At 59.8% G+C, this 57,671-nt stretch carries 44 protein-coding genes and 14 pseudogenes (1 of these 58 running past the window's edge); 24 read left to right on the forward strand and 34 right to left on the reverse strand.

Features of this window, described 5'->3' with window-relative positions:
* Positions 1-97: 97 nt before the first annotated feature.
* The 5 genes and pseudogenes from ectB to LCM4576_RS22455 form a co-directional block, all read right to left on the reverse strand.
* On the reverse strand, positions 98-1,441 hold the full coding sequence (gene ectB, locus LCM4576_RS22435) for a diaminobutyrate--2-oxoglutarate transaminase (protein WP_071034705.1): 1,344 nt from the start codon (positions 1,439-1,441) through the stop codon (positions 98-100).
* 300 nt (positions 1,442-1,741) lie between these two features.
* Complete coding sequence (istB, locus tag LCM4576_RS22440) at positions 1,742-2,599, reverse strand: IS21-like element helper ATPase IstB (RefSeq protein ID WP_071034706.1); 858 nt, start codon at positions 2,597-2,599, stop codon at positions 1,742-1,744.
* Positions 2,599-3,910 (reverse strand): annotated as a pseudogene (gene istA / locus LCM4576_RS22445) (IS21 family transposase). The gene istB and the pseudogene istA (LCM4576_RS22445) overlap by 1 nt, the downstream one beginning before the upstream one ends.
* Positions 3,911-4,832: 922 nt before the next feature.
* Complete coding sequence (locus tag LCM4576_RS36355; RefSeq protein ID WP_131803278.1) at positions 4,833-5,177, reverse strand: hypothetical protein; 345 nt, start codon at positions 5,175-5,177, stop codon at positions 4,833-4,835.
* A 486-nt stretch (positions 5,178-5,663) separates the two neighbouring features.
* Positions 5,664-6,368 (reverse strand): class I SAM-dependent methyltransferase, encoded by a 705-nt coding sequence (locus LCM4576_RS22455; RefSeq protein WP_071034708.1) that lies wholly within the window; start codon positions 6,366-6,368, stop codon positions 5,664-5,666.
* A 541-nt stretch (positions 6,369-6,909) separates the two neighbouring features.
* Here LCM4576_RS22455 and LCM4576_RS22460 point away from each other — a divergent pair.
* The 5 genes and pseudogenes from LCM4576_RS22460 to LCM4576_RS22470 form a co-directional block, all read left to right on the forward strand.
* Positions 6,910-7,479 (forward strand): annotated as a pseudogene (locus LCM4576_RS22460) (IS481 family transposase); the annotation flags it as partial.
* Positions 7,480-7,658: 179 nt separating this feature from the next.
* Complete coding sequence (locus LCM4576_RS37205; protein ID WP_071034709.1) at positions 7,659-7,988, forward strand: hypothetical protein; 330 nt, start codon at positions 7,659-7,661, stop codon at positions 7,986-7,988.
* A complete protein-coding gene (locus tag LCM4576_RS37750; protein WP_407067394.1) occupies positions 7,954-8,067 on the forward strand; it encodes a hypothetical protein in 114 nt (37 codons plus the stop codon). The genes LCM4576_RS37205 and LCM4576_RS37750 overlap by 35 nt, the downstream gene beginning before the upstream one ends.
* A gap of 203 nt (positions 8,068-8,270) precedes the next feature.
* A complete protein-coding gene (locus LCM4576_RS37755; RefSeq protein WP_407067395.1) occupies positions 8,271-8,780 on the forward strand; it encodes a transposase in 510 nt (169 codons plus the stop codon).
* Positions 8,714-9,004 (forward strand): annotated as a pseudogene (locus LCM4576_RS22470) (integrase core domain-containing protein); the annotation flags it as partial. The gene LCM4576_RS37755 and the pseudogene LCM4576_RS22470, both read left to right, overlap by 67 nt.
* A 723-nt stretch (positions 9,005-9,727) precedes the next feature.
* Here LCM4576_RS22470 and LCM4576_RS37555 read toward each other — a convergent pair.
* From LCM4576_RS37555 to LCM4576_RS36865, 5 genes are all read right to left on the reverse strand, one after another.
* Positions 9,728-10,168 carry an enolase C-terminal domain-like protein gene (locus tag LCM4576_RS37555; RefSeq protein WP_274534978.1) on the reverse strand — a complete coding sequence of 147 codons (441 nt, stop codon included), beginning with the start codon at positions 10,166-10,168 and terminating at the stop codon, positions 9,728-9,730.
* The gene (locus tag LCM4576_RS37560; protein WP_274534979.1) at positions 10,125-10,382 is read right to left on the reverse strand and encodes a hypothetical protein; all 258 of its coding nucleotides are present in this window, start codon (positions 10,380-10,382) and stop codon (positions 10,125-10,127) included. Before LCM4576_RS37560 ends, LCM4576_RS37555 begins: the two co-directional genes overlap by 44 nt.
* A 115-nt stretch (positions 10,383-10,497) precedes the next feature.
* Positions 10,498-11,496 (reverse strand): alpha-ketoacid dehydrogenase subunit beta, encoded by a 999-nt coding sequence (locus LCM4576_RS22485; RefSeq protein WP_071034712.1) that lies wholly within the window; start codon positions 11,494-11,496, stop codon positions 10,498-10,500.
* Entirely contained in the window at positions 11,486-12,475 is a 990-nt protein-coding gene (locus LCM4576_RS22490; RefSeq protein WP_244510872.1) for a thiamine pyrophosphate-dependent dehydrogenase E1 component subunit alpha, read from the reverse strand. The genes LCM4576_RS22485 and LCM4576_RS22490 overlap by 11 nt, the downstream gene beginning before the upstream one ends.
* A 997-nt stretch (positions 12,476-13,472) precedes the next feature.
* Complete coding sequence (locus LCM4576_RS36865) at positions 13,473-13,721, reverse strand: hypothetical protein (protein WP_198540295.1); 249 nt, start codon at positions 13,719-13,721, stop codon at positions 13,473-13,475.
* A gap of 793 nt (positions 13,722-14,514) precedes the next feature.
* Here LCM4576_RS36865 and LCM4576_RS22505 point away from each other — a divergent pair.
* Together LCM4576_RS22505 and LCM4576_RS22510 are read left to right on the forward strand one after the other, a co-directional pair.
* The gene (locus LCM4576_RS22505) at positions 14,515-15,618 is read left to right on the forward strand and encodes a mandelate racemase/muconate lactonizing enzyme family protein (RefSeq protein WP_071034716.1); all 1,104 of its coding nucleotides are present in this window, start codon (positions 14,515-14,517) and stop codon (positions 15,616-15,618) included.
* 55 nt (positions 15,619-15,673) lie between these two features.
* Positions 15,674-15,856 (forward strand): tautomerase family protein, encoded by a 183-nt coding sequence (locus LCM4576_RS22510; RefSeq protein WP_071034717.1) that lies wholly within the window; start codon positions 15,674-15,676, stop codon positions 15,854-15,856.
* 219 nt (positions 15,857-16,075) lie between these two features.
* Here the strand turns inward: LCM4576_RS22510 and LCM4576_RS35040 are convergent.
* Positions 16,076-16,500, reverse strand: a pseudogene (locus LCM4576_RS35040) (DDE-type integrase/transposase/recombinase); the annotation flags it as partial.
* A gap of 113 nt (positions 16,501-16,613) precedes the next feature.
* Between LCM4576_RS35040 and LCM4576_RS22515 the strand changes: the two are divergent.
* A pseudogene (locus LCM4576_RS22515) lies at positions 16,614-17,126 on the forward strand (transposase); the annotation flags it as partial.
* A gap of 75 nt (positions 17,127-17,201) precedes the next feature.
* Here LCM4576_RS22515 and LCM4576_RS37645 read toward each other — a convergent pair.
* A pseudogene (locus tag LCM4576_RS37645) lies at positions 17,202-18,308 on the reverse strand (tyrosine-type recombinase/integrase); the annotation flags it as partial.
* Positions 18,309-18,658: 350 nt separating this feature from the next.
* Between LCM4576_RS37645 and LCM4576_RS22520 the strand changes: the two are divergent.
* Together LCM4576_RS22520 and LCM4576_RS22525 are read left to right on the forward strand one after the other, a co-directional pair.
* Positions 18,659-19,286: pseudogene (locus tag LCM4576_RS22520) on the forward strand (ISNCY family transposase); the annotation flags it as partial.
* Positions 19,287-19,614: 328 nt separating this feature from the next.
* Entirely contained in the window at positions 19,615-20,847 is a 1,233-nt protein-coding gene (locus tag LCM4576_RS22525) for an acetyl-CoA carboxylase biotin carboxylase subunit family protein (protein WP_071034719.1), read from the forward strand.
* A 221-nt stretch (positions 20,848-21,068) separates the two neighbouring features.
* Here the strand turns inward: LCM4576_RS22525 and LCM4576_RS22530 are convergent, their stop codons facing one another.
* The 8 genes from LCM4576_RS22530 to LCM4576_RS22565 all read right to left on the reverse strand — a co-directional run bounded on the left by LCM4576_RS22530 (position 21,069) and on the right by LCM4576_RS22565 (position 31,101).
* Entirely contained in the window at positions 21,069-22,505 is a 1,437-nt protein-coding gene (locus LCM4576_RS22530; protein WP_071034720.1) for a M20 family metallopeptidase, read from the reverse strand.
* Between the two features lie 88 nt (positions 22,506-22,593).
* Positions 22,594-23,988, reverse strand: coding sequence for a CapA family protein (locus tag LCM4576_RS22535; protein WP_071034746.1), 1,395 nt, complete (start codon positions 23,986-23,988; stop codon positions 22,594-22,596).
* Between the two features lie 104 nt (positions 23,989-24,092).
* On the reverse strand, positions 24,093-25,331 hold the full coding sequence (locus LCM4576_RS22540; protein ID WP_071034721.1) for a serine hydrolase: 1,239 nt from the start codon (positions 25,329-25,331) through the stop codon (positions 24,093-24,095).
* A gap of 315 nt (positions 25,332-25,646) precedes the next feature.
* Positions 25,647-26,672 (reverse strand): ABC transporter ATP-binding protein, encoded by a 1,026-nt coding sequence (locus LCM4576_RS22545; protein WP_071034722.1) that lies wholly within the window; start codon positions 26,670-26,672, stop codon positions 25,647-25,649.
* Entirely contained in the window at positions 26,669-27,676 is a 1,008-nt protein-coding gene (locus tag LCM4576_RS22550) for an ABC transporter ATP-binding protein (protein ID WP_071034723.1), read from the reverse strand. The genes LCM4576_RS22545 and LCM4576_RS22550 overlap by 4 nt, the downstream gene beginning before the upstream one ends.
* A 1-nt stretch (position 27,677) precedes the next feature.
* On the reverse strand, positions 27,678-28,523 hold the full coding sequence (locus LCM4576_RS22555; protein ID WP_407067392.1) for an ABC transporter permease: 846 nt from the start codon (positions 28,521-28,523) through the stop codon (positions 27,678-27,680).
* A 38-nt stretch (positions 28,524-28,561) separates the two neighbouring features.
* Positions 28,562-29,503, reverse strand: a complete 942-nt coding sequence (locus LCM4576_RS22560) for an ABC transporter permease (RefSeq protein ID WP_071034725.1) — start codon at positions 29,501-29,503, stop codon at positions 28,562-28,564.
* Positions 29,503-31,101 carry an ABC transporter substrate-binding protein gene (locus LCM4576_RS22565; RefSeq protein WP_071034726.1) on the reverse strand — a complete coding sequence of 533 codons (1,599 nt, stop codon included), beginning with the start codon at positions 31,099-31,101 and terminating at the stop codon, positions 29,503-29,505. Before LCM4576_RS22565 ends, LCM4576_RS22560 begins: the two co-directional genes overlap by 1 nt.
* A 1,001-nt stretch (positions 31,102-32,102) precedes the next feature.
* Between LCM4576_RS22565 and LCM4576_RS37215 the strand changes: the two are divergent.
* Positions 32,103-32,528 (forward strand): annotated as a pseudogene (locus LCM4576_RS37215) (aminotransferase class III-fold pyridoxal phosphate-dependent enzyme); the annotation flags it as partial.
* 55 nt (positions 32,529-32,583) lie between these two features.
* On the opposite strand, the pseudogene LCM4576_RS36870 reads toward LCM4576_RS37215, so the two are convergent.
* The 3 genes and pseudogenes from LCM4576_RS36870 to LCM4576_RS36360 form a co-directional block, all read right to left on the reverse strand.
* Positions 32,584-32,782 (reverse strand): annotated as a pseudogene (locus tag LCM4576_RS36870) (transposase); the annotation flags it as partial.
* Between the two features lie 792 nt (positions 32,783-33,574).
* On the reverse strand, positions 33,575-33,991 hold the full coding sequence (locus LCM4576_RS22570) for a GNAT family N-acetyltransferase (RefSeq protein WP_071034727.1): 417 nt from the start codon (positions 33,989-33,991) through the stop codon (positions 33,575-33,577).
* A 90-nt stretch (positions 33,992-34,081) separates the two neighbouring features.
* A complete protein-coding gene (locus LCM4576_RS36360; protein ID WP_131803279.1) occupies positions 34,082-34,279 on the reverse strand; it encodes a hypothetical protein in 198 nt (65 codons plus the stop codon).
* A 245-nt stretch (positions 34,280-34,524) separates the two neighbouring features.
* Here LCM4576_RS36360 and LCM4576_RS22575 point away from each other — a divergent pair.
* Positions 34,525-34,791, forward strand: a pseudogene (locus LCM4576_RS22575) (ATP-binding protein); the annotation flags it as partial.
* Between the two features lie 82 nt (positions 34,792-34,873).
* Positions 34,874-35,095 (forward strand): recombinase family protein, encoded by a 222-nt coding sequence (locus LCM4576_RS35055; protein WP_274534980.1) that lies wholly within the window; start codon positions 34,874-34,876, stop codon positions 35,093-35,095.
* A gap of 79 nt (positions 35,096-35,174) precedes the next feature.
* Here LCM4576_RS35055 and LCM4576_RS22580 read toward each other — a convergent pair whose 3' ends face one another.
* From LCM4576_RS22580 to LCM4576_RS36900, 7 genes are all read right to left on the reverse strand, one after another.
* Positions 35,175-35,396, reverse strand: coding sequence for a hypothetical protein (locus tag LCM4576_RS22580; RefSeq protein WP_071034728.1), 222 nt, complete (start codon positions 35,394-35,396; stop codon positions 35,175-35,177).
* Positions 35,393-35,659, reverse strand: coding sequence for an ATP-binding protein (locus LCM4576_RS36875; RefSeq protein WP_198540296.1), 267 nt, complete (start codon positions 35,657-35,659; stop codon positions 35,393-35,395). Before LCM4576_RS36875 ends, LCM4576_RS22580 begins: the two co-directional genes overlap by 4 nt.
* On the reverse strand, positions 35,577-36,092 hold the full coding sequence (locus LCM4576_RS37760) for an ATP-binding protein (protein WP_407067396.1): 516 nt from the start codon (positions 36,090-36,092) through the stop codon (positions 35,577-35,579). Before LCM4576_RS37760 ends, LCM4576_RS36875 begins: the two co-directional genes overlap by 83 nt.
* A 65-nt stretch (positions 36,093-36,157) precedes the next feature.
* Entirely contained in the window at positions 36,158-36,607 is a 450-nt protein-coding gene (locus LCM4576_RS36885; protein WP_198540298.1) for a hypothetical protein, read from the reverse strand.
* Positions 36,604-36,888, reverse strand: a complete 285-nt coding sequence (locus LCM4576_RS37020) for a Mu transposase domain-containing protein (RefSeq protein ID WP_206744876.1) — start codon at positions 36,886-36,888, stop codon at positions 36,604-36,606. The genes LCM4576_RS36885 and LCM4576_RS37020 overlap by 4 nt, the downstream gene beginning before the upstream one ends.
* Positions 36,872-37,564 carry an IS21 family transposase gene (istA, locus tag LCM4576_RS36895; protein WP_198540300.1) on the reverse strand — a complete coding sequence of 231 codons (693 nt, stop codon included), beginning with the start codon at positions 37,562-37,564 and terminating at the stop codon, positions 36,872-36,874. The genes LCM4576_RS37020 and istA (LCM4576_RS36895) overlap by 17 nt, the downstream gene beginning before the upstream one ends.
* On the reverse strand, positions 37,485-37,652 hold the full coding sequence (locus tag LCM4576_RS36900; RefSeq protein WP_198540301.1) for a helix-turn-helix domain-containing protein: 168 nt from the start codon (positions 37,650-37,652) through the stop codon (positions 37,485-37,487). The genes istA (LCM4576_RS36895) and LCM4576_RS36900 overlap by 80 nt, the downstream gene beginning before the upstream one ends.
* Before the next feature lie 275 nt (positions 37,653-37,927).
* Between LCM4576_RS36900 and LCM4576_RS37230 the strand changes: the two are divergent.
* Positions 37,928-38,563, forward strand: a pseudogene (locus LCM4576_RS37230) (tyrosine-type recombinase/integrase); the annotation flags it as partial.
* A gap of 111 nt (positions 38,564-38,674) precedes the next feature.
* On the opposite strand, the pseudogene LCM4576_RS22600 reads toward LCM4576_RS37230, so the two are convergent.
* Positions 38,675-38,926: pseudogene (locus LCM4576_RS22600) on the reverse strand (IS110 family transposase); the annotation flags it as partial.
* Positions 38,927-38,999: 73 nt separating this feature from the next.
* Between LCM4576_RS22600 and LCM4576_RS22605 the strand changes: the two are divergent.
* Positions 39,000-39,602, forward strand: a pseudogene (locus LCM4576_RS22605) (IS630 family transposase); the annotation flags it as partial.
* Positions 39,603-39,893: 291 nt separating this feature from the next.
* Here LCM4576_RS22605 and LCM4576_RS37235 read toward each other — a convergent pair.
* Positions 39,894-40,034, reverse strand: a complete 141-nt coding sequence (locus tag LCM4576_RS37235) for a hypothetical protein (RefSeq protein ID WP_244510875.1) — start codon at positions 40,032-40,034, stop codon at positions 39,894-39,896.
* A 217-nt stretch (positions 40,035-40,251) separates the two neighbouring features.
* Positions 40,252-40,365 (reverse strand): annotated as a pseudogene (locus tag LCM4576_RS37765) (transcriptional regulator domain-containing protein); the annotation flags it as partial.
* Between the two features lie 1,271 nt (positions 40,366-41,636).
* Here LCM4576_RS37765 and LCM4576_RS22615 point away from each other — a divergent pair.
* From LCM4576_RS22615 to LCM4576_RS22645, 7 genes are all read left to right on the forward strand, one after another.
* A complete protein-coding gene (locus tag LCM4576_RS22615) occupies positions 41,637-42,434 on the forward strand; it encodes a glycosyl hydrolase (RefSeq protein WP_071034731.1) in 798 nt (265 codons plus the stop codon).
* A gap of 383 nt (positions 42,435-42,817) precedes the next feature.
* Entirely contained in the window at positions 42,818-44,404 is a 1,587-nt protein-coding gene (locus LCM4576_RS22620; RefSeq protein WP_244510876.1) for a TIGR02677 family protein, read from the forward strand.
* Positions 44,401-45,693: a TIGR02678 family protein gene (locus tag LCM4576_RS22625; RefSeq protein ID WP_071034733.1), complete on the forward strand. Its 1,293-nt coding sequence runs from the start codon at positions 44,401-44,403 to the stop codon at positions 45,691-45,693. The genes LCM4576_RS22620 and LCM4576_RS22625 overlap by 4 nt, the downstream gene beginning before the upstream one ends.
* Complete coding sequence (locus tag LCM4576_RS22630) at positions 45,690-49,868, forward strand: TIGR02680 family protein (protein WP_071034734.1); 4,179 nt, start codon at positions 45,690-45,692, stop codon at positions 49,866-49,868. Before LCM4576_RS22625 ends, LCM4576_RS22630 begins: the two co-directional genes overlap by 4 nt.
* Positions 49,865-51,151 (forward strand): TIGR02679 family protein, encoded by a 1,287-nt coding sequence (locus LCM4576_RS22635; protein ID WP_071034735.1) that lies wholly within the window; start codon positions 49,865-49,867, stop codon positions 51,149-51,151. Before LCM4576_RS22630 ends, LCM4576_RS22635 begins: the two co-directional genes overlap by 4 nt.
* A 426-nt stretch (positions 51,152-51,577) precedes the next feature.
* On the forward strand, positions 51,578-52,486 hold the full coding sequence (locus LCM4576_RS22640) for a DNA-processing protein DprA (protein WP_071034747.1): 909 nt from the start codon (positions 51,578-51,580) through the stop codon (positions 52,484-52,486).
* The gene (locus LCM4576_RS22645) at positions 52,479-53,180 is read left to right on the forward strand and encodes a hypothetical protein (protein WP_071034736.1); all 702 of its coding nucleotides are present in this window, start codon (positions 52,479-52,481) and stop codon (positions 53,178-53,180) included. The genes LCM4576_RS22640 and LCM4576_RS22645 overlap by 8 nt, the downstream gene beginning before the upstream one ends.
* Before the next feature lie 204 nt (positions 53,181-53,384).
* On the opposite strand, the gene LCM4576_RS22650 is transcribed toward LCM4576_RS22645, so the two are convergent.
* Positions 53,385-56,837: a molybdopterin-dependent oxidoreductase gene (locus LCM4576_RS22650; RefSeq protein WP_244510877.1), complete on the reverse strand. Its 3,453-nt coding sequence runs from the start codon at positions 56,835-56,837 to the stop codon at positions 53,385-53,387.
* 415 nt (positions 56,838-57,252) lie between these two features.
* On the opposite strand from LCM4576_RS22650, the gene LCM4576_RS37240 reads away from it, so the two are divergent.
* Both LCM4576_RS37240 and LCM4576_RS22660 read left to right on the forward strand, forming a co-directional pair.
* Positions 57,253-57,543 carry a hypothetical protein gene (locus LCM4576_RS37240; protein WP_244510878.1) on the forward strand — a complete coding sequence of 97 codons (291 nt, stop codon included), beginning with the start codon at positions 57,253-57,255 and terminating at the stop codon, positions 57,541-57,543.
* On the forward strand, positions 57,530-57,671 hold the start of the coding sequence (locus tag LCM4576_RS22660) for a cupin domain-containing protein (RefSeq protein WP_071034737.1). It continues 539 nt past the right edge of the window; 142 of the gene's 681 nt are visible here — the first part of the coding sequence; the start codon lies at positions 57,530-57,532; the stop codon falls past the right edge of the window. Before LCM4576_RS37240 ends, LCM4576_RS22660 begins: the two co-directional genes overlap by 14 nt.

Consider the following 57,671-nt stretch of genomic DNA (forward strand, 5'->3'; position numbering starts at 1 on the left):
TCGGCAACTTGCAAGCTGTCTAGATGATAGATGCCGTGAGCGCGCCGCCCGCTTGATAACGCCTCAACGGACCCAGACGGTCGCCCAGCCTGATCTTTTAGCACCTTCGATTCCGGCAGCCGCAAATCGACATCCCACTCTCCATACATCRCAGCCTCAATCCGCTTTCGACGCTTGCGCGCACAGAACTGWCCAAAATATCCAGCCCGCGTTGGAGCGTCTTCCCGTCAATTGTTAAAGGGGGAAGAAGCTTGACCACGTGGTCCTCCGCGCCGCATCGCTCTACCACGACCCCATCTTTAAAGGCCCTACGGACAATTTCCTCCGCCAGTTTGCCTGTGTTACAATCAAGTCCAAGTATCATTCCCCTTCCACGAACGGAAAGGTTATGATCTGCGCTGTTGTTGGCAATCTGTTGAAGGCGCTGRCTCACTATGCGTCCTGTTTCCGCAACGCCATCAGATAGCTTTTCATCCGTCCAATATTTTCGTAATGCAGCGATCCCAGTCACCAGCGCAAGGTTGTTGCCTCTGAATGTCCCATTGTGTTCGCCCGGCTGCCAAACGTCTATTTCAGGTTTGATCAGCAAAAGCGATAACGGCAGTCCACAGCCGCTGAGGGACTTCGACAAGACAATGATATCTGGCGACAAATCGGCAAATTCGAAACTAAAGAAATTACCTGTTCGACCGCAACCTGCCTGAATATCATCAACAATCAGGAGGATGCCGTTCTTTCTGCAAATTCGCTCGAGCGACTGCAGCCAGTCGCGGCTCGCAGGGTTGATGCCACCCTCACCCTGGACTGTCTCCAGAATGATGGCTGCCGGTAAATCAATACCGCCGCTTGGATCAGCAAGCAACGTTTCCAAATGTTCCGAAGTGTCCTGATCGGCTCCCCAATACCCATCATAGGGCATGAACACCGTGCCGGCTAGAGGAAGGCCTGCCGCATCTCGGTAGGTTCGATTAGCTGTTACTGCAAGCGCGCCCAAGCTCACGCCATGAAAGCCGTTCGTGAATGAAACTACAGTTTGCCGGCCCGTGGCCTTGCGTGCGAGCTTTAAAGCCGCTTCCACGGCATTAGCCCCGGTGGGACCGGGAAACTGAAACTTGTATGTCAGACGACGTGGACGCAATATTGTGGCGTCAAAACACTCCATGAACTCTCTTTTTGCAGAAGTAGCCATGTCCAGGCCATGGATAATTCCGTCTGACTTCAGGTATTCCTTTGCTTCATTTAGGAGATCCGAATCATTGTGACCGTAGTTGAGGACGCCCGCTCCGGAGAGAAAATCGATGAACTCGGAGCCATTCTCATCCTYGAGAAWGGCTCCCGCGGCCTTCCTGAACACAACAGGAAACGCCCGCGAATATAACCGCACGTTTGATTCGAGAGTTTCGAAGGCAGATAGCGAGTTTGAGGCTTTCTCTTGAAGCATGATCTTTCCTCAATCAAATGATGYGCCATAGCATCTCAATTGGAAACCCGATGGCCGTAGCGTTGTACACGGCACGCTCGACCCCTGCGCCTACCTAGAATGGTAGTCTCGTCACACACGAGCAGAGATTATTCGAACAACGCGGGCTCAACGTCGTTCTGGTCAGTGCGCGCTACGTCGCCTGGGCGCAAGACAGATGCGAGCGATGCCGCATGGCTACGCTAGCTCCATTCCGTCGCTGTCAAACGCCATCCGGAACTGCCCCCTTTGCGTCATGAAGAACTGCCCCCACCTTCGGGTTCATGATGTCGGTTGAAGGTTAGTTCCGTCGGTGACGGGCCGGAGGGAGGCGGAGCCGACCGGAGGCCTGTCACCGACGGGCGGCCTGATGAGGCCGCTGTTTCGCTTGGCGCGGAGCCGGTAGCTGTCGCCGCGGATGGTCAGCACGTGGCTGTGGTGCAAGAGCCGGTCGAGGATCGCGATCGCGACCACCGGATCGGCGAACACGGTGCCCCATTCGGCAACGCTGCGGTTCGACGTGATCAGCATGGCGCCGGTTTCATAGCGCCGGCTGACCAGCTGGAAGAACAGGTGCGCCGCGTCGGGCTCCAGCGGCAGGTAGCCGAGCTCGTCGACGATCAGCAGCTTTGGTTTCGACAGTGCCAGCAGTTTCTCGTCCAGGCGCCGCTCGCCGTGCGCCTTGGCGAGGCCAGCGACCAGCGTCGTCGCCGTCGTGAACTGCGCTGTATATCCGGCCAGGATCGCCTCTCGCCCGAGCGCGATCGCCAAGTGCGTCTTGCCGACGCCCGGCGGGCCAAGCAGCAGCACGTTCTCGCCRTTGGCGATCCAGCGGGACGCGGCCAGGTCGCGGATCTGCTTGGGATCGATCGACGGCTGTGCCTCGAAGTCGAAGCCCGCAAGCTCCTTCACGGCCGGGAAGTGTGCGAGCTTCAGCGCCATCTCGATGCGGCGGTGATCCTTGCGCGCGATCTCACGCTCGCACAGCAGCATCAGCGTCTCGCGCATCGATAGGTTCGCGCGCGCCGCCTCGTCGAGCAAGCTGTCGAGCTGGTCGCGGATGCCGAAGAGCTGCAATCGCATCAGCATAGCGTCGAGCGGATCGATCGGTGCTTCGGTTGCTTTGTTTGCGCGCGCCATCAGAAGCCCCCTCCGATCGCTGCCTCGTATTCGGCAAGAGGACGCAACAACGAGGGCGCTTGCGACGACGCCGGCACCGCCGACGCCGCAATCTCCGCTCGGCAGACAGCGCCATTGCGACCGGCAACCCCGTCGAGGTGGGTGGAATCGACGATCCGCAGACGGCGGCCCTGCGATTGCCTGTGGACCGCAACCTCGCRCATGCCATGACGGATGCGCACCTCGCCAGCCGCGACCGTCACTGCGACGCGCTCGCCGATCAACCGCCACGGCACCGAGTAGCTGTTGGTATCGACCTCGAYGGCGCAATCGTTGCCGACGATGCGGCTCAGTWCGCGCAACAATCCGAACGACGGCCGCCCGCTGAGCGGCTTCAGACGGTGYGCCTCGTCACGCTCGAAGCGGGCCATCGGCGCCTCGCCGGTCGTGCCGTGGATACGCGCGTTCGCCACCTCGCGCTCCCACCTGGCGAGATGCGCCTCGAATGCCTCCCAGCTCGTGAAGGAATGACCCGCGATCGCGTTCTTCTTCACATAGCCGATGCCGCTCTCGGTCTTGCCCTTCGTGCGCGCCCGATACGGCGCGCAGGCGCGAGGACGGAAGCCCCAATGCTTTGCGAACGCGATGAGCTTGTCGTTGAACTCAACCGACCGGCTCGCCGCGTCGTGGCGCACGACGAGCGCGCGCGGATTGTCCATCAGAACTTCCTCCGGCACGCCGCCGAAGCTCGTGAACGCGCTCTCGATCCCGGCGAACCAGTGCTCCTGCTTCTCGGCTCGGAAGGCACGCACATGCAGCCGTCGCGAATGCCCGAGCGTCGCCACGAACACGAATGCCTTGATCTTCGCGCCGCCGATCTCGACCAGACGCTCGCCGAAGTCGATCTGCAGCTGTCGCCCCGGCGGCAATCTCGAACCGCGTTGTCGCCAGCGCCTCGGCCCTCAGCGCCTGACGATAGGGCTGCACGGCGCGTTGCAGTGTTCGCCGGCTGACCGCCAAGCCTTTCTCGGCCAGCAGATCCTGGCGCACCACATCCGCATTGCCGCGATGCCGAATGAATCGCTCGCGTAGCCAACCCTCAAGGCCGTCGAGCCGTTTCGGCCGCTCCGGCAACTTGAACGGCTTCACGCCGTCCGCCGCCACGTAGACCTTCACCGTGTGATGGCTGCAGCCCAATTGCCGCGCGATCCGCTTCAATCCCCACCCGCACGCCTTCAGGCGCAACATCTCCGCCACATCGTCCGGCGTCTTCATCACCTGCCCCCGTGGATCACTCCACGACGGGCTTTCCGTGATTCGTTGTTCGTTCATTTGCTCTCTCCTCAGCTATCCACTGAGGGGGCAATTCCTCGTGGCGCCGAGGGGGCAATTTTCCATGACGCGCGACACCGTCGCACGCCGTGATCCAATAGACCTCGGTGGATTCCATCGCCAAACTGGTCATCCCACACGCTTTGAACGAGTCTGCCAGATCGTGCAGATCTTGGGTAAACGTGCCGAATAGAGCGCGATCCCGACGTATTGGATCTACAGCGATGTGCGCTGTCATTCGTYCCATCGAGACGATCCGCGCCTCGCTGGTGGGCAACGAGCGAGACGACCATCTCTTCGTGCTGACCCAGTCGCTGGAGCTCTATCTATGACACCAACCAARCCAAAATACTTGAATGTCATCGCAAGCTGGAATTCTTAATAGCGGCGCTGACTGACAAAGGGCTAAGCCGCCGCAGCCGGCCCAGAATCCGTCGTCGCGATAGATCAGCGGATTACAGCCAAGCCACAAAGAAAGAAATCGAAATCACTGGCTGCTTCTGAAATAGGCACTGTTTCGAACGCGCCCGAGACGGGAATGTGTATCCACCCGCRCTTGGTCCTGAGATCGTAATGCTGCCGCTCGCTGAGCAGGTTGGCAGTCCACAGCGGTTCGACTGGAGAGGCGGAGCGTGAGYTCGCCCGCACTATCGGTCTTCTGTTTGATGGATATGTGTGAGCCACTCGCTACGAAAGCTGGCCGCTTCAACACTATCGAGCGGCTCATTGATAGCGGACCGTCTTGCTCGCCACAGTCGGCAAGTCCATATTGACGCCGCCGGCTCTCATTGATTGTTGGCAAGCTGATCGACAGTGGATTGCCGAATGTAGATGAAGGCGCTGCGYGCCGGATGGTCAGACGTGATCTTCATCGCGGCCTCCGTCACTGCGGGGACGCTGAGTGTTTCCGAAAGCCGCGCGCTCACCATGGCAATAGCTTCGTCCGCTCGTACGCTGCTACCAGTACCGGTGGGGTCTTGGGCTCGAAGAGATCGATTTGGCGATGACAGGGTTGGGAATCGTCACGTAGCAAGGTTAGACAGGCATCGAGCTCAAGACGAAGTTCGCGCATCATCGCCTCCGCTTGATCTTCCGTTATCCAGATCGGCAGATGCGCCCGGGTGCCGTCAGGCTGGCGCATGGTCCGACTGATGTCGTCACCACGACGATTGCGCCCGGCAACAGCAACATATGAAGCTGTTGCCCCGATGCCGGGAACCGTCATCGAGCGCCGGCAGGTCGTCTCATTCCAAGCGATCGTGAGCACTTTTTTGTGCAGGTGAACAAATTCGGCACGCAGCTTCCACRGGGCGGGAGGAGTCAGACTTCTTTGGATCGTGCATCAGCGCCTGCGGCTCCTCGCCTTCCCGCTGCGGACCATCAACCCCGTCTTGGGATGGATGGCCAATCCAGAGATCTCCCGGTTCCCGTACAAGGAGCTTGCGCACATGCCAGGATCTCAGACCACGCCGGATCGTCCAAGCGCTCGCGAAATCGCGTCCGGCTGTTTTGCCTTCCGCCAGATTAACGGCGTCGGCATCCGGGATCACAACCCTTTCGTGGCTCGATGACTGGCCTATGCGCTCCCCTGCCGACGCTTCGCCGACATCCTCGCGGATGCCMTGCGCACGGCTCGAGGCCGATGTGGATCGCTACTCCTTCACCGCAGCGGACTCTCACCGCCGACTCCTTGCCGGCGCAGTAACGGTGGTTCTTCAGGTACATGAGACAGTATTAGACAGCGCCCCGGAGTTCATGGCTTCTCGGTCGGTGCGCTGACCTTCTCGGGCACCTGGAAGACCCAATAGTGCGCGTCCTCCTCGGCGACGTATCTGCCGTTCCTTAGACACTGTGCCGTTATAAGGACGCCTTCATCCTGCAGACACCGCATGTGGTCCTCAAAGGATGTCGTCTCCGCATAGCTCTTGCGGGTGCTTGCAATCACGAAGCCGTTCGGGCGGGTGACGCGAGCCAGCTCGCGCAGTCCATCTGGTCGGACATGCCCGAGCGTGAGGACGCCGCTGCAGACGGTCAGGTCATAGATCGCGCTGGAGTAGTCGGAGAGCTGCCCGTTAAGGTCGACATCGCCTCGGGCATGGCGGTAGACCCCGGTTTGCCGGGCCTTTTCGGCCATCTCTTCGGAGAGATCGAACCCGTCAATCAACCGGAAGCCGAGGCGTTTCAGCTCCACTCCCACGAGCCCTGTTCCGCAGCCGGCGTCCAGGACTACGATGGCATTTCGCTGTCCGGCCAAATAGGCCGTCTGCACCGCGCCTGTCAGTTCCGCCACGATCATCGGCCCGCAGTACCCAACGCGGCCTTGATCCAGATCGAAAGCGCTCGCCCATCCGCGATATAACTCAGTCAAGCGACTTGCGTCGCCATCGAGGGCATGGGATGCCTTCATGCGCTCTCGTGCGGCTTGCTCCGGTGCTGTGTGCTGATCCAGGGTTTTCATAACAGTTCCTCTATGTAGGGCTAGATGGAAGCGGCACGCCTTTATGTGCGCGCAATGGCCGCATGGGCGCCTCGCCACTGTGCGGAACATGGTTGTTTGACCATGCGAAGGTGTTTAGACATTCATGTCACCGTCCTCTGGCGGAAACATACATCCATCCTCTCGGCTTGATCCGCGTGGCCGTATTCCTGACCTAGCTGCTGCCGGTCCTGAATCGAAGCTCCACGAGAGCCACTCCAAGATGGGTGGCAAAAAAAACGGTCTGCCATTCTCAAGAGCACTGTAGCAGCAGCACACGGGAACAAAAGACTATTATTGAGAATCTTATGTTACATTATGTTATAAAGTTGAGATCTACGTATCGCCTCAATTTCATCTTTCCAAGTACGCCGACATAATTCGGTAACAACACTGTCACAGACCTTCTGCGGTGACGACGATGTATTGCAAATCAATCCGCAAAGGAGTCCAGCAGAAGACTAGAATGTTTGATCCTAGGCTTTGATGGTGCATCCTTGTCCTCCGAATCGAAGGAGGCACTATGGGCCAGGTTCTCCATGGGAGCGCCACGACGACAGAGGCGGTCCGTCGAGCGATACAACATAGTCAAGAGAGCCTGAGAACCCTGGCCAAGCGCCACGGGATCAACCAGAAGACGGTCGCGAAGTGGCGGGAGCGGACCTCAACAGCCGACCTCCCGACGGGGCCGAAAGAGCCGCGGTCGACGGTYCTTTCCGTCGAGGAGGAGGCGGTCATCGTCGCCTTCCGGCGCTACACGCTGCTGCCGCTCGACGACTGCCTCTATGCGCTGCAGCCGACGATTCCGCACCTGACGCGCTCGTCATTGCACCGCTGCCTGCAGCGCCATGGCATCAGCCGTCTGCCCGATGTCGAGGGCGACAGGCCGGCGAAGAGGAAGTTCAGGAGCTACCCGATCGGCTATTTCCACGTCGACATCGCCGAGGTGCGGACCGAACAGGGCAAGCTGCACATGTTCGTCGCTATCGATCGCACCTCGAAGTTCGCCTTCGTCGAACTGCATGAGAAGGCCACCACTGCCATCTCAAGGGAGTTCCTGCTGCGGCTGATCGCGGCCATCCCCTACAGGATCCTGTGTGTTTGTTCAGTGCTATGGAGAAAGTGGTAAGGAGACCGAGTGGATCCTGGTCGTCTTGCGGACAGGCCGTGGCATGGCCCGGTCCCTTCCCACCGGTGAACCATCAACCTGAACAGTTGCACGGGGCTGTTCGAAGCAGACCCCGCACCACAGGAAGAGGCGTGGACATGATAATGCAGAACTATGTCGGCTGYGACATCTCCAAGCAGTGGCTCGACTTTTTTGATGAGACAAGTGGCCGCCTTCGGCGCATCGACAACCAGGCCGATGTGATCGCTGCCTACGTGGCAGGCCTTCGTCCGGGCCGGGACTTCGTCGTCATGGAGGCGACAGGGACCCATGACCGGCTGCTGCGGCACGCGCTGGCCAAAGCCGGCATTGCGTTCTCGCGGCATAATCCTGCCCATACCCACCCACTATGCGAAGTCGACAAGACGGCGCGCCAAGACGGACCGTCTCGACGCCCGGATGCTGAGCGACTATGGCCGCCGTTACCAGCCTGAAGCCGAGCCGGCGCCGTGCGAACAAAACGAGCGGCTTCAATCGCTTGCCCGTCACCGCATGAGATGCGGGCAACGCTGAAGAAGCACCTCGCTGAGGCCTTCGACGCGCTTGTCATTGCCGACCTTGAAGAAACGATTGCCCACTTCGACACACGCATCAAGGCGCTCGAGAGCCGGATCGCCGAAGTCATTGGTCAAGCCGAGGACACCGCCGGCGATCACGCGCTGATGGTCTCCGTGCCGGGTGTCTCCAAGACCACCGCGCTCTGCCTGCTGGCGCTCATGCCCGAGCTCGGCAAGCGTTCCCCCAAGTCGATCGCGGCGCTCGCCGGCCTTGCCCCATTCGACAACGAGAGCGGCAAGCTCCGCCGCAAAAGCCAGATCCAGGGCGGCCGATCGCGTGTGCGCCGCGCCTTTACATGGCGGCACTTAGTGCCATCCGAACCTATGACCGCTTCAGAGCCTTCTACACCGACCTCGCAGCCCGCTCAGGTTCCAAGAAACTGGCCATCATCGCCGTCGCAAGAAAGCTCCTGGTCGTCCTCAACGCCATTATCCGCGACAAAACCCATTCGCATGAACACAGTTGCCATACCGTGCTCACCGACATTGGCATCCAGTTCACCACGCCTGGTGCTGGAGGGTCGGCCGTTCCCCTCATCAAGGAGGCCATCGCCAACGGCGAGCGCTTCTGGGCGCATGCCTTCGAATATGCCTGCGCCACCAACGACATCGAGCACCGTACTACCAGGGCCAAGCATCCGTGGACCAATGGCCAGGTCGAGAGGATGAACCGCACCATCAAGGACGCCACCGTCAAGCGCTTCTACTACGAGAGCCACGACCAGCTGCGCCAGCACCTTGCCGACTTCGTCGCGGCTTACAACTTCGCCCGCAGGCTGAAGACCCTCAAAGGTCTCACGCCCTACGAGTTCGTCTGCAAGGGCGATGGACCACTCAGYCCGAACGCTTCAGGCTAAATCCGCTCCAGCAAAATGCCGGGACTAAACATCTAGGCTCAGGACCTGTTAATTTTGTTGAGGTTCGATTCACGGTTTCCGACGAAGGAGATCGTGGTGGGTGATTTGTTTCTGGTGAGCGATCGCCAGATGGCGGGTCCGACTGGCTGGGAGTCGGTCGATGTTCGCAGCTACTTCTTGGACCGCGCGAGCAGCTCGGGAGTGGAACCTAGAGAAGCTGACGACCAACCTGCGTGCGTTTCTTGCGGTACCTCCCGTCGCAGGCCGATGGCAAGCAGATCTCGACGCCGTTTGCCTTGCATATKCCCATTGGCGACTCGCCGACATGTCCCGGTATCTGTCGGCGGAGCAGGTGAGCAGGTTGATTGCTGCGTGCGATGGCGAAACCATCGCGGCCTKGGGAAATAGGAGTCCTTACTCAGCTTGGGGATGCGCGCCCACCGTTTCGGCCCGGGTCTCCCAGTCGCGCCCGCTCGCGCAGGAGATCGGCGTCGGGGGTCTTCTCCACGAGCGCGCGCCGGTTCAATGTCGTCGGTCATCGGTGGTTCCTGCAAATCAGGTTGGTGTCAGCAACCCTAACGGAAGAAGATCGATGACCTCCGCTGCGCCGCTCGCTACTGCGCTGTTGAGGGCGCGCTCGCGAGCGGCTTCATAACCCTCAGCTACACCACCTGATGGGACACGATCCCAAAAATCCCTTCTTCCGGCACGACCCCAAGGCCTGGGCCTTCCGGCAGTTTATGTGGCYGCCCACGACCTTCACACCGTTGGGGTCATACGCCCCTCGATATATGACTCGGCCAGCCAAACGCCTTCCAGCAGGCGTGGTTCCACCGTGGCGCCGATATGGGTGCAGGCAGCGATAATATCCCCACCCCAAGCGTCGTCGCAGGTATGGGGCATRCTGCGCGCCTCCCAAATATCACGGAAGATGGCCATCGCGTGCAATCCGCCGATCCGCGTGACCTTCATGCCGAATCCGTCGCAAAGGCCGGTCCCTGCGGCGCGGATGATGGTGGACAGATCCTCGCCATTCTTGTCGATATAGATGCCGTGATGGACCTGCCTCCGGATCGCGGCGATCTCTTGCAGCGTTTTGYAGGGCTGTTCCATTACGAAGGGAACGTCCGGACATTTCCGGGAAAGCCCCAKGGCGTCACGAGTTGTCAGGCCRCGGTTGCCATCGGCGGCCAGACGCACGCTTGCCGCGGATCACCTCCCAGACATTGCGGAGAACGGCGATATCCACCTCCACATAGTAGGAGGGCGAGTTTTCGGTGAAAGATCCACCCAGAAGGTCGACCACGCGCACTCCATAAGCCTTGCCCATCGGGTCGTAGGCTGCGATGTCAATCGCAGCTTTGGCATAGCGATGGCCGTTCAAGAAGCGATCCATCTGCCGCCGCAGTAGCAAAGGTTGCGGTGGGTTGGCGCCGATCAGCCCGGGGGCTATCTCGCTTAGCGCGGCGCTGGAGGTAGGATGATGCCGGCGGCATTCGCTTCCATTCTATTGTGAGTCTTCGACGGTGTCAGAGCAGCCGCCGTACGGCAGCGATGATGTGATTCTTAGTCGGGAAGTAGTCCTTCTCGAGGGCCGGACTGAATGGGACGTGAATATCAGGAGCGCTCACCCGCAGGATCGGGCGCTTCAACAGATCAAAAGCCTCCTCCGCCATCATCGCGGCGATTTCACTTCCGACATTGCAGACGCGGTGCCCGTTCTCAACGATCACGAGCCGTCCGGTCTTGGCGACTGACGTTTTGATGGCCTCATGATCGAGCGGCTTCAACGTACGTGGATCGATCACTTCGACCGAAATGCCTTCCTCGGCGAGCGCGCCGACAGCTTCCATCGTCGGCCGAATGACACCGGCAATAGCGATAAGGGTTACGTCTTCTCCTTTGCGCTTCACATCCGCTTTGCCAATCGGGATTACATGGTCCGGATCTGTGGGCACATTGCCCTTGAGCGGCCACAGGCGAGTGTCTTCGAAGACCAAAACAGGATCGCMGTCGCGAATGGCCGATTTCATAAGCCCCTTGATATCGGCGGCGCTGGTCGGGCTGATGATCTTGAGGCCAGGCACATTCATAAAAAATGGATAAGGCCGGTCGGCATGCTGCGCCGCCGCGCCCCCCGATAACATACAGCAACGAAACACGATCGGAACGTCAATCTGGCCTCCAGTCATATACCGCAATTTCGAGGCCTGGTTAATGATCTGGTCCGAGGCGAGATAGACGAAGCTGGCCCCTGAGAGGTCTACAATCGGCCGCAATCCATTAATGGCAGCCCCGATTCCGAGGCCGGTAAAACTGCCTTCTGAAATCGGCATGTTCCAAATCCGGTTCTTGCCGAACCGCTCAATAAGTTTKGCGCCACCATGGATCGAGATGTCCTCTCCCACCAGGACCACGCGTTCATCACGAGCCATTTCCTCCATCTGCGCCTGCTCGAGCGCTTCAAGATAGGTCATCTGAACATGGGGACCGGGCGTCGCGGCAAGTTTCTGCGCATCAGTTTCCATGTTGATTAATTCCTCTCCAGCCTGGCCACGAAGCTGTGATGGTCTGCAGGGGCGAGTTGAACATGTAATCGGACAAGGTTTCGGGCCGAGGCATGGGGCTGGCCAAAGCAAATTGTACAGCCTGCTGGACGGCTTCGGCGACTTCGTCCTCGATTGCTCTCAGACTATTTTCATTTACACCTTCTTCGAGGAGCACAGCGCGATACAACAAAATCGGATCGCGCTCGCGTCTATGAGCCTCGACTTCTTCAACTGATCGATAAGGTTCCCCCGGTATCACTAAGCCGAAATTGTGTTCCTCGAACCGATAAGTGTTGGCTACTATCAGAGTAGGCCCCTCGCCCGCGCGTGCTCGCGTGACGGCTGGTGCCGCAGCTTCATAGACGGCGCTTACGTTTTGCCCGTCAACCGTTATCCCCGGCATGCCGTAGCCCGTCGCCCGCAGCGCGATGTCAGGCTGCCCATGGCTTTGCGCCACCGAGGTGGTCTGTGCATAGCCGTTGTTCTCGCAATGGTAGATGACCGGGAGCTTCCACAGCGACGCCATGTTGAGACTCTCATGGAAGGTGCCCTGATTCACCGCTCCATCACCGAAGAAGCAAAGAGTAACCTGATCGACGCCCCGCACCCTGGCGCTGAACGCACACCCTGTGGCAAGAGGAATGCCCCCTCCGACGATACCCGATTCGCTGATGATCCCGACCGAATTGTCTGCAAAATGCATCGAACCGCCGCGCCCCTTRCAAATACCGCCCTCCTTTCCCATAAGCTCGGCCATTAGCGCGTCCAGACGCGCACCCTTCCCGATCGGATGGCCGTGCGAACGATGCGTTCCGGTCATGCCATCATCGTCCCGAAGGGCCAGACATGCCCCGACGATGGCGGCTTCTTGACCTGCGCTCGAGTGGAACCAACCAGGGACCTGGCTATCTTTAAAGTAGCGCATACCCTCTTCTTCGAATCGACGGATACGAAGCATCCTCCGATATGCCTCTAATCTCTGATCACCGCTTAACTGCATGATCCAAACGTTGCTCCAATATCTAAGTAGTTGCTCGAATGTCTAAGTAAAAGATGCCGCGCGAGATGGCGAGGCGCAAGTCCTGTAAGTTTGTCTTGTTCTATTCATCCTATCATGTCCCGAACAAAGAGCTTGCCGACAAGTTATCGGGCAGTGCAATAAGTGAGGATTTGACGACTCTCACCTCTTGACATTTCGTTGCAAGAGAGGTCTTGGCTCCTCGTCGTCGTCCCCAACGAACAGTCGGCATGGTGATTTGGGTACCTTAGGCAGCCCCGGCTCCAGAACTGGTTCAGTGCGTTGTAGATGCTGGTGAGACTCTGACCTTGCCTGGAGCGGCCATTTGATGGACTTCTTCGGCACGCGCATGCGGATGAAGATAGGTCAACGGAAAATCCGCGAGCGCCTCGTTGGTGCCTCAGATTAATCATGCGCAATACAGCCAYCGAGCACGGACCTCTGGAGTGGATGTCTCGTATGGAGCTTTGCGGCGTCAGCAATGGCCATGTTCCTAGTTTCTAAGATGCTTTCTCTGGGGCCTACCGAGTCTGAAGCAAGCGCCGCGCCATTTGACTTAAAGCTGTGCAATCACATTGCTTCTGCGGCAACGAGGCGTCGCCGGAACAAATCCGCAAACATTCTTTTGTTCGAAACACGACAAAGAATGTGGGAATCCCAAACAAAGAATGGAGCGGCCACGACTACGGACGAGAAGCGTGACCTGCCCCTGAAAATCCCCGGTCTGCTCTTCAGAACATGTTGCGCAATTAGCCACCGGGCGTGTCTCGATCGCCTGCAGCATGAGAACCGAGCGCCCAGGGGGGGCGCCGGTACTCGGGCTCCCCGCCCGCTGCAAGCCAGTGCTCGACCGTTCTCACGCTCATGYCGGTCCGGGGCGCGATCTGTCGCGGCGACAATGCCGGTCGTCCGCAAGTCAAGGTCTTCAGCATAGAGTTCACTGCGCTGGTTTAGGCGCGACCGGACGCAGGCCATCAAACTTCGGCGAAGTCTCCAATGTTGTCTCGGCCCTCATCGCCTTTCCGGCGGCACTGACCGCTTTGCGATGGCGAGCCAGGGCTAGACGCAACGCTTCGCCCAGGTTCTTCGCATCAATTTCCTCTATGACGTGCCCCATTCCCTCAAGCACTTTAGCCGTTTCCGCCACCCGGTCGCGAATTTCTGGATCGAGCTTCAACTCCCCCATAAACTTAAGGCGATCCCGATCTTCAAGCGGCTGCTGGGCTGTGGAAGCTCGGGGGATAGCGATCGTTTGCCCCACGGCGAGCAAATGACATGGATATCGATGGCCGGCGATTGACGTCGATATCGCCGAATGGTGGTTTTTTAAACTCAGCCGCGAGCCCTGCCGATGTCTTCCGAATCCCAGTTGCGCCAGAAGTTGCGGAAGGTCGAGGACCTTTTCGTGAGTGYTGGAACGGCCGGCGACGGCTCGCGTCGGAAGCGCCGCTGGAACGTGCGCGGAAGCGTTTGACTGGACTTGGGCGGCAAAATCCCTCAATTGAGATGTAATTCTCGATGCCGGATCAATGGTCGCGCCATCTGTTTCTTGCCTTGTTGCTGCCGTTATGGCATATGAACCCCAACCAAACCCTGAGACCTTTTGCGGAATTCCGGGAGAAGCKGATCTCGTCAGTTACGGCGCGGCCCGTAAAGGASGCCGACGACGCCTTCCTTTCATTGGAGTAATAGAACGGGAAGCCGACATCGCGGACGACGGTCGTGCCCGTGCGCGGCGTGACGCACTGAAAGTCGGAGACTTCGTCCAAGAAAGTCATCGCCGCGTATCCGTGGCGGAAGCTTTGAAACGCCAACTGGTCATGACTCTTGGTTATCCGAGTGCATAACAAAAATCATTTGAAGTGCGGTGCCAGTGCGCGTTATCTCCCCCGGGGGGGGGGAACCTGTTTTTACCTAGCTAACGCGTGAGAAGAGAAGGCAGTCGCCTGCCTGATCACGGCTGCCCGCAGGGGGATACGATGAATATCAAGCGCATTCGTGTATTCAGGAAGTATCTGCCTGTCCCAGAGGGAAAGGTGAAAGTCGGGCAGGCCACACTTTCAGGATTTGATTCCACAATAGTGCAGGTCATCTCGGACGGCGGCCTAGTGGGATGGGGTGAAACCTGTCCAATTGGCCCGGTGTATGGCCCAAGCCACACTCTGGGGGCCCGCGCGGCAATCATGGAGATGGGGCCTGGCCTTATTGGCGCGYCCCTAAGTCCGGTTCTGCTTCATCGTAAGATGGACTCGCTTCTGAACGGACACTCTTACGCGAAGGCCGCCTTCGATATTGCCGCGCACGACCTGATCGGAAAGCAGACGGGAATGCGCGTTRCCGATTTGCTGGGCGGYCCGGCTACGGAGCGTGTTCCGTTCTACTATTTCATCGGGATTGGGGACGCCGACGAGGTTGTGCGGATCGTGAAGGAAGCGCAAGGCGCGGGTTACGTTCGGATTCAGACCAAAATTGGCGGTCGACCAATCGAGCAAGATATCGAAGTTATCCGGAAGGTCGCGGAGGTCCGGAGAGCCGACATCCGCTGGGCCGTCGATGGCAACAGGAGCCTAACGACTCGCGATGCGATCATCCTAAGCCAACAATGYAGCTCCCTTCCGTTCGTTCTTGAACAGCCGTGTAATTCTCTTGAAGAGATTCGGGCCATACGCGCCAAGGTGCATCACCCGATCTACTTGGATGAGAATGGCCTGGACCTCAACACCGTTGTTCAGGCCGTTGGCAGCGGCCTTTGCGATGGCTTCGGGATGAAATTGACGCGGATCGGCGGATTGCAGCCAATGGCGACCTTCCGAGATATTTGCGAAGCCAGAGCCCTGCCTCACACCAGCGATGACAGCTGGGGTGGCGATATAACAGGCGCAGCATGCGTACATCTTGGATCCACGGTGAGAACCAACTTATTCGAAGRCTGCAGTTGGACCGCCAAGATTGCTGAAGAAGGCCACTACGACCCGAAGAACCCGATTCGCATAACGGACGGCCATATCGCGCTGCCCAACGGGCCGGGTCTCGGGTTGGGCATCGATCAGGCGATGTTCGGCGACCCAATCGCGGAATTTTGAAAGAACGCGCTCGCGCGCCCCACCAGCAGCCACGGCACATCCAACAGGAGCAATTATGCYGGTCATCCACGTTGAAACGTTCAAAGTAGACGACGACAAGAAGGAAGAGCTAGCCGTCGAAATTACCAAATTGTTCTGCAACAAAATGAAATTGAGGCCTGAACAGGTTCATGTGGTGTTCGACGAATACGAACCCAACAACTGGGCAACCGGCGGCAAGCTTTGGTCGAGAATGTAATGCTGCATTGAACTGGCGTGCCGCGGGTGACCCAGCTTGCATTAATGGCTCCAGCGATATCCTTGAAGACGTTGCAGTGAAGGGCTGACTTAACGGCGCGAGCGGCGCCTTGCGGCTAGTTTCATCCAGGCCGAACAGGACGCCGCAAAGACCCATGCGTTGTCTGGGAAGGCCCTTGCCCCACGCTTCGCGGCGCTCAGCTATCTTTCGCCCCTGAGAGATGTTGCYGATGGGCTCCAGCAGCCGGCGATTGTTGAACCAGTCGACCCATTCCAGCGTGGCGAACTCGACCGCCTCGAAGGAGYGCCACTGTCCGCGCCGGGGGATGACCTCGGCCTTGTAGAGGCCGTCGATCGTCTCGGCCAGTGCGTTGTCGTAGGAATCGCCGACGCTACCGACCGAAGGCTCGATGCCGGCTTGCGCCAGGCGCTCGGTGTATTTGGTCGAGAAGTATTGGGCGCCGGGAGCCCGCCGCCGCGCATGGGTCGCCGCTCATGCAGCACCTGTTCAAGCGCATCGAGGACAAAGCGGCATGCGTCGTCCTGCTCACCCGCCAGCCGACGATACGGCGGGCAAAGGCGTCGAATGATTAAGGCGACATAGACGAAGCCGCTCCAGTTGGCCAGGTAGGTAAAATCCGACAGCCGCGAGCGCGCCCCTCAACAGCGCTGAAGCGAGCGAGCGGCGATAGCAGCGGTCATCGATGTTCCCCGGTAGGGTCGGGTTGCTGAGACCAACCTGATTCGAAGGACCACCGATGACCGACGACATGATGAACCTGCGCGCGCTCGTGGAGAAGACCCCCAACGCCGCTTTTGCGCGAGATGATCGRCTTTGCTGCCGAGCGGCTGATGGAGCTGGAGGTGGGCACGGCGACCGGCGCCGGCTATGGCGAGAAGAACCCGCTGCGGYAGGCCCAGCGCAACGGCTATCGCGAGCGCTACTGGGAGACGCGGGCCGGCACGGTCGAGCTGCGCATCCCCAAGCTGAGGAGGGGCTCTTACTTCCCCTCGTTCCTGGAGCCGCGGCGCATGGCCGAGAAGGCGCTCACCGCAGTGATCCAGGAAGCCTACATCCAGGGCATCTCAACCCGCTCGGTCGATGATCTGGTCAAGGCGATGGCGATGAGCGGCATCTCCAAGAGCCAGGTCAGCCGAYGGTGCGAGGAGATCGACGGTAAGGTGAAGGCCTTCCTCGACCGGCCAATCGAAGGCGACTGGCCATACTATGGATTGATGCCACCTACCTGAAGGTGCGCCGCGGCGGCCGCTCGTCTCGGTCGCCGCATCTCGCCGACATCGGCCGGCAAGGGAAGGTGTTCGATGCAGTTTCCTTTGCCCCGTACGAGGATCTCACCGGTCCGCCAATCCAGGTCGTCAAGCTTGAGCTTGGCGACTTCCCCCGCCCGCAAGCCGAGACGAACCAACATGGTCAGGACCGCGAAGTCGCGGCAGCCGTTCGACGTATCGCGGCCGCAGGACGTCAGCAGGCGCTGAACCAGGTCGCAATCCAGTCCCTTTGGCAACCCAGCCAATCGCCGACCGGCGACCGAGGGCACGCAAGCGRCAAGAGATTGCGCGATGAGACCCTCGACATGAAGGAACGTGAGCAGCGACCGCAGCGCCGTTACAGTCAGGCTTGCCGCGCCGCGGCTCAGCTGAGGGCAACGTGCCACGACAAAGGTGACGACGTCGGTCGCGGCCAAACCCGCAAGGTCCAGGGCACGCCCGTCGGACGACAATCGATGATGCAGAAAGGGGCGCACCATCCGGGCATAGACATCGGCGGTCGCTTTCCCCAAACCGCGCTCAATCGCCAGATAGCGTTGGTATCGTTCCAGCAGCTCATCTGCCGGATCGTCGGGTGCACGGGGCGACGGCAGCACCACGCCGCGAGACTGCAAATAGGCCAACAGGGGCTGCAATGCTTTGATCGAGCGGAGCTGCGGGCCAGCGCCACGACGGGTACGGACGAACCGATCGACCTCGCTTGCACCCAGTCCCTCCATTCCATGCCTTCCAATGCGAGCCAGCGGCTCAATCGCGCCACCAGCCGCATCTGCTCGCGAGCGGAAAGCGGCGTATAGCCTTGTCGGGCGAGTTCGCCGGCAAACCCAGCCGCAAACGGGGCAAGCGGGCCCTGGACGCGAACGCGAAACGGATCGATTGACATGAAAGCATCCCCTTCTTTGGAAACAAGAAGAGGAGTTTGCACGATCCGTCAGACCACCGGTGATTATGCCGACCCCATCGCAGCGATCACCGCCTCCGAAGCCGACATCCACCCAAGGTCGGCATAATCCGGACATCGGCAACCACGTCAGTGGCACGATCGATCTTCGCCGCGATCGACTATCGCCGCCCAACGCGATGGGTGTTCTCCCGTGATCCAAAACAATCCGAACCGCGCGGGCCCAGACCTCAGCTGAAAATCGATCTGTCGTATTGCTCATGATGGCTCCCACTTCTCAAGAGTTGGAACCTCAATCCCGGCGCAGTTCAGCTGAGCGCCAGTTGCGAACATTGCGACCATCTTAAATTGGCTATCGTAAGGCTCGAGAGCGAAGAGCCGACATTCAAGAGAAGTTTGCATGAGTTCTTTGTCGTTAGTAACGCTGTTCCCGTGCTTTGGTATTGCCCTTTCAGCATTGCTCTGAGGCAGYGGTTTCTCCCGTGTGGATTCCGTTTGTGCGCGGCAACAAACAAGGTGAGACTCGCATTGCCTCATCGAAAATGTTCCTGAATGTTCAACCGTTGCCTCAGGTAAGTTGCTCCCTACCGAGGRGTATGAGCAGGGGCAACCATGGGACGGCTGAGCATGGCGACACGGAAAGAACTGACCGCTGCGGTTTCAGAGCGCTATCGTGCTTCGACGCGAGCGGAGAAGGCGAGAATTTTGGATGAGTTCGTCGTCGTCACTGGCTTTCACCGCAAGCACGCGATGYGGCTGTTACGACGCGGCAAGGGGCCATTTTCAGGCCGGCGAGYGCGGCCGCGGATTTATGATGATGAAACGGAACGCAATGCGCTCATATTGCTATGGAAGGCATCTGACCGCGTCTGCGGCAAGCGGCTGAAGGCGTTGCTGCCGGTCCTTCTCGAGGCGTTGGAACGGCACGGTCATTTTAACCGAGCGCCCGAACTCCGGGGCAAATTGCCGGCGATGAGCGTGCCAGGGTTCGTTGAGGCGGACCTCGTAGCCCATAGCGGCCCTTCGGCTCGCGGCAGCTTCATCCAGACCCTCGTGCTCACCGACATCGCAACTGGCTGGAAGGAATGTGCGCCGTTGCTGGTTCGCGGACAGACGCTGTTGAGCACGGTGCTGACAGAATTGCGCAAGTAAGTGCCCTTCGCGCTTCTCGGCCTGGATAGGGGACAACGACACCGTTTTCATGAACGAGACGCTGAAGGACCTCGCCAGATTTGCAAACGCGGCCAAGGAGGCATTTGGGGTTCAATCCGGCCGACCTTGAGCCTGGCAAGCGCTGCTTCAGCGAAAAGAAGGAGCTTATCGACAGAAGCGATTAAAGAATCAGGGGGCGCCACCCTCCGCAATTCCTCGAGAGGGTGCGTGCCACACGGCCGATGCCAAACCGCTGCAATAGATTCTTCAACTAAGTTTTGCGAACTCTTTGCGAACGCCAGGCGCTGAGAATGGTACCTTCCTTCCCGCAAGGTTTGAGATCAGGCACGGATAAAAAGCTGCTGCCGGTTTACGCTCGGGCCGTCGCACAGCACGCAATGTCGGAGTCAAAATCCATGGAAAAAAAGGCACTCATCCTGGTTGAAGGTCATAGAGGTAATGGTCCGCTCTACGTCCAAGCGGCTCAGTGTCTCGGCGTTCATCCAATTACCCTGGCGAGAGAACCGGCTCAGTATGGATATCTTGCGGGGGAAAGCGTTGAGGCTATTCGTATTGATACAGGCAATCTCGATGCGCTAATCCGCGAATCTTACCGACTGCGTGCTACGTACGACATTGTTGGCATTACTGGCTTCGCGGGTGACGATGAGTCAGTCCCTATAACAGTCGGCAAGCTCTGCCAGCACTTCGATCTACCCGGATCGAACCCCGCATCGATTGCACGATGCTGCGACAAATTCGTTCAACGTCAGGTTCTCGCGGACGCTGGCGTTCCAGTACCTGGTTATCGCGTGGCAGCAAATGCGACGGAGGTGGAAACCTTTGCCGCTGAGATCGGCCTGCCGGTGATTCTTAAGCCGGCTCTGGGCAGCGGCAGCATCGGTGTCCGACTGTGYTGYGACGTCGATGAGTTGGCCAAACATACGAGTTATCTATTGGGCGGGAAGCACGAACGGCATTCTTCGCCGAGGATAYTGGTCGAAGAATTCGCGCAGGGCCCTTATTACACCGCTGACATAATGGGTAATGAGGTCATTGCGATTGRCACCGGTGAGTTTGGGGCCTACCCGCATTTCGTCCATCATGAGCTCACCTATCCGGCCCAGCTGACTGATGAAGAGCATAATCGTATCGCCGATGTTTCGCTGAGCTGTCTGCGAGCTCTCGGCCTTGGCTGGGGCCCAACGAACGTTGAGCTCCGGTGGACGAGGCGTGGCCCAGTCGTCATTGAAGTCAATCCGCGTATGCCGGGTTCRCCCGCTCCTCAACTGGTTAAACTGGCTTACGGTGTCGATCTCGTCACTGAGTTCATCAAGCTTGTCATCGGCAACGAATGGGATTTGCGCGGAAGCCATTCGCAGACTGCGGTCGCGCGGTTCCTAGTTGCTGATCGCGATGGCACGCTCGATTGGATCGACGGCAGTCGAGCGACTGCTGTATCGGGCGTCGCCGAGGTCAAATTCTATGTTGAACCTAAGACGCAAATCATTAGGAAAGGCGATTACCGGGACTGGATGGGACATGTCATCGCCGTCCCACCCAACGGTACTCGGACCAAGACCTTACTTCAGCGTGCTGCCGATCTAATCGATTGGTCGATCACACCCTTCCCTGACCTTGGCGAATAGCTGTAGACACTGGTCGTCCGAAGCGTCCAGCACCTCCGAAAAGGTTCTCACGATCGTCTGAAATCGCGGCTCACGATCACCTGAAATCGTTGCTCATGGTCCCGTGAAATCCGTGCTCCACGCGCTGCCCAGCCGCACCGAACTTCGGCCTCCGCCCTGAACTATTGGCAAAAGCCAGACTTACCTCAACCGGCAGAGAAAGCCAATTCAAGGACCTATGCCTATACCGGCTTCTTGCAAAGATCGTCGGGTGTTACATCCGGTGGAATTGGGCAGACATACGAATGACTGCCGATGCGGTGCTGTAGTTCTGCTTTGGCGCGAGCAAGAAGCGCAGGGTTTCGCAGGCAATCGGCGGCGCTGGCAGCTATGGTTTTAGCCGCCAGTATCATGCCCTTGTGAGCCGCCGGGAGTTTCCCTTGCGTAACCAACTGCCAGGTATGAAACTCTGTACCGATAGCAAAGCAAGCAGTATTACACTGCGCAGTTGGTATAATCCAACTTACATCACCCACATCGGAGGTGCCCATTTCCGCCTCCTCTCGCGCCGACAGGGGAAGCACCCCATCGTGGAGGATCTTCGAGGTGAGCGACGGGTCGCGAGGTGYAATGCTCGCCGACAGGCTCTCCTTCGATAATTCAGCTTCGCGTAGCTTCTTTGCAAAGGAGTAGTCGGCTTCGTCGAAGGCAGGCGGACCTATTCGGCACATGTTCTCGTACATTACCTCCTGCAGCACCTTGTTGGGGATGATGTTTGAGCTGCCCCCAGCAATCTGAACAACAACAGAGGTTTCGGTCATCAAGGCCGCGCCGTCAGCAATCTTTCTAACACGCGCAAAGAGTTGTTGAGCATCCGGCAGAAGAGGCGAACGTATCGAATAAAGCGATTCTGCATATGACTGAACGGTGTTTGGGGCATCGCCGCCCGAATTGGTAACGGCGTAGTGCACACGTGCATCAGACGGCATGTGCTCTCGCATGTAGTTCACGCCTACATTCATCAGTTCTACCGCGTCGAGGGCGCTCCGCCCCATATGCGGCGACGCTGCAGCATGTGTAGCTCGCCCATGGAAACGAAAGTAAGCTTGGATTTCGGCGAGGCTGGAGGTTGCTATCACCTCATTGATAACGTGTGGATGCCAGCAAAAGGCGACATCAAGATCATCAAACAGACCTGCGCGGGCCATATAAGCCTTGCCGCCTCCATTTTCCTCCGCCGGGCAGCCGTAATAGCGAACCGTCCCGGGGATGCCTTCGTTCTCAAGAGTTGCCTTCAATGCTGCAGCGGCCAGTGCCGCGCCAGCCCCGAGCAGATTATGACCACAACCGTGACCATTTGYGCCTTGAGCGGCCGCTTCTTGATGGAGCGAGCCCGAAACTTGCGACAGCTCCGGTAGAGCATCATATTCTCCTAGAATCCCAATAATCGGTCCACCTTGTCCATACTCCGCCACAAAGGCGGTGGGCACACCACCGGCGTTTCGCGCTATGCGAAATCCTTCCTGCTTCAAAAGTGCGCTCTGCTCGGCCATTGAACGATGTTCCTGGAACGCCAACTCTGGCATAGCCCAGATACGGTCGCTAAGAGCGCAGAAGTCAGAGGCCTTGGCGTCCACCTGCTGGGATATTTCTTCAAGGCTAAGGCGATCGTTTTGCATGTGTACACATTCCTTTTTAACTATTTAGCAACGACCTAACGCGCGTCGTGGCCCTTCGATAACTTCTGACTTACATATCCGAGCCGCGTCATTGCGGCCTCAATCTGATGACACCGACTTCATCCTCTATGGTAATCTCGGTCCCAAATGGCTGCGAGAGCTTCTGCATCCTCTTCAGAATATCTATGCCCTGCCGCCCGACGGCTAGCCTGGGGATACCKCGATTGGCAAACCTCTTTGAGAAGCCAAGCTCGATCGGATAGAGCCGCAATTCGGCAAGCTGGTTCTGCTCAAACCGACTGACCGCGATAACGCTCTCGTAGCAAACGGGTGTCCCTAACGCGCCAACAAAGCCGTCAGGCGTCGGGTATCCTCTTGCCTGCTCATCGACGGTCACCTCGGCATCTGTGTCGATCCTAGGATCTTTGCCATACCCATCGAACATGTCAGCTCCTACGGGGGTCCGCAGGTCATCGAACAAGAAGTTCCCGAGGCTGTAACAGATTGGCCGGCCCTTGTAAATTTCGATACCTCGGAGAAGATGCGGTCCGTGTCCTATGTACGCATCAGCTCCGGTGTCGATCATAGTACGCGCGAAAGATTGCTCGTAATCCGCCGGTTCCTCACTAACCAACTCACACCAATGAGGCTCGTGACCATGGTTCGAGATGATGCAGAAATCGGAGAACTGCTTGGCCCGGCGAATGTTTCTTCTAATATTAACAACATCGTGCTGGTCTGCTTCGTAGCTAAAGCTGGGCTTATCGGCTGCTGTAAAAGTCTGTCCAAGAAGTACGACCTGACTTCCATTTCTTCCACCGACGGTGTAGCCAGGCAAGACATCCCGCACCCGCCTCACGCAATCAAGCACGTCCAGCGGAACGGCAATGTTTTGCGTCAAACGAAGGGCGTTAACCCCCGGTCTGCCAGRTGCTTCGCCAGCAGGAYCGCATGCTCGAGACATTGGCATGAAGGTTGTGGCAAGCGACACCAGCGCCACCCGACCGCGGGCCGTCTCCAAGAAGCGAGCCRCACTAGCTTGTGACAGGTTCTCCCCAACACCCGCATGAATGATGCCGCTCTCATCGAGCACACGACTTGTTTCACGCATGCCTTCAACGCCCCAATCAAGCGAATGGTTGTTTGCGCGGCTCATAAGATTAAAACCCATCGCCTTTAAATCAGGACCGAGCTCTGGGACGCTGATGTGATACGCACCGCCGTACTCCGCCTGCGGACTTCCTTTGAACGAGCGGATATCGAAAATGAGTGTTTCCATGTTGCCGAAGGTGGCATCGGCTTCATGTAGAATGTTCACGACGTCATCAAAGCCGGGATGATTGCCTTTGGTCAGCGACCGCGATACGATGAGGTCRCCCACGGCAACCAGCGTGAAGCCGTCCGCGACGTTTGTTTCAATCRAGCCCACCATATCGTATCCATCCGCTCGGCGGGCTGGACCAGAATTAATTTCGTCTGACATTTGCATACTCCTAAAATGGCTGAAAATGATCGTTGTTGACTCAGCCGATTCCTAGAGAGACAGCACGGCTGCATCATTTTCCGGAGGGTTCTGCATGCGCAGCGCTACCCGCGCAGGAATCGCCCAAGAGTCAACATTAACGGCATTGTGATAATGTCGCCAACCGAGGCCGACGCGAGAGGATGCGACGCAAAGCGCGCGACGACCATTTCCGCCTCCGGCGCAATATAGAGGCGTTGGCCGTGGATGCCGCGGGCTTCGACAGCACCGAGCTCGTTGTGTGTGATCCACCACTGGCTTCGGTACGAGTAGCCATCGGGGAGTTTGGCGGATTGGTCGCCGTTTTGGACGTCCTGTACGACGGACGCCGGGATGAGTTGTTTACCGTTACATACACCTTCGCACCGCATCAGCTCGCCGAAGCGCGCCAAATCGCGCAGGCTAGCGCACAAGYCGGCGCCCGCCATTGGGATTCCAACGCTATCGATGAGGACATAGGCGTCGTCTTCGCAACCTAGCGGCCCCCACAGTCGGTCCTGTAGCAATTGCGCGAACGAATGGCCCGTGACGCGTGACATTACCCAAGTCATTACTTCTGTGTTTACACTTAAATAGTCAAATCTTTCGCCGTGGCTGCCTTCCTTACGCACGGTCTGCAGGTAATCGCACATGGTCTGCGGTCCGGCATAGTTGGCCAATCGAGGCCGAAAACCACAGGCGCGCGAATACGCCCAAAAATCCGACTTTTCGTCCGCGTAATTCTCAGTGTTGGCAAGTCCTGTTTGCATATCCATTACCTGACGCAGCGTGGCGTCTTCCCAAGCTGAGCCCCGCATTTCTGGCAAGTAATGGGAAATCGCTTTGCGATCGTCGAGGACACCTTCCTGCACGAACGCTGCTGCGAGTGTACCCGCGTAAGACTTTGTGACCGAGTGACACGCGTGCGGCAAATGCGGCTCGAGCGCCCCGAAATAGCGCTCGTAAACGACGCGTCCGCGATGCAATACTAAGATGCCGTCTGTATACGTGTCGAACAGCGCCTCTTCGAAAATGCGGGGGYGGCCGTTTGCGTCCGCAAATGCCAAAGCATCGATCTCGCTCGACCTGTCAAAGCGCTCCAGACTCGAAGGCGCGCCGGGCCCGCGCCATACATTCACTGTAGCCGATAGCTCGCGCATGTGTGACAACGACCACCGGATCTGTGGGAACGAGCGAAAGCAGTCGCTCTCAAATGTAATGCGTTTATCGGGCGGCGGCGGCGAGCCAAGCATCCAGCCGAGTTCGTGCGGGTCGGACGAGTGGCCGTCAAGATAGCGATGTCCATCGACTTCAAGCACGTTCATTTTACAGAGTCCTTTATCATCGTGTCATCCTTCGGCACCAAAATATTCTTTCTCCGGTTTCAACTCCGGACTTGCAAACTACCTTGCATGGTTCTTCTGAACAGGCCGTCGCTTATCAGCGCGCCAAGCGCTTCGTCATCAAGGGCGCCTTAGTCGTCGGAAAATGTTGCAACGTGCCTGTACAAATCCGATGACCGCCTTACGGTACTGTTGGCGTCCGCATTGATGCTGGCAGGCAGTTATGTCGACCAGCGGCAATGACTTGGTGATGAGCCGCACCAAACTGGCCTTCCATTTCTATCTCCCGATAATTACTCAGTTTGGCATAGGCAAGTTGGCCACCGCACCCAGTTGGGCGGGCATGCCTGTGGCCGGAGCGCGCACGTGACAGGCCACGATGCGCCCGTCTGCCATCGGCACCAAAGGTGGCACTTCGATGCGGCAACGCTCGACCGCGAGTGGACATCGCGGGTGAAACGCGCACCCGCTCGGCGGATTGATCGGGCTTGGCACCTCGCCCTCGACCGGCGCCTGCAGCCGAACGCGTGTGGGATCCGGCACAGGTCCGGCCGCGATCAGCGCCTCGGCGTAGGGATGGACCGGCTTGGCAAAGAGCGCCTCGCACGGCGCAAGCTCCACGATCCGCCCGAGATACATGACCGCAACGCGATGGCCGATATGCTGCACCACGCCAAGGTCATGTGAGATGAAGACGAAGGCGATGCCCATCTGTTGCTGGAGGTCCAGGAGCAGGTTCAGGATCTGTGCCTGCACGGAGACGTCGAGGGCTGAGACGGCCTCGTCAGCAATGATGAGCGATGGGTTGAGCGCCAGGGCGCGTGCGATGCCGAGCCGCTGGCGTTGTCCGCCCGACAGCTCGGAGGGAAGCCTGTGCATCATCTCGGGCGACATTCCGACCTTTTGCAGAAGGTCCGCGGCAAGCGCCTGGCGTTGCTTGTGACCAAGGCGCTCGAAATTCTCGACCGGTTCGGTGATGATCTGTCCAGCGGTAAGCCGAGGATTGAGCGACGAGTAAGGATCCTGAAAGACCATCTGCATCCGACGGCGCCACGCGCGAAGCGCGTCTTTCTTGAGGCCCGCAATGTCGGTTCCCTCGATCAGCACGCGGCCAGCCGTCGGCTCCACGAGTCGCATGAGGAGCCGCGCCACGGTGGACTTGCCGCAGCCGGATTCACCAACAATGCAAAGCGTCTCGCCCGCTTCGACAGAAAAGGATACATCCTCCACCGCCCGGATCACCGGGATGGCCTTCTTCAGGAAACCGGCGCCGAGCGGATAATGCTTGGTTAGGTTCTCAACTTTCAGCAAGGGACCACTCATGCGCCCATCACCTCTTCGGCGCGCCAGCAAGCCGCGGCGTGGCTCGACCCGACATCACGGAGGATGGGCGTCTTCTCYCGGCAAATATCGATCGCGAACGGGCAGCGAGGCGCAAAGCTGCAGCCCACAATGGGCTCGCGCAGGTTTGGYACAATGCCGGGAATTTCTGGAAGGCGACGCTGGCGRCCGCGCCGCGGATCCGGCACCGATCRCATCAGGCCCTGGGTGTAAGGATGCGCTGGACGCGCAAACAGATCTATCACGCTCGCCTGTTCCACGATCTTGCCAGCATACATCACGATCACGCGCTGGCATGTCTCGGCTACGACGCCCAGATCATGCGTGATGAACATCACGGCCGTTCCAGTGCGCTCTTTCAGATCGACGATGAGACGCAGGATTTGCGCCTGGATGGTGACGTCCAGCGCAGTGGTTGGCTCGTCGGCGATTAACAGTTCCGGCGAGCAGGCCAGAGCCATGGCGATCATCGCGCGCTGGCGCATGCCGCCCGACATTTCGTGGGGATAGTTTTTGACGCGACGCTCGGGATCCRCGATGCGGACGAGACGGAGCATCTCCTCGGCCTTTTTCACGGCCACCGAGCGAGACGCTTTCGTGTGGATCTGCACCGCCTCTGCGATCTGGTGGCCGACCGTATAGACGGGGTTCAGGCTCGTCATCGGCTCTTGGAAGATCATCGCGATCTGGTCGCCACGGATCTTTCGCATCTCTCGATCGGACAGTCCAAGGATGTCGCGTCCGTGAAAGCGGACCTCGCCCCCGACAGTCCTGGCTGACAGTTTCGGCAGCAGACGAAGGATGGAGAGAGCGGTTACGCTCTTCCCGCATCCGGATTCACYGACCACACCGAGCGTTTCGCCTTTCTTGACTTGAAAGCTGACGCCGCTCAGGGCGCGGGTGACGCTCTCTTCTCCGTAAAAGTGCGTCTCAAGGTGTCGGACATCAAGCAGGACGTCATCGCCTGCGGATTCTCGCATCAGCATGTCAGCGCCTCCGCTTTGAGCGGGGATCGAACATGTCGCGTAGGCCGTCGCCGAGCAGGTTGACAGCAAGGACCGTGACGCCAAGACAGATGCCCGKGGCGAAGATCGTCAATGGGGCGATAGCAAGATACAGGCGCGAACTGGCGATCATGTTGCCCCAGCTCGGAATCTCTGGTGGCACGCCCACACCGAGGAAGCTCAGCCCCGCTTCCGTCAAGATCGCGCTGGCGCAGACGATAGCGCCCTGCACCATCAGCGCAGGAATAGTACTCGGCAGAATATGCCGCCACAGCACCTTGGGYAGGCGCGCGCCGCCGCAGATCGCGGCCTCCACATAGGGACGCTCGCGAACCCCCAGAACCACCGAACGAACCAGCCGCGCGACGGCTGGCGTCTCAGGGACCGCGATGGCCATTATGAGGATGCTGATCCCGGGACCCGTCAGAGAAATCAGCGCAATTGCCAGTAGAATCGTCGGGATCGACATCAGCCCATCCATGACCCRCATGACAACATTGTCGAAGCCGCGGCTGTAACCAGCGATGACACCTATCAGGAGCCCGACCAGGGAAGCACTCGCCGCCGACAGTAGCCCGACCAGGAGCGAGATGCGAGCCCCGAAGATCGTTCGGGCAAACACATCCCGTCCCAGATTGTCGCYCCCAAACCACATCTCGGCGGAAGGCTGCTGCAGGCGTTTGAACGGATCCATGCTCACTGGATCGCCGGCGTAAAGCGGTGCGGCGAGCGCCAGGATGATCAGAAGCCCCAGCAGGCTGCCGCCCACAATGACCAGCGGATGACGCTTTGTTAGACGAGGAAGATCGGCTAGCTGCAGTCGCCCCATCGGTACGGCTTCAACTGGTACGGAAAGGAGGGACATATTTAGTGCCGAATTCGGGGATCGATCAGAGTGTAAGCAAGATCGACCGTGAGGTTGATAACGACGTACAAACCCGAAGTCAGGATGAGCACGCTCTGAATAATGGGATAGTCTCGGTTGTTGATTGCATCCACGACCAGACGACCGATGCCAGGTATGTTGAACACCGTTTCCGTGAGCACGACTCCACCGATCAGATAAGCGAAGCTGATGCCGACCACTGTCAGGATTGGGACGCCGRCATTCTTCAAGGCGTGGTGGAAAAGGAGGGCATAGGACGAAGCGCCCTTGGCTGCGGCAGTCCGCATGTAATCTTCCGACAACACCYCGAGCATGCTCGACCGTGTAACCCGGGCGATGAACGCAATATAGCCAAGACTTAACGCCACGGTGGGCAGTAGTAGATGGCTGAACCATGATCCGAGACCGCCARCCATCGGCACATAGCCCTGTACCGGTAGCCAGTGCGTCCTGATGGCGCAGAGGTATATGAGGAAATAACCGATGACAAAGACGGGGACGGAATAACCAAACGCTGAAAAGATCGTGAGGAGGCGGTCGACGAGCCGGTCAGTTCGCCATGCGGCAAGGATACCGAAGGAGACCCCGACCGTCACCGAAAGGATCATCGTCAGGATCGAGAGGGAAATTGTTGGCTCAAGCCGCTGCGAGATGAGGTCGAGAACCGGTCGCCCGGCAAAGATCGAGGTGCCCAAATCGCCCCGGAGCATGTCGCGCACCCAACGCATGAACTGAACCGGCATAGGATCGCGTAGGCCCAGTTTTTCTCGGATGGCAGCCACCATCTCTGCCGTGGCCGACTTGCCGGCTATGATCGCCGCCGGATCGCCGGGCGCCAGCCTGAGAAGCAGGAAAACGAAAATCCCGACCATCGCCATGACGGCGATGGTCGAAACCAATCTGCGAAGGAAGTACACCGCCATTAGGCAGAAGCTTTCTGCATGTTCCACATCGGAACAAGTTCCGGCATGCCGATCAAGCCGGTAAGCGTCTTGCGGCGTGCGATTGGGCTAACAACCCGACCCAGAAGAACTGTACCAGCAAGGTCCCATGCAAGTTGCTGCATTTTGCGAGCTAGCGCCTTGCGCTCTTCGATCGTCTGGACATCGGCCCATTTGGTGCGAAGAGCCTCWTACTCGTCGCTCCTCGGCCAACCATACCAAGCCGTCTCACCGCTCGCACCGAGAGAGTCTGTTCCTATAGGATCACCTCGAGAGGAGTTGGATTCACTTGTTATAAAGATGCTCCAGCCACCTTCGTTGACGGGACCCTTGTTGACGCGCCGGGCTGCGACACCGCCCCAGTCGCTCGCCGCTAGTTCCGCATTGACGCCGACCTTTCRCAACTCCGCCGCCAAGATTTGCGAGGCGTTGCTTCCCTCTGCCCAGTCCGTCGGCTGCAGAATGACGACTTTTTCGCCTGCATAACCAGCCTCCTTGAGGAGTTGCTTCGCCTTGTCTGGATCCCCACCATTTTTGTACCATCCTGTATTTTCGTCGTTCGATACCGGGTTGCCGTCGCCGAAAAACGAAGTAACTGTACTGCTGTATTTTGCGTCATGCGAAATAACGCTGAGGTAGGCCTCCTGGTTGACTAAGTGGAGGACTGCTTGGCGGGCCTTCACATTATCAAATGGCTTTTGCAAACAATTCATGCGCAGATAATAAACTTGGCCAGATGCGTCGAGAACTTGAAGCGCCAAGTTAGGATCGCTCTCTATCACAGGGTAAAAATCGGCGGGCGGCGCCTCAACGTAGTCGATCTCGCCGGCCTGCAAGGCAGCCAAAGCGGTCTGCTGGTCCCCGATAAGGTCCCAGATTACACGGTCCACCTTGACGATCTTGCCGCCGGCCAACCCATCTGATGGCTCGCTACGTGGCACGTAGTTTTCGTTGCGATCGTACGTGAAACTCGAGCCGGGCTTCGCAAGCGCTTGATTGAAGATAAAAGGCCCTGATCCGATGTTCGCGGTCACTGCCTCGGTCGCCGGTGTATTCGCATCCTTCTCGCGCATGACGTAAAGGTACTGCGTCAGGAGAGTTGGCAGAAGCCCCAGCGGCTCCTTGAGCACTATCGTGAATGTCTTCTTGTCCTGCTTGGAGATATCGCTCGCCCGCTCCATCAATAGCTTGCCGCCAGGTTTCACTTGGGCCCATCGACGGATCGAGGCTACACAGTCAGCCRCGCTGACCGGGGTGCCGTCGTGCCAGCTGAGGCCATCGCGCAACTCAAACGTATATGTCTTCCTGTCGTCGGATACGCCCCATTTCCCGACCATTTGTGGTTGCGGCATAAACTTTGAGTCGAGCGAGAATAGCGTATCGTAAATCGCCAACCCGTGGTCCAGAGTCATGTTAACGGTCGTTGTGATAGGATCAAAGATGCTTAAGCCGGACGCCTTGACCATGTGYACCGTCCGGTCGGGGGTTAACGACGTCTGCGCCTGGAGGATGGAAGGGGCTGATAAAGCCGCCCCTGCGGCGATACCGGCCTTGATGATTTCGCGTCGAGAGATTGGCATGCTTCAGTTCCCCTTTTTGGTTTGGCGTAAAACCTGCGCGCCGTATCTGCTGTATGGGAGCGTTCTTCTGCTATTCAACGCTGTCGATCGGATCCTCGCAGGAACCCGCYATAAGCTTTAGCCCCGGCTTGATGCGTAACATTGCCGAGACTCCCGGTCAGATTGGGGCCCCTTATTGTCCCGGGCACACTATCGACGCGGGAGCGACAAAACAACCGAACAAAAAGTAATGTACCGCTGGAGAAAATGTTATCAGGCGACGGCGGCTCGGTAGCCCAGTTGATATTTCGTTGCGCCMGACTGGTCGCCTAATGCCTCGCCGCTCCCCACGATCCGATGGCCATGGGCCTTATGCGCAATTCGGCGCGCCGCCCAATCAGTCGATGCAGATCAAATTCAATGTTGTCTAGTGGAGCCAACATCTCTCGCGCGGCTGTGATGATACTACCGTCCTAGGCAGGTGCACGGGTCGAGGTTACAGTCTAACACTGAAAGCCATCAGAATTCCAATTGCGATGCTATGGCCCATTGTAGGATGAGTAAAAGACCAATGCTTCAAGAGAGTACCTCTAACTTGCTGCTTGTATTCGAAAATCTCAAAACAAACGTACGGTCATATTCGGGGGCTCTTGCAGTTGTGTTCAGTTAGGCTTCGGGAGCGATTCTCGTGGATGAGAACGGATGCGAGCTCATCGATTTTCTCTCCGGCGCGCTCAACTACGGGYACGACGATTCAGATTTGATAATCAGTGCAAAACAATACTTTGGCTTAGCAGGATCGCGCACGGATCGAGATGGATACTTCTGAAAAAGGATAGTTTTTGAAGTTTCTTTGACGCGACAATGTCGCGACCACGGGGCCTACAATACAAGTTTTAGTTTCCTGGTCGCACCGGAACCAATGCCATGGAAGCGGCTTTAAAGCTCGCACACAAGGTCACTGGTCGGCTATAATTTAATTTACCAACGGCYTTTATGGCGTAAGATTAGGTGCGCTTTCGATAACGGGTAAACGATACTGCCGAAATGCGGCGGGCCTTCCTCTAATCGGCGCAGTGTTCATGCCGTATGACGGATATTGGGGAGCTGATCACGACACTTCGGAATATCTGGACAGGGTGCTTGCTGATGYAAGCATTGGTGTCGACCTGCCGGCAGCCATCATTCTAGAAACTGTCCAAGGAGGGGGCCTCAACACTGCGAGCAAGCATTGGCTTGACTCGATCGAGCGACTTTGCAGAAAGAATGGCATTCTCCTGATTGTTGATGACATTCAGGCCGGTTGCGGACGAACAGGTAGTTTCTTCAGTTTCGAGTTTGCCGGTTTATCTCCAGGTATGATTGTTTTGTCCACGTGCCTCAGCGGCTGCGGACTGCCGCTGTCCCTTTTGCTGCTCAAGCCAGAAATAGACGCTTGGCAGCCGGGCGAACACAGTGGAACTTTCAGGGGCAACAATCTTGCGCTTGTTACTGGGACTGCGGCATTTCGGCCAGGGCCTGCGTCAGTTTTTCTCCGGCATAGCCGCCGTCGGCGAATAGATGGCGTAGTCACGGTAAAGCTGCGGATGGAGACGGTGACGCCAACTGCCCTATCCCTGTCCTGGATGTCGGCTGTGTGCACCCTCAGCCTGACAAAGTGCCCCTCGGTGTCGGTAACGATATGGCGCTTGCGGCCCTTGATCTAGAGTCGAGGAGGGGCGCGGTTGCGTTCCGGAGTGGTAGCGCTCTGTTTCCCTCCCCATTTATCAAACCGGGCGTGCGGAGCTACCGTATCCGGCTTTCCGACCGGACTTCGTTGTRGGGCCCACGGGGCGGGCGCTCCCTACCCGCGACGAAGACGCAGCACACCCAGTTTCTTGGAGACGCTCTCTCGGGAGATTTGGCTCGGCCACGTCTTTGCAGCTTGTGCCGCTTGCGCAGGAAGTTGCTGACGCGGTCATAGACTTGTCGGTCAACGGCTTCGCAGCTCGGGTGCCCGGGGCAGAAATGCGTCGACCGACCGAGCAGAGCCCGGTTTAGTTGAGCGCGCACCTCCGGCCACGCCTTTGTTTCCCGGCCTAAGGAGTTCGCTGACTTTCGCCTTGACCCGCTGCATGCTCTTCTTGGACGGGCTTGCGCCCAACTACCACCAGACACAGTCGGGGAGGTAGTGTAATCCCAACGAGTAGCCAAAGGAAGGCGAAGCGTCGTTTCCTACGAATGCGGACGGCAGCCCAAACCGAAGATCGGTCCGTGGCAGGATCAGCTTGACGGGTTTTTGAATGGCAACCGTGGCAAGGCGGCGCGGGAGCAACTGACACTGATCCGGATTCACGACGAGCTTTGCAGCCTCGGTTACGAGGGTGGCTATGACGCAGTCCGCCGCTACGCGAAGAGCTGGACGAAGGCGCAGGGGTCGGGACGGCGGATTGCCTAGTGCCGCTGTTCTTCGCGCCGCGGGAGAGGCCTATCAAGTTCGTCCGCAACTGTAGTACTAGGACACGCGCGAGAACCAGAACGCGGCTGGAATGCGCATCATGCCGATCCTTTCATAGAAGCCTACAGCGCCGGGTTCGGAGATCAACGCTATCGCAACGTTAGGTCCGAGCTGCCGGCGAGCATCGTCAACCAGGCCCCTACCGACGCCAAGCCCTTGCGCCGATTTCGAGACGACGAGCTCTGAGATATAGYAGACCCAGGAGAAGTCGGTGAGGCCGCGGAGGACGCCGATCAGCTTCCGATCGGGCCGGTCGAGCCGCGCGGATAGCACCRGATCGGCATGGTTAAGCATCGCCTTCAGCCGCAGCTCGCCATGGGCTCCGCCAAAACCGGATTCCTCCAACACTCGACAGAACTCAAGGGCATCGAGGTCCGGCTCGCTAGCGTAAAGGATGTAGGGAGATTTGGTCATGCCGTCTCCTCAATAGGMAACTCGAGTACTTTCGATTCAAAATACTCCGCCCACTCTTTTGCTGGCGTAGGGTGCAATACAATAGCATGTTCATGTTTGCCGATAAGCATAACTCATCAGGTGCTCTTTGCGGGTATTTATCAGGTGATAGAGATCGATCCGAGCTGGGATATGCAGCCGCAATGTGTTTTGGCCTTCCGACGCATGACCTGGCGTAGGTCGCGGCAGCGGCCCACGCGGCGGCGATCCGATGGCCAGCACCAGTTCGAGCACTGCTGAAGCGATCAACGCGGATTCCAAGATCTATCACAAGCCACCATCTAGTCGTCACTCGGGGGGGGGGAATGGGCCGTAATTCTAATAAGGAATATTGCTGAGGCACCTACCCAAGTTGGTAGTAGATTTGCTTGCTGTTCTTTCCTGCTGAGCCGATCGCGAGTAGAGCAGAAACAGCGCATTTTCTCCTGATGGCTCGGCATAGGGATCACGACCCTTTGACGGTGGGCTTTGGCCGATTTGAGGCGGGCCTGTTTCTCGGCGATCTGCAGTCGGCCGAGATCGAGAAGCAGGCCCACTCCATCAAATACCAGCTCACGGTCGCCAAGCTGCCGATCGCCAAGGACATCGATGAGTTCGACCTTCGGCACGCCGGTCAACGAGGTACTGGTCCGGGACCTTGCCAACGGCACCTTCGTCGCCGACCAGCGCCACGCCGTGCTCATCGGCGCACCGGAACCGGCAAGTCGCATTTGGCGACCGCCATTGCCCGCGCACTGATCCGCAACGGCTCACTAGCGCGATAATCTGGCTGAGACGGCGTATTGCCTGACGTAACGATRCTCCCTGAGATTCAAGCGTTGCCTCATCCATTTTGCTCCCGGCTTGCGAGACGCCACCATCGCCCGCGTCCACTATATTTTGCACAACCCAGCCTATGCTGGCGCATATGTCTACGGCCGGCGTCGAATAAATGCGATCCGCCAAGGTCCATGTTCGCACCGCGCAACCTCGAAGGTGGCCATCGACGACTGGGAGGTTTGCATCAAAGACGCACATCCCGGTTATATTGACTGGGTGTTGATGGCGTTTCAAAAGCGCGGCTAAACGACGACAAGAGTTTGGTGCTTGTGGAGGCAACAAAAAGGCGGCCTTTGCAGGCCGCCGGGTGTCGAGGATGTGTGCCTCAGAACGAGGACGGGGCGTTTTCGATATCGCTGTGTTCGGTCGGTGTTCGTTGCTGCTCCTGGATAAGTTCCTGGAGTTTGACGCAGCAGTGCGACCAGATGCTGTCGGCGAGATCGTTGAGGAACTCGAAGACAGCGAGCGCCTGTTCGGGTGTCCATTCGGGATTGATGAGGAAGTCGACTCCACGACTGAGGCCGGACGGTTGAGGATCTGGTTTCATGCCGCGGGCACCTTTTCGCCGGAGGAGCGGCTGGTGCGTTTTTCGCGCTGTGCCTTTGATCGCTCGGCCGCTTCCTTGAAGCGGTAGGAATCGCCTTCGATGGAGATCACCTCGGATCGGTGCATGAGGCGGTCGACGAGGCTGACGACACAGGCGGCATTGGGAAAGACCTCCGACCAATCAGCGAAGGGTCTGTTGGTGGTGATGATGGTGGAGCGTTTTTCGTAGCGCCGGCTGATGAGCTCGAACAGCAGGGTCCGCATGACGGTTCGAGTAGGACAGATACCCGACCTCGTCGATCGCAAGAACGTCGGCGGCGGCGTAGTGGTGAAGCCGTCGGCGCAAGGCTGCGTCGCTGTCGAGGGCGGCGAGTTCGCCGAGCATCTCGCTGGCGGTTCGGAAGAGGACGGTGTGACCGCAGATGAGCGCCTGCTGGGCGACATTACGAGCAAGTGTCGATTTCCCGACGCCGTTGGGACCGATAAAGACGATGTTGGCGGCATCGTTCATGAAGGACAGGGTCATCAGATCCTCGACGGCGGCGCGGTCGATGCGGCACGGCCAGTGCCAGTCATAATCGGACAGTTGCTTGAAGTGGCCGAGCCTGGCGGCACGCATGCGTCGCCGCATCGACYGGTCGGAGCGCTCCTCTTCTTCCCATTGAAGGACGGCGGCCAGCCAGTCCGCRCCAGCGATTTCGTCCCAATGGGATCAGGCCATTGAGGCGCAACGCCTTGGCCCGGTTGAGCAGGATATCGGGATTATTCATCATCTTTGCCTCCAAGGGTCAGTTGGTCGTAGCTGTCGAGGCGATGCGGCCGTACCGTCGTATCCTTGCGCCGCACGTGTTCGGGCAGGCTCGTTTCGACCGGCGGCGGAGCACCACGGGCGACCCGGCGGCGTTCCAGTACCTCGCGAACCGACCTGGAATGGGAGGCGCCGRCATGCAAAGCTTGCTCGACGGCGGCCTGCAGTTCCTGCGCGCCGTACAGGTCAAGCAGTTTCAGCATCGCGGTTGTGATCGCACCGATATTGGCGCCACGCTCGGCGGCCCGGATCATCAGCGTCTGGCAAGCCGGCACGGCGCGCGCCAGGCTGTTGAGGCCGCGATGCTGGCGCGCCTCGCGCTTGATTGCGACGAGAGCCTTGAGGTGCTGAGGGTCCTCGATCTGCTGGTCACGATCATAGYTGCGACGGTGACTGGCGATCATCTTTGYGCCGTCGAGACGCGGACCAGGCCGAGATCGGCGCGCACGCTGAGCGTGCGCCGGACATGAGCATGCGGTACCGAGTAATCGTTGAGGTCGAAGCGCACATAGGGCGTTTTGCCGACCCTGGCGGCGACCTGCTCCTCGACGGGGTATGGGTTGGCGGGCAGCGGCATAAGCAGCGGCTGCTCTTGCGCAAACGCCTGGCGGACCGTTATCGTCCGGTCCTCGGGGCATGGCCGGTCGGCTRCCTGGTTGCGGCACCACTTATTCGGCTTGGGCATTCAGATCGTCGAGATCGGTGAACTTGCGGGCGATGAAGAATGCTTCCCTTATATGCCGTATGGCGCGCTCGACGCGGCCTTTTTCGTTGCCCMGGGCAACCGCGACAGGACGTGGCTCGAACCGATAGAAGCCGGCGAAGGCAAGCAGCGTCGGATGGAAGCGGATCGCATCGCCCTGGCGCTCGAGCACCGCACTCTTGAGATTGTCATTGAGCAGGACCCTGGGYAGCCCGCACCATGTGTTGAACGCGCCGACGTGGCCGCGCAGGAAGTTTTCCATGCGCGCGTCGAGGAAGAAGCGCAGGTAGATGTCGCGTGAGTAGGAAAGCACCATCACGAACGCCATCAGCGGCCGGCGGGCGTTGCCGATCTCGATGTGACCGAAGTGGGCCCAGTCGACCTGTCCCTGCTCGCCCGGCAATGTGCGTAGCCGAAGGAACGCCTCGGCCGGCTTGCGTGGATGGTGCAGGGCAACCAGGTGCCGAAAGTGCGTCGGCAAGCCCCGGTAGCCGCGCTCGCGCACCATCGCATAAAGGCGGCTGGCGGTCAGCGAGGGGAACTTTTCCAGCGTCTGCTCAATGAATGGCAGATACGGTTCAATGATTGAGGCTCTCTGCAGCGGACCGGGGCAATCCCGCCCGGGCCAGAACGCGATGCACCGTCGTGTGATGGACATGCAATTGCCTGGCGATGGTGCCGCAGCGCCACTTCTCGGCGTGATACAGGCGCAGGATCTGCGCTTCCAGTTCGGGGCTGATGGTCATGATGCGGGCTCTCCGTCTGCGTAGTCAGCTTCACGGGCATAACGAGGCCCCCGGCGACGCACGAAGCCGGTGCGAACGAACGGCGACAGCCGACAGTCGCAGCGCCGACAGCAYGGCGTGGGCATGACCGATGTCGTCGCCCGCCCGACGACGTCAGCAAAAGCAGCGACGACATCGTTCGAGGTGCTGCGCAGTAGTGAACCGGCAGGAGATGCAGGTGGAGAATGATGCGTCACTTTATTGTGCCGAGCCCGATATCGTCGGGCCCGGGTCGCATGAAGCGCGTCTTTACGAAAATCCTTCGTCACCGCGACCCGTCGATACCTGTGAGGCGACYGGACCCGAGACCGAGGAAGGAGGCCGCCAAGCAATGGCGAAAGCCTCATATCTACTCGCCTGCCGACGTGCGGCGGATGCTCGAGGTTGYCCGCACCTATCCGTCTCCACGGGTGCCGCTTCGGCCGCTGAGCATGTACACGATGCTGCTGCTGGCCTATTGCGCAGGCTTGCGGCGTGGCGAACTTGCCCGTCTCGATCTTGGTGACGTTGACCTGCAGGACGGTACGATAACCATCCGGCAGACCAAGTTCTTCAAGACCCGGATCCTGCCGTTACCCGACAGCGTTGTAGTCGAGCTTCGGGCCTACATCGATGCGCGGCGGCGTGCCGGTGGATCACAGGACACGCGCTCCGGCCTGTTCTGGCACGAGCGAGGCGATGGCCATTACACGCCGGAAATGATCACCTGGTTGCTCGGTCATGTCAGCCTMGACACGACCAACCACTATGCCAGGGCCAATCTGGAAACGAAGCGGAAAGCCCTGGAAAAGGTCACCGTTCCAGCCATACCCGGCGGCCAGCCATCCTGGAAGCGCGATGCCAGCGTGCTCGCCTGGCTCGACACGCTCTGAAATAATGCAAAGCAAGCCGATCCGAAAACGGCGAAAATCCACCGATCAGGCAGCACTCCTCCGCATTATGGGGACCTCGTGATTAGTGAAGTTATGGCGAGGTGAGCATAACTTGACATAGGGACGCACATATTCCGGCGACATCAGTCGGACCTCGTGCCCCTGTTCGGCCAAAAGYCGCCCCAGATGATGCGCACCACAGCATGCTTCCATCGCAATCGTGCAAGGCGCCAGCTTCGAGGCGAAGCTCACAATCGTCTTCGGCTGCATGCGGCGGCGAAGTACCACTTTCCCGGTCGTGTCTAGTTCCGCAACGCTGCAGCTGTTCTTGCCAAGGTCAATTCCCAGCATCATGATCGTCATGGCTCGTCCTTCTCCGTTTCCAAACACCGGCATCCTAGCGCGATGCCTCAAAGGAGGGCGGGCCATTCCATAAAAGTCCGCACATGCACTGGAGCAGGATCGTCCCGATATCCTGAGACGCCGGCGCGCCTGGTTCGACGGCCAGCTCGATYTCGACCCAGCGAAGCTCGTCTTCATCGACGAGACCGGCCTCTCGACCAAGATGGCGCGTCTGCGCGGACGAGCACTGTGCGGCGAACGCTGCCGGGCCGGCGTGCCGCATGGTCATTGGAAGACCACCACCTTCACGGGCGCGCTGCGGCTGATCGGCATGACCGCGCCATTCGTCTACGACGGTGCCATGAACGGCAACTTGTTCCTTGCCTATGTCGAGCAGGTGCTGGTCCCGACATTGTCGCCCGGTGACGTCGTCATCATGGACAACTTGCCCGCCCACAAAGCCGCTGGCGTGCGGCACGCAATTGAGACCGCCGGTGCGAGGCTGATGTTCCTCCCGCCCTACAGCCCCGACTTCAACCCCATCGAGAACGCCTTCGCCAAGCTCAAGGCGCTGTTGCGCGCCAAGGCCGAGCGGACCATCGCCGCCCTGTGGAACACAGTCGGCGCCGTTGTCGATCTTTTCACGCCCGCAGAATGCGCCAACTACTTCAGGGCCGCTGGATATGACCCCGATTAAATCGGACGTGCTCTAGCCGAGGAAGTCGGCATAGCCGCCGTACATGAAGACATGACCGCGGCGAACGGTGCGGCGGATGCGGTCGCGCAGATGATCGGCGGGGGCGACCCCAGTCGGCGCGCACCTGCGGCTCGCCGAGCAGTGCCGCGGCAATGTCGCAGTAGAAGGTCTGCGTAAGCGAGCCGTCAAGCGCACGCATCACTAAGCGCAGGCGCCGGYCGCCGCTTCGGGCGGGAACAGTCTCGGCGGCAAGCCGACCTGCGTAAGCAAACTTTCGAGGCATTCGAGGGGCTAAAGGCGGCGCTTCGCCTGCCCGGCGGGCCAGATCTCCTCGGTGCGCAGCAGGACGGGACCGACAAGGTCCGCACCTGAAACGGCAAGCTGCAGCTGCCGGCCGGCATATTGCAGCAAAAGGTGCTGAGCTGTCGGCAAGCCTCAACATGCTCGCGCGGCATGGCAGCCTGGCCGGATCGAAGGCCGGCATCGCCGGCGGTGCCGGCAGCGGTTCGGCAATGACCGGCAAGACATGCGGGCACCGGCGCGGACACCAGAACACCGCCGCATCCCGGTACAGAGAGCTGGCGAAACACAAGCGCCCACCGCGAGGTCGGCGGCCGAGGCGATAACGTCGAGCGCTTGGCCGGCTTGCAGTTGCCTGACCTGCGGCAAGGCGCGGGGCGAGGTCATCTTGGAAGGCCGAGTTGCGCCGCAGGAACTCCCAGGCCCGGCCGCGCCGCGTCAGATGAAGACTGTAGTCGTAGGAGCGTTCGTCGCGCTAGTCCGGCCAGCCGACGGTCCCATGGGTCAGCCTCAAGATCCGTCTCTGCCGGAAGCCCGGAGATCAGGCATCGTCCGAGCCCGCACTGGCGCCCACAGCACCGGTCCGGCGAGACCGCCGTTGCGGCGGACGAAATCGAGGCTGTTTCCCGCAAAGCCTGGAAAACGGAACGCACCTCGTCCCTTTCAGGCTTTGCCGCAATCCCGGCCGCAGGACCCGCTCCGAAGCAACATCGGGGCCTGGCGCGATAGAGTCGATGTTTCTTGGTCCAGTTCCTTTTCGGGCAAGGGTCTTCATGCCTTTTTCTGGCAGGCTGCGGAAAGTCTTTAGCCCTCGGTTGGGTATTTTTGGTCCGCTTGTCACAATCCTCGCGGTCACCGGCTGGTAGAATGACACTCACGAGGCTGGACGACCGGCAATGAGTTTCGTGCAGCTCGGCGCGATAGAAAGCCGGGCCTAGCGTTCAAGCGCTGACGCCGTGACAAGTGACCAACAGAAAACAGTTCTCCAGAGGAAATGCACTGACTTGGCGATCGGGAGGGATCGACGGACTGAACGAGGACGAGGACAAATGGTGCGGCCTGGAGAACACTCCGCGATTGTACGCGTGCAAAAATGGCGGGCAGGTCCTGGCATAGTACCACCGCTGCGGTGTTTTCGCGGTGGCAAATTCGATCTTCGAAGGCCGCCAKACGAACTGCACAGCAGATGAGAGCCTGCTCGAAGCGTGAGCTGTTCGGGATCGCAATTGCATGCCTGCCTTGCGGGCGGGAGCACGTTTCAGTATGCGTCGCTGGGGAATTCTGGCCCTGCTCTCCACCTGTCTGAACGGCGTCTCGCGTTCCGGTGCGGCGTACATGGGCAATACGCTCCTGCTGAGGAACTGCTTCCATATACATTGAGGGACAGAAATCAGCCCCCTGGCCAATCCCTTTTCATGCGTGCACACACCTCAGCAGAGGTGGAGGATGAAAAAGTGCGTCCGGCGGGCCTCCTGGCCGGCGCCGACGCATAGCCGATCGCGGCGGGAAAGCTGTTGAACGACCGCGTCGTGCCGTTCTCTGATGAGCATAGCATACCACTGAGCCAAATGCTGGGGGACGGTTCGGCAGAAGACTCGTCAGCTTCTCGAAAGTTAAGCTCCCTAGCATTCGAACTTGGTCTCCAGATGCGAATGTCTCAACTGGTGAAGAACCCAGGTACTCGCCAGACGGATCGGTACGAGATCGTTGTTCCTGTAACAGAAGGAGAGCTTCATGGATTCCACTCGGATAAACGGCATCGGATCTCTGCCCTCCCCGGCGAGGTACATCGACAGACAAGATGATGATCTATTTAAGCAAGCTTTGAACCAAGCCAGGTCACCGACTCTCGCACTTGTGTCGGCAAACGCTCCGATCTGGAGGTCGAGCGCTCCATACGAAGACTTTTCACATGGCGGCTATTCCTGGAACAATGATATCTGGGGGGGAAAGGGCGCTGGCCCTCAGACAATTTCGGTGTATGCAGACAACCAGTGGAGCGTTTGGTCGAACCAGCCTGATACTGGAGGTATCAAGAGCTATCCCCACCAGGCTTTCAATGTCGGGAAATCGCTCAGTTCAATTAAAACTCTGACTGGGAGCTTCAACCAGGATGTTCCTTCTGGCGGCGCCTGGGACACCGCCTACGACATCTGGGACAGCTCACATCAAAATGAGATAATGCTCTGGACAAACCACACCGGAAATCCAGACGGCAGCGGCAACGTTAAGCCGATCTCAAGTCAATATGACCCTTCCGGTGCGGCGATCCCGGTCTTCAGCAATGTCAATGTAGGCGGGGCGAATTGGAATGTGTTTGAAGGCTCCAATGGCCAAAGGGTAATCTCGCTGGTACGCACGTCGAAGACCGACAGCGGGACTGTGGACATCAAGGCTGTCCTGGAATGGCTCAAATCTAAGGGTTACTTTGGCGACATAAATGTCGGCAGCATTCAATACGGTGTCGAGATTACCGGGTCTCCCGGGGGAGCGAACTTCAATTTCAAAAACTGCTCCGTGACTTCGACGTGACGCATATACGGGCCGCGGATCGCCCGAAAGGGATGTCGGCCAAGTATGTCGGCCGTCCCATCGCCTGTACCATCCAGAGGACGTCCTGATCGAAGGCTATGACTATCTGGCATCATGGATAAGCCGTGGCCGATGTCGATCGCCGCCGTCAACGCCGTCACTCGCTCGTTTGCGGAATTGCTGGCCACGGGCGACTACCATGCGCCGGGCTTCATCAGCGTCTTTTTGGGGACGGGTGCGTTCAGATCCAGGCATCGCCCCCTGAGGTCGACCTGCCAGACACCGACCTCGTCAATTTCAGGGACATACTTTTTGGGTGCGCCGACCGGAGCTGCTGGCGCGCCGCCCAGACAAGGACTTTGTCCATGTGTGGAAAAAACGTCGTGGTGCTTGACGATCATCCAGAACAAAGCAAAAACACTCATGGTAGCTTAGAGGCAGCGATCTCCATGCAATTTGCGAGCGACTCAGCCGAGCTGTTCCGGCACCTGAATGCAGACAAAGCTACGCTCTACCGCTGCATCATGGACGTCTTCGCCGCAGCGAAACGGCAATATCGCCTTCAATTGAGACCAGACGAGGTGCTCGCGGAAGGCCGATGGCCSAACGGATCGCCACGCATCGAGGAAATAAACGCCGCCCTGGCCCAGTTGGCGGAATGGGGCAATCTGGAATCGCACCCGGACACCGCGCGCGTGTCCAGTCTCAGCGATTTTTATCGCGCGCGGTTTCTCTACCGTCTGTCGCAGGGCGGCGAGGCGGTGGAATCGGCATTGGCGGTCTTCGTGGAGACGTTGCAGCGACGTGCCGAATTGCAGACGGTGGCGCTCGAAGACATAGCGAGCCGGCTGTTGGCGCTTGAAGCCCTGGCCGCCGAATCCGAGCCGGACGTGGCCAAGATCCATGAGACGCTGCGGGATCTGGTACGCGTGTTCGAGGGTTTGGCCGAAAACGCGCAGGCATTCATGGCCGGCGTCGCCCGCAGCATCGAGTTGCAGCAAGCTGAGGCGAGCGCGGTCGCAAACTGCAAGAAGCGGCTGATCGATTACCTGGAGCGCTTCATGGGCGATCTGGTGCGCCRCTCCGACACCATCGCCCGCCTCATCCTCGCCTTGGAGCCAAGGGTGGACGCCCTGTTGGGTCAGGTGGCAGAGCGCGAATCGCGCGACGCCGCTCCTGGCAGTGCGCAGGATCAGGCCAATGCGCAAGACCTTTACCTGCAAGGCTGGCGGGAACGCTGGAAAGGACTACGCGGCTGGTTTCTCAGCACTGGCCACGAGCTGCCGCAAGCCGAATTGCTGCGAGCGCGAGCGCGCTCGGCAATCCCGCAACTGCTGGCGGCGATTGCTGCCCTCAATGAGCGGCGCAGCGGCCGCAGCGATCGCTCGGCCGACTTCCGCATGCTCGCTGGCTGGTTCGCCGCTTGCACCAATGATGGCGAGGCGCACCGTCTCGCGCGCGCCGCCTTCGCGCTCAATCCGGCACGGCATTTCTCGCTGAACGCCGATGCCGACGCTGCACTTCCGGCCAGTACCTCTTGGGCTGACGCCAAGCCGCTCAGAATCCATCCGCGCTTGCGCGAATACGGGGAGGCCGCGCCGCGCGGACCGTTGCCGCGGGTGCGCGACCGCGCCGAGGATCGCGCTTTCCTGGCGCTTCAGATCGCGGAGGAATCGCTGCAGGTCGAGGCGGCACGCAAGCGCCTCGCCACCGGCCAAACGGCGCGCCTTTCCGAGTTGGGTGAACTCGACACTCCTTCCTTTGGCCTTTTCTTGGGGCTACTCGGAGAAGCGCTGAGYGAACAGGCCGGGCCGGAGATGGCCGTGGAACGGCAGACCGGAGACGGCTTGCTACACATTCACCTGAAGCCGCTTGCGGCCGACAGCTATGCCCGCATCGATACGCCGCGAGGCGTGTTCRCCGGGCGCGACCACATTATCACCATCACGCCCCTGCGAGGCGCCTTGTGAAAGCGGTTCGCGACAATCGTGGGGATGTCCGCAGCATCAGTCTGCAGCAGCAGCGTTTCCAGCGCGAGGAGTTTCGTGCCTGYCTGCGCGCGCTGCTGATGACGCCGTTGATGAGCCCGGCACATGAGGATTTCGCCGCCGTGCGCCGTCAGGCCGAAGCTTTGCGGGAATGGTTTTCGCGCGAGACGGGCTGGACGCTGCAGGTCGAGCGCGAGGGCGCGCGCCTCTTCAAGCATCCCGGAACTGTGAGCGACGCCACGCGCGGCCTGCCCGGCTATGATCGTCGCCGCTACGTGCTACTGTGCCTTGCCTGCGCTGCGCTTGAGCGCGCCGACCCGCAAATCACGCTGCGCCTGCTGGGCGAGAGGCTGCTGGAGCTCGCCGCCGAGCCGGGGCTCGACTTCACCTTCACGCTCGAGGCCCAGCATGAGCGGCGCGAACTCGTATGGGTATGCCGCACCCTGCTGGGGCTGGGAGTGCTTCATCGTGTGGCCGGCGACGAGGAAACATTCGTACAAGCCCGAGGCGAGCAGGCCGATGCGCTCTATGACGTGCAGCGCCGTATGCTCGCCGGTATGCTTGCAGCCGTGCGCGGCCCGTCGACGTGGATGCCGCAAGAGGCCCCGGCTACGCTCGAGGAACGGCTGCGTGCGCTGGTGGACGGGCATGTAGCGGACAGCGACGAAGGCCGCCGCACGGCTCTGCGCCACCAGCTCGCGCGCCGACTTCTCGACGATCCGGTAGTCTATATCGAGACGTTGGATCCAGAAGTCCGAGCCTATTTCCTCAATCAGCGCGGAACCATGGCCGCCCGCCTCGGCGACGCCGCCGGCCTCGTTGCCGAGCAGCGCGCCGAGGGGCTGGCGCTGGTCGATGAGACGGGATTTTTGACCGACGTTGCCATGCCCGCCGAAGGCACGGACGCGCATGTGACGTTGCTTGTCGCCGAGCATCTGGCCGCAGGCCAACGGCAGCGAAAATCGAATGGCGCCGAGCTAGCGCCGGAACCCGTCCGGGGCTTCCGCGAACACGATATTGCCGATTTCCTGCGCGAAGCCAGAACACGCTACGGTCGCTACTGGCGCAAGTCGGCACGCGAGCCAGGCGCCGAACGCGAGCTCGCCGCCATCGCAATCGAACGACTGGAAAAGCTACAGCTCGCATTGTTGAAAGACGGCACCGTCTATCCGCTCCCTGCGCTCGCCCGCTTCGCGTTGGGCGAGGCRCAAATCCGCGAAACCCGCGACGTGCCGGCCGTTGCCGTCGGTCCCCTCTTCCGATTGACATGAACGACCGCCTTGTCCTGATCGCCGCGCAGCCGGGGAAGGCCGTTTTGCCGGTGCCGACACGGGAACGCTGGCAGCCCCTGCGCCTCGGCCTGGTGGAGCTGTTTCACTACGACAGCGAGGAATTCTGGTTCCGCGACGGCCATCTGCTGCTGCGCGGCAACAACGGCACCGGTAAGTCCAAAGTGCTGTCGCTGACGCTGCCGCTGCTTCTCGATGCGCAGCTCAAGCCCTCGCGCATCGAGCCCGACGGGGACGGTGGCAAGAAGATGGCTTGGAACCTGCTGATGAACAGCTACGACCGGCGCATCGGCTATGCGTGGATCGAGTTCGGCCGCATCGCCGAAGACGGTGCGCCGCGCTATCTGTCGCTCGGYGTCGGCCTGTCAGCGACGGCTGCCCGTCCGCAGGTCGACAGCTGGTTCTTCCTGATCGAGGACGCGGACGATGYGCCGCGCATCAGCCAGGATTTGTGGCTGACGAGCGCCCAACGGGTGGTGCTGACCAGGGAACGTCTGCGCGATACCCTCGAAGGTCGCGGCCAGCTGTTCGACACCGCCGCCAGTTACCGCCGTGCCGTCGACGAGCGCCTTTTCCATCTGGGCACCAGGCGCTACGACGCGTTGATGGATACGCTGATCCAGCTTCGCCAGCCGCAACTCTCCAGAAAGCCAGACGAAACCGCCCTTTCGAACGCCTTGACCGAGGCTCTGCCGCCGCTCGCGCCCGAACTGCTCGGCGATGTCGCCGAGGCGCTGGGCCAGTTGGAGGAGGACCGCCGTCAGCTCGAGGAGTATCAAGCGCTGGCCAGGGCTGTCGGCCGCTTCGAAGAGCGCTATCGCGCCTATGCCGGCACGCAGACCCGCCGACAGGCGCGGTTGCTGCGCCAGGCGCAGACGGAGTTCGACAATGCCAGCCGCGCGCGCGGTGAAGCCCAGGCCCGTTTCGATGAAGCACGAGCGCAGGAAGCGCTTGCCCGAACCGCCCACCAGGATGCCGAGATCGATCTCGCGCGCGGGCGCGCGCGGCTCGATACATTACGCTCCGACCCCACGATGCAGGATGCCAACCGCCTTGAAGGCGCGCAGAAGGAGGCTGCGGCGCGCCGGCAAGCAATGCGCAAGGCAGCCGAGGCGCTCGAGGAGGCGACCCGGCGACTAGGGCTCAGCACCGAGGAAACGGAACGCGCGGCCCGGCGCATGGAACAGGCGGAAAGTGTTTTGACTGATCTGCGCCGGCAAAGCGCGGCCCACGCAGATGCGAGCGGCATTGCCGCCCAGGATGGCGAAAGCCCGCTTGCCGTATCCCAAGCGCCCGAACTGGTCGAACTGACGCGGCAGGCCTTCGACAAGGCATGCGCCGGACTTCGCAGCCTTGTTGACAGCCGGCGCGAGCAGATTGGCGTGCTGCGCCGCCGCCAGGCCGAAGTCGCACAGGCCGAGGCGATCTATGCGCGCCGGTGTGAAATTCAGGACGAACGGCGACTCGAGGCCGAAGAAGCCGCCGGGCGCCGCACACAAGCCGATGCCGAGGTCGAACGAGAAGGCCGGAGCCTGGTGGAAAGTTGGGATGGCCATTTCATCGGGTTGAAGCAATTGCATGTCGACCCCGACGACAGGTTCTCGGCCCTGGCTGCCCTAGCGGAATGGGCGGTAGCGTTGCAGGGCGATGATCCTGCCCGGCACCTCCTGCAATCGGCGCATCAACATGCCAGCCATGCGCTCACACAGCGTCGCGTGGAGATCGATAACCAGTGTCAGGCACTGGCGAGCGAAAACGAAAGGCTTAGCGAAGAAGGCGAGCGTTTGGAGGCTGGTGCAGATATCGCGCCGCCCCTGCCCTAYACGCGCGGTACATCCGTTCGGGAAAACCGTCAGGGTGCGCCATTGTGGCAGGTGGTGGACTTTCGCGATAAGACGACGGCCACGCAGCGCGCGGGTCTCGAAGCGGCGCTCGAAGCCGCCGGGCTGCTCGATGCCTGGATATCGCCGGACGGCCGCCTTCAGGCTGGCGACGACGRCAGGCCGCTGCTCGACGTGCAAGTGCTTGAGCGGCAAAACCGCTCACAGTCACTTGCCGACTGGCTGCATGTCACCGTGCCGGCCGGCTGCGATATGCCGGATGACGTCGTCGGGCGAGTGCTGTCCAGCATCGCCTGCGCGGATGACGATCCCGTCGACAGCGAGGCCTGGATTGCTCCGGACGGCCGTTTTCGCCTCGGCAGCCTATGCGGCGCCTGGGGCAAGCCGGTGGCGGTCTTTATCRGACATGTCGCCCGCGCCACAGCCCGCACGCGTCGGCTGGCCGAGATTTCGGAGCGCCTCGCGGAGCTTTCAGCCGAACTGGCCGCCGCGCAAGCCATGGCCGCACAGCTCGCGCTGGATCGTGAACAGGCCGATGAAGAATTGCGCCGGGCGCCCGCCGACGAGGCACTGCGCAGCGTTCACCTGGCGGCCGCCGCCTCGACCCGCCAAGCCCGGCTTGCCGGCGAACGGCTCGCTGATGCCGACATTCAGTGCGTCGTTGCCGAAAAGGCGCTCAAGGCCGTTCGTGAACAGCTCGCGGCTGACGCCGCGGACCTGCGCCTGCCGGAATCGCCCGACGCATTGCGCATTCTCGAGACAGCGCTGCAGCACTATCGCGATGCGCAGGTCCGGCTCGAGCAAGCCGTCCACGAGCTGCGTCTGGCTATGCCGGAATGGCAGCGCCAGCGGATCCGCGAGGACGAGGCGCGCGGCGACATGCGGCAGCGTGAAGAGGACCTCGCGGCTGCCCGCATTGAAGCAGAAGACGCGTTCGCCCGGTTCGACGTGTTGCGGGACACGGTTGGCACCAAAGTCGAGGAATTGCAGCGGCAGTTGTCCGATGCCCGTATTGCGGTCGAATCGGGCGAAACCGCGTCGAAGTTAGCCAACGAGGTGCTGCGCGACAAGGGCGAGGCGCGAGCAGTCGCTAGCCAGCAGGTCGAGACGGCAAACGTCAATCTTCTGCAGCGCGGCGAAGCCCGCGCCCAGGCAATATTGAAACTTCAGCAATTCGCGGACACCGGTCTATTGTCAGCCGCGCTGCCGGATATCGATCTGCCCGACATGGATGGCCTGTGGACAATCGACCCCGCCCTGACGCTGGCTCGGCGGGCGGAACAGGGACTGTCCGGTCTCAAGGACGACGACGAGGCATGGGCACGCGTACAGCGCCAGATATCGGAAGAACTCACCGAATTGCAGCGCGCACTTGGCGCGCTCGGCCACCAGGTCCAGGCCGACCAGAACGACTGGGGCTTCAGCGTGAACATCATCTATCAGAATCGGCGCGAACGGCCGGACCGCCTCGCCATGCGGCTAGCCGAAGAGATTGCCCAGCGCAGCGAACTGCTCACTGCCAATGAGCGGGCCGTTTTAGAGAACCATCTGCAGGCCGAGATCGCGTCGGAAATCCAGCGCCTTCTGCAGGCCGCCGAACGGCAGGTCGACGCCATTAACCGGGAACTGCACAAGCGTCCCACCTCCACAGGCGTGCGCTACCGCCTAGTATGGCAGCCGCTGGCCGAGGAGGAAGGCGCCCCCATTGGTCTGGACCTGGCGCGCAAGCGCCTGCTCAACACCAGCTCCGATCTCTGGTCGGTGGACGACCGCAGCGTCGTGGGCGCCATGCTGCAGCAACGCATCTCCGCCGAGCGGGAGCGCGCCGATTCGATCGACGCAAGAGATGCCGGCGGCACCCTGCTCGATCAGCTCGCCCGCGCACTCGACTATCGCCACTGGCATCGCTTCCGCGTCGAACGCTGGCAGGAGGGGCATTGGGGCAAGCTTTCCGGCCCCGCGTCGAGCGGCGAGCGGGCGCTCGGCCTCACGGTGCCGCTGTTCGCCGCGGTCGCCAGCTTCTACAGTCAGGGCAGCTGTGCGCTCGCCCCACGGCTGATGCTGCTCGACGAAGCGTTTGCCGGCATCGACGACACCGCGCGTGCGCACTGCATGGGACTGATCCGCGAGTTCGACCTCGACTTTGTCATCACCAGCGAGCGCGAGTGGGCATGTTATGCCGAGCTGCCCGGCGTCGCCATATGTCAATTGCAGCGACGCGAAGGGATCGATGCCGTATTCGTCTCGCGGTGGACCTGGGACGGCAGAGACAAGACGCTTCAGGCCGATCCCGATCGGCGATTTGCGCCGGCATGAGCGGCCAGCCCGACGTCCCCCTTCAACGCCTGCTCGGCGGCGATCATCTCGCTTCGTTGCGCAGGCGATTGCGCCAACGCTTCGAGCGCGCTCCACTCGAGACCATTGATCACATTCGCATTGACGAACTCGGCGTCGAGGAACACGCGGCGCTGGCCGGCCTGCTCGGGCGCGCGCCGCGCCACTCGAAATCCTTGCGCATCGACGTTCACGCCGTCGATGCCGCTTTGCAACACGCTGGTATCGCCAGTTCCTTGCGAGATGCTCTGGAAAAACTCGACGGTCCCATCATTCATCTCGCCGGAGCCCGCCTGCGGACGCAGACGCTTTGGACGGGCGTGATCGAAGGCTGCGGCGATTCGCGCCTGGCCAGCTTGCTGCGGACCCCGACGGGCATCGGCCTCATCAAGCGGCTCGCCCGACAGGATCCGGAAGCGGCAGCGCAGCTGTGCCACCGAGCCGAAGAGGTACTGCGGCGTCTGCCCGCTGAGGGCATTACGCGCTCGCAACTCGCCGCCGACGTGTTGGGCGACGCCCATGCGCTCGACAATGGCCGGGGGACGGCGGCGCTTGTGCTGGCAGTCTGGYGTCAGGGCACCTCGCCCATTGCGGACGAGGGCAGCGAAACACTGACCGAACCGAAAGACGATCCCGATGCGCAACTGGCCGGGGGTGGGCAGCGGGCCCGCGACATCTGGGCAAGGGCGGGCGTTCTGGTCAACGAACTGGCTCGTCCGGCCCTGTTCCTTAACCTGCCGGTGCGCGAGGCCGAAAGCGACCGCTGGCTTCCGGGAGAGCCGGCCTATGCATCGCTGCGGTCGTTGTTGCGCTTGCCGCCTCTATGGAATGTGGCGGATCGCAAGATCCATGTCTGCGAAAATCCAAACCTGCTCGCTATCGCGGCCGATAGCCTGGGCGCCGGCTGCGCGCCCCTGGTCTGCACCGACGGCATGCCAGCGGCCGCGCAACGAAGTCTCCTGTCCCAGCTGGCGCACGCCGGGGCGAGACTCTGCTATCATGGCGATTTCGACTGGCCGGGATTGCGCATCGGCAACTTCGTCATGCGCGACCACGGCGCCGAGCCGTGGCGCTTTGGCGCCATCGACTACCTCGCCGCAGTGCGGACGCAATCTGACATGACCCACCCACTTGGAGGGAAAGCGGTCGAGGCATGCTGGGATGGGGCGCTGACGGCCGCAATGGAAGGCCATCGCGTGGCGATCGCGGAAGAGGCCGTGGCCGACTCCTTATTGGAGGATCTCGATATTGCAAGATCTCGATGATCGATAGGGTAGCCAGCGCATGCTCGCCGCGAGCGTGGGCGAGTACGACATACTTCAGCTGTCGAGAATGGAGCTGCGGAGCGAAAGGGCGGTGATGCTYTCCTGGAGAAGGCTGCGAGGATGAACGCGCCACACTTGGYACGTCGATTGGCGCTGCGAAACGCTCTTGACCAGGACTCGTCCTCGTCMGGCTCGCCGTAGCCAGGAGGTATTGGATGTGAAATCGGTCTTTATTCGGCTGCTCTTGTACGAGAGCCGTTGTAAACGTTGCGCGTTCAAGCTAGCTATGACCTTAGCTTTCGAACAAAGCATGAACAACTGCAGTTGATGGCGCCGCAAAAGGGGCCACCTTGAGGATCAGACGTTACACTCTTGAACCTGATTGAGATTTGGCCGAGGCTTTGTGAGCAGGAGAGAGAGGCGACAATGCATCTAGCGCGCAAAGAAAATTTCGGCCCGGCGGTCTCGCCAATTTCGCCGCGTCTCGAACTAGGTGCTTACGAGGCCCTCTGGCTTCGAAAGGGTGCAACCTTTAAGACGATAGCGGACAAGTTCGCTGGTGATCCGTCGGCGCTGCCTTCTGACTTTGTCAGCGTGGCCGAGGCGAACGATTGCGCTCGCCTGGTGTTTGCCGAGACGGTGAAGAAAGGTGTGGCTCCTTTTGGCGTGCGTATCCATCACGCTGGCGACTATCCGCAAAAGCTGCGTGACGCCAAATATCCCATCGAACTGCTTTATTTTCAAGGAATATGGGAGCTGACGGAAACGCGCTGCATTGCCATTGTCGGTGCTCGAGACGCCACCGATGAAGGAAAACAGCGCGCCAAGCAATTGGCGCGTGACCTGACGGCTCGCAAGCGCCCGGATGGGAAGGACGAWTTCACTATTGTCTCTGGCCTGGCTGCTGGTATCGACCGTGTCGCTCACGAGGCCGCCATCGCCAACGGAGGGCGCACTATTGCCGTGATCGGAACGCCGCTCGGCACCTACTATCCGAAAGAGAACCGCGATATGCAGGATCGTATCGCAAAGGAATTCTTGTTGATTTCGCAAATCCCATTCCTGCGATATGCGGCTCAAGCCGTCCCACAGAATCGGCTTTTCTTCCCGGAGCGCAACGTAACCATGAGCGCGCTGACCGAGGCGACGATTATTGTCGAGGCGAGCGATACATCAGGTACGCTTACGCAGGCACGCGCGGCCTTGTATCAAAAACGCAAGCTATTCATTCTTGACTCCTGCTTCCGGAAGGACCTGAGGTGGCCRCACGCCTACGAAGCGCAGGGTGCGGTCCGGGTGCGTTCAATGGAGGACATCTGGAGCCATCTTGACTAAGGTCCTCTTTCGCCAAATCGATGACAGCAATCGCGCCGATCATTCGAGACTGACGGCCGAAGACAACTGCCTTTTTCTATATGAGTTTACAGCCTTCGAGCACACCAACGGCCTTGGCTTCCGCTTTAGCGACACCAACCAACTGATCCACAATCTTAAGAAGAAGCCGTCCGAGCGCCTCACGAAGGGCGGCTGGAAATACAAAGGTATCGCCATCCAGAAATGCGCGATCGCCCTACGCCAGGCGATTAACCCGGCCTGGTTGGCAACTGGAACTATCGTGCCCGTCCCCTCGTCAAAGGCGCGAAGTCATGCGGACTATGACGACCGCCTGACGCAGATCGCCAACTCRCTAAGCGTGCCGCCGCCCGACGTGCGGGAGATCGTTAGGCACAATCATTCACACCCTGCCGCTCACGAGTCGAACGACCGCCCCACAGTCGAAGATCTACTTGCTTTCTATGAGATCGATGAGGCCGTGGCGAATAGCAAGCCGGTCACCTCAATCGCAATCTTCGACGACGTTCTGACCGCCGGCACGCATTATCGCGCGATGCAAACAAAACTTGCCGCACGTTTCAGCGGTGTCCCGATCTTTGGCATCTTCATCGCTCGACGAGCAATCCCGCCGTTCGACGCAGAGCAGTTCGCCAAACAGCTTAAAAGGCTGTTTGGCRAAATCGATGACGAGTAGTTGTTGATGGCCAGCTTTGGTGGCGATGCCTCAGCGCTCGGGGCGGTGGGCGTAGCCACTCCGTCAGATTGGAAATTAAAACGCATTTCGGGGCGCCAGGAGCAACCTGCCGGACGCGCAATAGGAATAGCGCGGAAACAGGACCGCAAGATGCCCGCAGTTCGAATCCAGGCAGCGAGGAACGGCGCCCGGCACTGCGGGGCATCAGGCCTCAAGAACGAGGTCGGATAGCGGCACAGCCTGGCAAGCCAGACACATGCCCTCCTCCAATTCCGGTTCCTCGATCAGGTGTCGGACACGGCCCTGCAAGACTCTGACTGCACAGCTTTCACATTGACCGACGCGGCAGCCGCTAGGCAGTTGCTCGCCATTCTTCTCAGCAAAGTCCAAAAGCACACCTGAGTCCGGTTGCCATCGCAATGTTCGGCCGGATCGGGAAAAGCGGATGTCGCACGCAACGGACTCACTGGTCGGCGGCCTGGCCGGCGCGCGGAACCGCTCCGAAAATATCTCGAACTTGGGCACCTTGCGCGCTAACAGGTCCCTGGTAACCTCATCCATCATCTCATTGCCGGCGCACAGATAAAACCGCGGCCTGCGCAGGAGCAAGCTTTCAGGTATGTCATCGACGGCGAACCTACCTCTTCGAGAATCTCCAACAGGCTCCGCGGGCCGACTTAGATAATTCGCGACATGGAGATTGCCCAGGCGGCGCGCATGATGGCAAAGACGTGCGTGGAAGGGCCGAGATTGGGCATCGCGGCAGGTATAGTAGAGGGTAACTTCGGGCTCGCCGGAGGCACCGGCCAGGCTTTCGAGGAGCGACAGAAAAGGCGTTATGCCGATGCCTGCCGCGATCAAAACCACGGGAAATTCGTTGAGGAGCGGCAAGATAAAGCGACCAGCCGGAGCCTTCAGAGAGATCACGTCACCCTCTTTGATGACGGATGTGACGTAGTCAGAAACTGGGCCGTCCAAGATTCGCCTGACCGCGATAGAGTAAGAATGCGGACTCTCGCTGCTGGCGCCGATCAAGGAATAGCAGCGCTCGTTTCCATCGAGCCTGATCGTCACATGCTGGCCAGGTTTGAACCCGGCCAGGGGCAGTCCGTCGACAGGTTTGAACTCGAGGGAAACGATCTCGTTTGCTTCGGCTCGCCGGCCAACAACCTGGAAATCGCGCACCGCCCGCTCGGAGGAACTCCGAACAAGCTGAATGCTGCAGGCAAGCGAACGCATTGGCAGCGAGCCGCTGATTGGGTCCYGGTCACGCTCCGGCACCAACGCGTTGTAGTTCGCCCCTTCACCGTCTGCTTCTAGACCATATCCCGGAAACCCCAGATCCGGCGCGGACTGCCACCAGCCATAGTCGCCAACCACGACGTCTGGGGCAAGGCCGTCATCCAGCGAAGCTTTCAAGATGATCGATCCAATGCGCGTCGAAACGCGCACCCGATCTCCCTGATCAATGCCGTAAGCTGCGGCCAGATCGGGATGCATTTCCACCAGCGGCTCCGGCCGTTTCCCTCTCAGGGACGACATGCCGCGGTCCTGGCTGTGGCGGAAGTAGCCGTTGCTGGCGGCCATCAGCACCAGGGGAAAAGACTGATCACCGCTGTCAGGAGAGGGCACGAATTCTGGAACTGGACCATAGCCGTGACGCAACAATTTCTCCGAATAGAGTTCGGCCCGGCCCGTTTCAGTCGGGAAGCCTTGCTCACGGTATTTTTGGTAGCGTCGCGCGATCGGGACCCTCACCCCTTGCGGGTTCGCGCGCAGCGTCTCGAGGTCCAAATTGAGCGKGGCGAGCTGATATTTCCAGGCAGCTTCGATGTCTCCATCAAAGAAGAGCTCRCCCAGTCCGAGCCTTTTCGCCAATTCGAAAACGATCCAGGCGTCTGATCGGGTGTCTCCTTGGCGGGGGACGATTTGTTGCCGCAACTGAACCAGTTCCTGTGCCTCGAAGGATATCTCGAAGCCTATTCGAAGCGCCTCGTATTCCCAGGGCGTTGAGACGGGAACCAGGATATCGGCATAATCCGAGGTTGGACTGTGGAACAAGTCGCAATGAACGTAGAAGTCCAGCTCTTGCAGCGCTTGCTTGCCGCGTCCGGGCGCGGGATGCGAGACAAGAAGATTGGTTCCGAATGTTACGAGCGCTTCTACTCCATAAGGTCGGCGATCGATGATGGCATCATAGAGGTCGGTGGAAGTGATCCAACCATTAAGCGGCGGTCCTAGCGGCCGATCGGCCAATCCCAGGGCCTTGGCGCGTTGCTCTTCCGGCATCAAAGCCATGCTGTGCAGGACCGGCGTCGGCAGTGGCGTTATCTGGATGTTTCCTCCCTGCACATCGAAGGATCCAGTAAGCGCATAAAGCGTGGCAATCGCCCGCTCGGTTTGAGTGGCGTTTCGATGCTGTCCGGTGCCGGTCCAGGTGTGGTAACTGATTTTCTTCGCAGACCCGAGCGCCTGCGCGAATGYCGCGAACGTCGTCGGTGCAACCCCAGTCAGTCGTTCCACGGTGTCCGGATCGAATGGCGCCACCGCATCGCGGTAGAGGTCAAAGGCTGTGCGGCACAAAACATTTCCGGTCTTGGTCGCGACGACATGGGACGCAGATAGTGCGRCCGACTTCTGTTTCAGCGCCGCTGGCAGCAATCCCTTGGTTTCGTCATCCCACACCAGGTAGTCTTGCTYACGTTTTGCCATGTCGTCGTGCAAGAGATCGCGCGAGCGCAGAAATCTGGCGTTGTCCGACCTGACGAGAAATGGAGCATTCGTCCAATCGCGCACGAAATCCTTATTGAACGCCGCGCGTTCAATAAGCTCTCTGGCGAGCCCCATGGCCAAAGCAGCGTCGGTCCCAGGYCGAACCCRCAACCAATGATCGRCTCGGCCGGCAAAGGCTGTGCGACGAGGGTCGATGACGGCAAGCTTCGCTCCCCGCGCCTGCGCGGCCGCGATAGCTTCCGCCTGGGCGAGCCAGACATTTGAAGGATTGTGTCCCCACAACAGAATAAGCTCGGAATTGGGATAGTCGGCGGCGGGGATTCCCGATCCGAAAGTGAAGGCGTGAGCGTAGTCTTTGTGCCAGTTGCAAATCTCCGCCGCGTAACAGAGGTTTGGACTGCCGAACCCGCGGATCAATCGCAGGATCCAATCGGTGCTGTCCGACAACGGGGATGACGATCCCGAGGTTACCGCGAAGGCGACGGACTCCGGACCGCCTCGGGCAACATGGCCCTTCAACCGATCAGCGATCTCATCGAGTGCTTCGTCCCAAGAGATCTCCACCCACTGCGGATCTGGGTCACTCTTCGGCGTCGTGCGCCGGAGCGGCGCCGTAAGACGCCTTGAATTGTGGACAACTTCCGGTGCCGACCGCCCCTTGAGGCAAATTGCCTTGCCGGTCAGATGATCAGGATTTGGCACCACCTTTTTGAGCCAGCCGTCTTCGACGATATTGATGGTGCCACACCGTGACTTACACAGCGTACAAAAACCGACTTTCTCTTCTATCATGGTAGGCGGGTCTCCGAACGTCGTGCGATCGTCGCTGGCAACAAGAGCAGGGCGAACCGCGGCTTCATGACCATCGCGTAGCGACAGTCCGATCTTTTCGAGCACAAAAATCAACGCGATCACCAAAGCCATCTGAACCGTCGCAGCGGCGRCAACGACCACCTGCTCTGCGCCGAACTGGATTTGGCTAAACACATGGTGTGGCCAATCCTGGCCCGACCAGGAAGAGTGTCGCGTTCACCTCTCCGAAGAAGACGACGAAAGCAAAGATCGCGCCGGCTGCGTCACATTTTTGGATACTGGGCAGAGTGACGAGCATGAAAGCACGAAATCGGTTCGCTCCGAGGTGCTTAAGTATTCTCATAAAGATAGGACTCCGCGAGGTGGCCGTCGGGCGCGGCGAGGATATCGCCGCGGATGCGAGCAAGCTCGGCGCCCATCGCTACATCGACGCCAACAAGTAAAACGCGGCCGACGCGCTGAACGGCATGGGCGGCGCGAAAGCTATCCTTACGACGATCGGCATTCAGCGGCCATCGGCGCGCTGGTGCATGCGCTTGCGCTGAAGGTGCTTCTGATCGTGCTCAGCGTCGCAAGGATCCGCTACCGGTCTCGGGGATATCTGGTGGGCGCCGAACGTGGCATTATCGGCTCGATTACGGGATCACCATTCGAAAACGAGAAGGCGCTGGATTTCAGCGTCCTGACGGGAGTGCGACCGATGATCGAAACCATGCCGCTGGAGCGAGCCGCGGAAGCGGCCCAAAAAATGAGGTCCGGCGACGTGAAGTTTCGGATAGTCCTGACGATGGGAGATCAATCCAATGCGCATCAATGATGATCTGACGAAGCCTGCAATCGTGCACGCTGCCAGGCTCGACTGGGTACAAAGTCCAGCCGCGGGCGTCGAGCGCCGCATGCTCTATCGCGTTGGCGGCGAAGTCGCTCGGGCGACTTCCATCGTTG

It is taken from the genome of Mesorhizobium sp. LCM 4576, from assembly GCF_001854815.1.
GTDB lineage: Bacteria > Pseudomonadota > Alphaproteobacteria > Rhizobiales > Rhizobiaceae > Mesorhizobium > Mesorhizobium plurifarium.

Bases quoted from the DNA above. Each gene is read 5' to 3' on its own strand.
- LCM4576_RS36900 (WP_198540301.1), bottom strand. From the start codon at position 37,652: ATGACCATCAGCCCCGAACTGGAAGCGCAGATCCTGCGCCTGTATCAC.
- LCM4576_RS22455 (WP_071034708.1), bottom strand. From the start codon at position 6,368: ATGAAAACCCTGGATCAGCACACAGCACCGGAGCAAGCCGCACGAGAG.
- LCM4576_RS36875 (WP_198540296.1), bottom strand. From the start codon at position 35,659: ATGCGGACCCTGCTGTTCGAGCTCATCAGCCGGCGCTACGAAAAACGC.
- LCM4576_RS22580 (WP_071034728.1), bottom strand. From the start codon at position 35,396: ATGAAACCAGATCCTCAACCGTCCGGCCTCAGTCGTGGAGTCGACTTC.
- LCM4576_RS36865 (WP_198540295.1), bottom strand. From the start codon at position 13,721: ATGGGGGAGTTGAAGCTCGATCCAGAAATTCGCGACCGGGTGGCGGAA.
- LCM4576_RS37755 (WP_407067395.1), top strand. From the start codon at position 8,271: ATGCCCGAGCTCGGCAAGCGTTCCCCCAAGTCGATCGCGGCGCTCGCC.
- LCM4576_RS22545 (WP_071034722.1), bottom strand. From the start codon at position 26,672: ATGAGTGGTCCCTTGCTGAAAGTTGAGAACCTAACCAAGCATTATCCG.
- LCM4576_RS37750 (WP_407067394.1), top strand. From the start codon at position 7,954: ATGCTGAGCGACTATGGCCGCCGTTACCAGCCTGAAGCCGAGCCGGCG.
- LCM4576_RS22615 (WP_071034731.1), top strand. From the start codon at position 41,637: ATGGATTCCACTCGGATAAACGGCATCGGATCTCTGCCCTCCCCGGCG.